At 61.8% G+C, this 55,165-nt stretch carries 60 protein-coding genes, 4 tRNA genes and 1 riboswitch (1 of these 65 cut by a window edge); of the genes, 55 read left to right on the forward strand and 9 right to left on the reverse strand.

From position 1 onward, the window contains the following. The first annotated feature begins 211 nt into the window (after positions 1-211). The 50 genes from birA to bfr all read left to right on the forward strand — a co-directional run bounded on the left by birA (position 212) and on the right by bfr (position 36,929). Entirely contained in the window at positions 212-1,156 is a 945-nt protein-coding gene (gene birA, locus IB255_RS20545) for a bifunctional biotin--[acetyl-CoA-carboxylase] ligase/biotin operon repressor BirA (RefSeq protein WP_081517078.1), read from the forward strand. Next, positions 1,146-1,895, forward strand: coding sequence for a pantothenate kinase (locus IB255_RS20550; protein WP_081517079.1), 750 nt, complete (start codon positions 1,146-1,148; stop codon positions 1,893-1,895). The genes birA and IB255_RS20550 overlap by 11 nt, the downstream gene beginning before the upstream one ends. Positions 1,896-1,904: 9 nt before the next feature. Further along, positions 1,905-2,585, forward strand: coding sequence for an SPOR domain-containing protein (locus IB255_RS20555; RefSeq protein WP_081517080.1), 681 nt, complete (start codon positions 1,905-1,907; stop codon positions 2,583-2,585). Positions 2,586-2,726: 141 nt separating this feature from the next. Further along, a tRNA-Tyr gene (locus IB255_RS20560) sits at positions 2,727-2,811 on the forward strand. A gap of 26 nt (positions 2,812-2,837) precedes the next feature. Beyond that, a tRNA-Gly gene (locus IB255_RS20565) sits at positions 2,838-2,911 on the forward strand. 19 nt (positions 2,912-2,930) lie between these two features. Further along, a tRNA-Thr gene (locus IB255_RS20570) sits at positions 2,931-3,006 on the forward strand. Positions 3,007-3,089: 83 nt separating this feature from the next. After that, positions 3,090-4,283, forward strand: a complete 1,194-nt coding sequence (gene tuf, locus IB255_RS20575) for an elongation factor Tu (protein WP_054910987.1) — start codon at positions 3,090-3,092, stop codon at positions 4,281-4,283. A 53-nt stretch (positions 4,284-4,336) separates the two neighbouring features. Beyond that, positions 4,337-4,412 (forward strand) — tRNA-Trp (locus tag IB255_RS20580). 44 nt (positions 4,413-4,456) lie between these two features. Next, positions 4,457-4,825 carry a preprotein translocase subunit SecE gene (gene secE / locus IB255_RS20585; protein ID WP_081520874.1) on the forward strand — a complete coding sequence of 123 codons (369 nt, stop codon included), beginning with the start codon at positions 4,457-4,459 and terminating at the stop codon, positions 4,823-4,825. Positions 4,826-4,834: 9 nt separating this feature from the next. Next, positions 4,835-5,368, forward strand: a complete 534-nt coding sequence (gene nusG, locus IB255_RS20590) for a transcription termination/antitermination protein NusG (protein WP_081520875.1) — start codon at positions 4,835-4,837, stop codon at positions 5,366-5,368. 120 nt (positions 5,369-5,488) lie between these two features. Beyond that, positions 5,489-5,920: a 50S ribosomal protein L11 gene (rplK, locus tag IB255_RS20595; RefSeq protein ID WP_081520876.1), complete on the forward strand. Its 432-nt coding sequence runs from the start codon at positions 5,489-5,491 to the stop codon at positions 5,918-5,920. After that, positions 5,920-6,615: a 50S ribosomal protein L1 gene (gene rplA, locus IB255_RS20600; protein ID WP_015475312.1), complete on the forward strand. Its 696-nt coding sequence runs from the start codon at positions 5,920-5,922 to the stop codon at positions 6,613-6,615. Before rplK ends, rplA begins: the two co-directional genes overlap by 1 nt. A gap of 202 nt (positions 6,616-6,817) precedes the next feature. Further along, positions 6,818-7,318 (forward strand): 50S ribosomal protein L10, encoded by a 501-nt coding sequence (rplJ, locus tag IB255_RS20605; RefSeq protein WP_017516429.1) that lies wholly within the window; start codon positions 6,818-6,820, stop codon positions 7,316-7,318. Positions 7,319-7,394: 76 nt separating this feature from the next. Next, positions 7,395-7,763: a 50S ribosomal protein L7/L12 gene (gene rplL / locus IB255_RS20610; RefSeq protein ID WP_017516430.1), complete on the forward strand. Its 369-nt coding sequence runs from the start codon at positions 7,395-7,397 to the stop codon at positions 7,761-7,763. Positions 7,764-7,986: 223 nt separating this feature from the next. Further along, positions 7,987-12,060 carry a DNA-directed RNA polymerase subunit beta gene (gene rpoB / locus IB255_RS20615; RefSeq protein WP_081520877.1) on the forward strand — a complete coding sequence of 1,358 codons (4,074 nt, stop codon included), beginning with the start codon at positions 7,987-7,989 and terminating at the stop codon, positions 12,058-12,060. Between the two features lie 66 nt (positions 12,061-12,126). Further along, positions 12,127-16,326, forward strand: coding sequence for a DNA-directed RNA polymerase subunit beta' (rpoC, locus tag IB255_RS20620; protein WP_081520878.1), 4,200 nt, complete (start codon positions 12,127-12,129; stop codon positions 16,324-16,326). Positions 16,327-16,480: 154 nt separating this feature from the next. After that, a complete protein-coding gene (gene rpsL / locus IB255_RS20625; RefSeq protein ID WP_015475317.1) occupies positions 16,481-16,852 on the forward strand; it encodes a 30S ribosomal protein S12 in 372 nt (123 codons plus the stop codon). A gap of 85 nt (positions 16,853-16,937) precedes the next feature. Continuing rightward, positions 16,938-17,408 carry a 30S ribosomal protein S7 gene (gene rpsG, locus IB255_RS20630; RefSeq protein ID WP_015475318.1) on the forward strand — a complete coding sequence of 157 codons (471 nt, stop codon included), beginning with the start codon at positions 16,938-16,940 and terminating at the stop codon, positions 17,406-17,408. 30 nt (positions 17,409-17,438) lie between these two features. Beyond that, positions 17,439-19,574 (forward strand): elongation factor G, encoded by a 2,136-nt coding sequence (gene fusA, locus IB255_RS20635; protein WP_045217356.1) that lies wholly within the window; start codon positions 17,439-17,441, stop codon positions 19,572-19,574. A gap of 28 nt (positions 19,575-19,602) precedes the next feature. Next, on the forward strand, positions 19,603-20,796 hold the full coding sequence (gene tuf / locus IB255_RS20640) for an elongation factor Tu (RefSeq protein WP_054910987.1): 1,194 nt from the start codon (positions 19,603-19,605) through the stop codon (positions 20,794-20,796). Positions 20,797-20,951: 155 nt separating this feature from the next. Then, positions 20,952-21,263 (forward strand): 30S ribosomal protein S10, encoded by a 312-nt coding sequence (gene rpsJ, locus IB255_RS20645; protein WP_003243886.1) that lies wholly within the window; start codon positions 20,952-20,954, stop codon positions 21,261-21,263. 82 nt (positions 21,264-21,345) lie between these two features. Beyond that, a complete protein-coding gene (rplC, locus tag IB255_RS20650) occupies positions 21,346-21,981 on the forward strand; it encodes a 50S ribosomal protein L3 (RefSeq protein ID WP_024767389.1) in 636 nt (211 codons plus the stop codon). 14 nt (positions 21,982-21,995) lie between these two features. Next, positions 21,996-22,598, forward strand: coding sequence for a 50S ribosomal protein L4 (gene rplD, locus IB255_RS20655; RefSeq protein WP_017521904.1), 603 nt, complete (start codon positions 21,996-21,998; stop codon positions 22,596-22,598). Next, entirely contained in the window at positions 22,595-22,894 is a 300-nt protein-coding gene (rplW, locus tag IB255_RS20660; protein WP_015475322.1) for a 50S ribosomal protein L23, read from the forward strand. Before rplD ends, rplW begins: the two co-directional genes overlap by 4 nt. Before the next feature lie 11 nt (positions 22,895-22,905). Next, positions 22,906-23,727 (forward strand): 50S ribosomal protein L2, encoded by an 822-nt coding sequence (gene rplB, locus IB255_RS20665; RefSeq protein WP_024767388.1) that lies wholly within the window; start codon positions 22,906-22,908, stop codon positions 23,725-23,727. Between the two features lie 16 nt (positions 23,728-23,743). Continuing rightward, on the forward strand, positions 23,744-24,019 hold the full coding sequence (rpsS, locus tag IB255_RS20670; protein WP_017521902.1) for a 30S ribosomal protein S19: 276 nt from the start codon (positions 23,744-23,746) through the stop codon (positions 24,017-24,019). Between the two features lie 12 nt (positions 24,020-24,031). After that, positions 24,032-24,364 carry a 50S ribosomal protein L22 gene (gene rplV, locus IB255_RS20675; protein WP_015475325.1) on the forward strand — a complete coding sequence of 111 codons (333 nt, stop codon included), beginning with the start codon at positions 24,032-24,034 and terminating at the stop codon, positions 24,362-24,364. Positions 24,365-24,377: 13 nt separating this feature from the next. Beyond that, on the forward strand, positions 24,378-25,064 hold the full coding sequence (gene rpsC, locus IB255_RS20680) for a 30S ribosomal protein S3 (RefSeq protein ID WP_015475326.1): 687 nt from the start codon (positions 24,378-24,380) through the stop codon (positions 25,062-25,064). An 11-nt stretch (positions 25,065-25,075) separates the two neighbouring features. Then, the gene (rplP, locus tag IB255_RS20685) at positions 25,076-25,489 is read left to right on the forward strand and encodes a 50S ribosomal protein L16 (protein ID WP_009617163.1); all 414 of its coding nucleotides are present in this window, start codon (positions 25,076-25,078) and stop codon (positions 25,487-25,489) included. Continuing rightward, positions 25,489-25,680 (forward strand): 50S ribosomal protein L29, encoded by a 192-nt coding sequence (rpmC, locus tag IB255_RS20690; RefSeq protein ID WP_003093720.1) that lies wholly within the window; start codon positions 25,489-25,491, stop codon positions 25,678-25,680. The genes rplP and rpmC overlap by 1 nt, the downstream gene beginning before the upstream one ends. A 2-nt stretch (positions 25,681-25,682) precedes the next feature. Beyond that, positions 25,683-25,949 (forward strand): 30S ribosomal protein S17, encoded by a 267-nt coding sequence (gene rpsQ, locus IB255_RS20695; protein ID WP_009617165.1) that lies wholly within the window; start codon positions 25,683-25,685, stop codon positions 25,947-25,949. 16 nt (positions 25,950-25,965) lie between these two features. Further along, complete coding sequence (gene rplN / locus IB255_RS20700) at positions 25,966-26,334, forward strand: 50S ribosomal protein L14 (protein ID WP_017521901.1); 369 nt, start codon at positions 25,966-25,968, stop codon at positions 26,332-26,334. A gap of 12 nt (positions 26,335-26,346) precedes the next feature. Continuing rightward, positions 26,347-26,661, forward strand: coding sequence for a 50S ribosomal protein L24 (gene rplX, locus IB255_RS20705; RefSeq protein ID WP_045215317.1), 315 nt, complete (start codon positions 26,347-26,349; stop codon positions 26,659-26,661). A 19-nt stretch (positions 26,662-26,680) separates the two neighbouring features. Next, complete coding sequence (gene rplE, locus IB255_RS20710) at positions 26,681-27,220, forward strand: 50S ribosomal protein L5 (protein ID WP_017521899.1); 540 nt, start codon at positions 26,681-26,683, stop codon at positions 27,218-27,220. A gap of 13 nt (positions 27,221-27,233) precedes the next feature. Further along, the gene (gene rpsN / locus IB255_RS20715; protein ID WP_045215313.1) at positions 27,234-27,539 is read left to right on the forward strand and encodes a 30S ribosomal protein S14; all 306 of its coding nucleotides are present in this window, start codon (positions 27,234-27,236) and stop codon (positions 27,537-27,539) included. A 188-nt stretch (positions 27,540-27,727) separates the two neighbouring features. After that, positions 27,728-28,120: a 30S ribosomal protein S8 gene (gene rpsH, locus IB255_RS20720; protein WP_015475331.1), complete on the forward strand. Its 393-nt coding sequence runs from the start codon at positions 27,728-27,730 to the stop codon at positions 28,118-28,120. A gap of 11 nt (positions 28,121-28,131) precedes the next feature. After that, positions 28,132-28,665 carry a 50S ribosomal protein L6 gene (gene rplF, locus IB255_RS20725; protein WP_015475332.1) on the forward strand — a complete coding sequence of 178 codons (534 nt, stop codon included), beginning with the start codon at positions 28,132-28,134 and terminating at the stop codon, positions 28,663-28,665. Between the two features lie 10 nt (positions 28,666-28,675). Then, the gene (gene rplR / locus IB255_RS20730; RefSeq protein ID WP_017521897.1) at positions 28,676-29,026 is read left to right on the forward strand and encodes a 50S ribosomal protein L18; all 351 of its coding nucleotides are present in this window, start codon (positions 28,676-28,678) and stop codon (positions 29,024-29,026) included. 3 nt (positions 29,027-29,029) lie between these two features. Beyond that, positions 29,030-29,530 carry a 30S ribosomal protein S5 gene (gene rpsE, locus IB255_RS20735; RefSeq protein ID WP_009617173.1) on the forward strand — a complete coding sequence of 167 codons (501 nt, stop codon included), beginning with the start codon at positions 29,030-29,032 and terminating at the stop codon, positions 29,528-29,530. 2 nt (positions 29,531-29,532) lie between these two features. Further along, positions 29,533-29,709 carry a 50S ribosomal protein L30 gene (gene rpmD / locus IB255_RS20740; RefSeq protein ID WP_009617174.1) on the forward strand — a complete coding sequence of 59 codons (177 nt, stop codon included), beginning with the start codon at positions 29,533-29,535 and terminating at the stop codon, positions 29,707-29,709. Between the two features lie 3 nt (positions 29,710-29,712). Next, positions 29,713-30,147 (forward strand): 50S ribosomal protein L15, encoded by a 435-nt coding sequence (rplO, locus tag IB255_RS20745; RefSeq protein ID WP_045215310.1) that lies wholly within the window; start codon positions 29,713-29,715, stop codon positions 30,145-30,147. Beyond that, the gene (secY, locus tag IB255_RS20750) at positions 30,148-31,479 is read left to right on the forward strand and encodes a preprotein translocase subunit SecY (RefSeq protein ID WP_024767080.1); all 1,332 of its coding nucleotides are present in this window, start codon (positions 30,148-30,150) and stop codon (positions 31,477-31,479) included. It begins immediately after the preceding gene. A 24-nt stretch (positions 31,480-31,503) separates the two neighbouring features. Beyond that, complete coding sequence (gene rpmJ, locus IB255_RS20755) at positions 31,504-31,620, forward strand: 50S ribosomal protein L36 (protein ID WP_014854209.1); 117 nt, start codon at positions 31,504-31,506, stop codon at positions 31,618-31,620. Between the two features lie 130 nt (positions 31,621-31,750). Further along, positions 31,751-32,107 carry a 30S ribosomal protein S13 gene (rpsM, locus tag IB255_RS20760; protein ID WP_024767079.1) on the forward strand — a complete coding sequence of 119 codons (357 nt, stop codon included), beginning with the start codon at positions 31,751-31,753 and terminating at the stop codon, positions 32,105-32,107. Between the two features lie 18 nt (positions 32,108-32,125). After that, positions 32,126-32,515, forward strand: coding sequence for a 30S ribosomal protein S11 (rpsK, locus tag IB255_RS20765; RefSeq protein WP_003093689.1), 390 nt, complete (start codon positions 32,126-32,128; stop codon positions 32,513-32,515). Between the two features lie 16 nt (positions 32,516-32,531). Next, on the forward strand, positions 32,532-33,152 hold the full coding sequence (gene rpsD / locus IB255_RS20770; protein ID WP_054906702.1) for a 30S ribosomal protein S4: 621 nt from the start codon (positions 32,532-32,534) through the stop codon (positions 33,150-33,152). Positions 33,153-33,174: 22 nt separating this feature from the next. After that, positions 33,175-34,176 carry a DNA-directed RNA polymerase subunit alpha gene (locus IB255_RS20775; RefSeq protein WP_009617182.1) on the forward strand — a complete coding sequence of 334 codons (1,002 nt, stop codon included), beginning with the start codon at positions 33,175-33,177 and terminating at the stop codon, positions 34,174-34,176. A 43-nt stretch (positions 34,177-34,219) separates the two neighbouring features. Then, positions 34,220-34,609 (forward strand): 50S ribosomal protein L17, encoded by a 390-nt coding sequence (rplQ, locus tag IB255_RS20780; RefSeq protein WP_015475338.1) that lies wholly within the window; start codon positions 34,220-34,222, stop codon positions 34,607-34,609. Between the two features lie 272 nt (positions 34,610-34,881). Continuing rightward, positions 34,882-36,330: a catalase KatA gene (katA, locus tag IB255_RS20785; RefSeq protein ID WP_192210810.1), complete on the forward strand. Its 1,449-nt coding sequence runs from the start codon at positions 34,882-34,884 to the stop codon at positions 36,328-36,330. Positions 36,331-36,464: 134 nt separating this feature from the next. Continuing rightward, a complete protein-coding gene (gene bfr / locus IB255_RS20790) occupies positions 36,465-36,929 on the forward strand; it encodes a bacterioferritin (RefSeq protein ID WP_015475340.1) in 465 nt (154 codons plus the stop codon). A gap of 119 nt (positions 36,930-37,048) precedes the next feature. Here the strand turns inward: bfr and uvrA are convergent, their stop codons facing one another. Further along, positions 37,049-39,883, reverse strand: a complete 2,835-nt coding sequence (gene uvrA / locus IB255_RS20795; protein ID WP_081517084.1) for an excinuclease ABC subunit UvrA — start codon at positions 39,881-39,883, stop codon at positions 37,049-37,051. A gap of 213 nt (positions 39,884-40,096) precedes the next feature. On the opposite strand from uvrA, the gene IB255_RS20800 reads away from it, so the two are divergent. From IB255_RS20800 to IB255_RS20810, 3 genes are all read left to right on the forward strand, one after another. Further along, positions 40,097-41,485, forward strand: a complete 1,389-nt coding sequence (locus IB255_RS20800) for an MFS transporter (protein ID WP_151189264.1) — start codon at positions 40,097-40,099, stop codon at positions 41,483-41,485. A gap of 18 nt (positions 41,486-41,503) precedes the next feature. After that, positions 41,504-42,004, forward strand: a complete 501-nt coding sequence (ssb, locus tag IB255_RS20805) for a single-stranded DNA-binding protein (RefSeq protein ID WP_081517086.1) — start codon at positions 41,504-41,506, stop codon at positions 42,002-42,004. A gap of 175 nt (positions 42,005-42,179) precedes the next feature. Then, the gene (locus IB255_RS20810; RefSeq protein ID WP_081517087.1) at positions 42,180-42,368 is read left to right on the forward strand and encodes a hypothetical protein; all 189 of its coding nucleotides are present in this window, start codon (positions 42,180-42,182) and stop codon (positions 42,366-42,368) included. A gap of 53 nt (positions 42,369-42,421) precedes the next feature. Here IB255_RS20810 and IB255_RS20815 read toward each other — a convergent pair whose 3' ends face one another. From IB255_RS20815 to cobG, 8 genes are all read right to left on the reverse strand, one after another. Beyond that, on the reverse strand, positions 42,422-43,750 hold the full coding sequence (locus tag IB255_RS20815) for an MFS transporter (RefSeq protein ID WP_192210811.1): 1,329 nt from the start codon (positions 43,748-43,750) through the stop codon (positions 42,422-42,424). 175 nt (positions 43,751-43,925) lie between these two features. Continuing rightward, positions 43,926-46,370 carry a TonB-dependent siderophore receptor gene (locus tag IB255_RS20820; protein WP_192210812.1) on the reverse strand — a complete coding sequence of 815 codons (2,445 nt, stop codon included), beginning with the start codon at positions 46,368-46,370 and terminating at the stop codon, positions 43,926-43,928. A gap of 177 nt (positions 46,371-46,547) precedes the next feature. Further along, a complete protein-coding gene (locus IB255_RS20825) occupies positions 46,548-47,522 on the reverse strand; it encodes a FecR domain-containing protein (RefSeq protein ID WP_218189938.1) in 975 nt (324 codons plus the stop codon). Next, positions 47,519-48,016 carry a sigma-70 family RNA polymerase sigma factor gene (locus IB255_RS20830; protein ID WP_081517089.1) on the reverse strand — a complete coding sequence of 166 codons (498 nt, stop codon included), beginning with the start codon at positions 48,014-48,016 and terminating at the stop codon, positions 47,519-47,521. The genes IB255_RS20825 and IB255_RS20830 overlap by 4 nt, the downstream gene beginning before the upstream one ends. Before the next feature lie 274 nt (positions 48,017-48,290). Next, positions 48,291-49,940: a precorrin-3B C(17)-methyltransferase gene (gene cobJ / locus IB255_RS20835; protein ID WP_081517090.1), complete on the reverse strand. Its 1,650-nt coding sequence runs from the start codon at positions 49,938-49,940 to the stop codon at positions 48,291-48,293. Then, positions 49,940-50,680: a precorrin-2 C(20)-methyltransferase gene (locus IB255_RS20840; RefSeq protein WP_081517091.1), complete on the reverse strand. Its 741-nt coding sequence runs from the start codon at positions 50,678-50,680 to the stop codon at positions 49,940-49,942. The genes cobJ and IB255_RS20840 overlap by 1 nt, the downstream gene beginning before the upstream one ends. Continuing rightward, positions 50,680-51,306, reverse strand: a complete 627-nt coding sequence (locus tag IB255_RS20845; RefSeq protein ID WP_081517092.1) for a precorrin-8X methylmutase — start codon at positions 51,304-51,306, stop codon at positions 50,680-50,682. The genes IB255_RS20840 and IB255_RS20845 overlap by 1 nt, the downstream gene beginning before the upstream one ends. Next, entirely contained in the window at positions 51,299-52,654 is a 1,356-nt protein-coding gene (gene cobG, locus IB255_RS20850) for a precorrin-3B synthase (protein WP_412548128.1), read from the reverse strand. Before cobG ends, IB255_RS20845 begins: the two co-directional genes overlap by 8 nt. 77 nt (positions 52,655-52,731) lie before the next feature. Further along, positions 52,732-52,972: riboswitch (cobalamin riboswitch) on the reverse strand. Between the two features lie 68 nt (positions 52,973-53,040). On the opposite strand from cobG, the gene cbiE reads away from it, so the two are divergent. Continuing rightward, entirely contained in the window at positions 53,041-54,252 is a 1,212-nt protein-coding gene (cbiE, locus tag IB255_RS20855) for a precorrin-6y C5,15-methyltransferase (decarboxylating) subunit CbiE (RefSeq protein WP_081517094.1), read from the forward strand. A gap of 2 nt (positions 54,253-54,254) precedes the next feature. Then, a protein-coding gene (locus IB255_RS20860) for a cobalt-precorrin-5B (C(1))-methyltransferase (RefSeq protein ID WP_081517095.1) crosses the window boundary here: on the forward strand, positions 54,255-55,165 show its 5' portion. The gene runs 187 nt beyond the window's last position; 911 of the gene's 1,098 nt are visible here — the first part of the coding sequence; it begins with the start codon at positions 54,255-54,257; the stop codon falls past the right edge of the window.

Consider the following 55,165-nt stretch of genomic DNA (forward strand, 5'->3'; position numbering starts at 1 on the left):
CCGAACTCAGTAGTGAAACGACGCATCGCCGATGGTAGTGTGGAGTTTCTCCATGTGAGAGTAGGTCATCGTCAAGCTCCTATCCCAAGACCCCTGGTCAGCATCGCTGGCCGGGGGTTTTGCTTTTGCGCGCTGAAAAGTCGGGCCATTGCTGCGTAGGCAATTCAGGCATGCCTCTATATGATGCGTGCCTGACTGTTGCGGGGGTGATATGCAGACCTTGCTGAAACTGCTGAGCGATGGCCGCTTTCATTCCGGAGAGGAGCTGGGTGCTCTTCTCGGAGTAAGTCGCAGTGCCGTCTGGAAGCGCCTTGAGGGTTTTGAGCGTGACTACGGTATGGTCGTGCAGCGAGTGCGCGGCCGTGGCTACCGCCTGGAAGAGCCTCTGAGCATCATCTCGCCCAGGTCCGACTCCGGCCAGTGGCCTCTCGATGTCCTGTTTTCGATCGACTCCACCAACGCTGAGGTCCTGAGACGTCTCTCTGCCGGCTCTGTGGCGCCGTTCGCCATTCTTGGTGAGCGCCAGACCGCTGGGCGGGGGAGGCGAGGGCGGCAGTGGGAAAGTCCGTTCGGCGCCAACCTTTATTACACCCTCGGCATCACTGTGCGCGGTGGTGCGCAGGAGCTGGAGGGGATGAGTCTGGTGGTTGGTCTTGCTGTGGCGAAGGCCATCCAGGCGCTGGGCGTAAAGGATGTCGGCCTGAAATGGCCCAATGACGTCCTCGTCGGTGGCAAGAAGATCGCCGGTATCCTGTTGGAGTTGACTGGGGATCCTGCTGACATCTGCAGCGTTGCCATCGGTATCGGTATCAATGTGAACATGCGCAAGGCTGACGCCATTGATCAGCCCTGGACGTCGGTGCGAGAGGCGCTGGGCAGGCTGGTCGATCGCAATGAGTTGCTGCAGGCGTTGGAGTCACAACTCGCGCATGCGCTCTCCCGTCATCGCGAACGCGGATTTGCCGCGAGTCGCGAGGAGTGGGAATCCCTTCATCTATGGCAGGGGCGGCAGGTCACACTGTCCACTGTCGCCAATAATATCGTTGGGCGTGCCCTTGGCATCGATGAAAGAGGCGCGCTGCGTCTCCTGGTGGATGGCAAGGAGCAGAGCTACAGCGGAGGCGAGCTGAGTCTGAGGTTGTCGGATGATTCTTGAGTTGGATTGCGGAAACAGCCTGATCAAGTGGCGGGTGGTCAGAAAGCACGACCTGGTGACCGTCGCGGGTGGCGTGGCTGATTCCGATCAGGCGCTGCTTGCGCAATTGCAGGCCAGCGAAGTGGTCGATATTCGCTATTGCCGTATGGTCAGCGTCCGCAGCGAGCAGGAAACCGACGCGCTTCGTGTTGGCCTGGAAAGCGCATTCCCCATTGCTGTGCAGATTGCTGCGCCGGCGACCGAGCTGAGCGGTGTGCTGAATGGCTACCGCGAGTATCAGCGCCTCGGGATGGATCGCTGGCTTGCCCTCGTGGCGGGCCATTGCCTTGCGGGGCGTGGCTGCCTGGTGCTAGATCTGGGCACTGCGGTCACTTCCGATCTGGTCGACGCCGCCGGCAAGCACCTGGGTGGCTATATAGCTCCCGGGATGCCCCTGATGCGCAGCCAGTTGCGCACGCACACGCGGCGTATTCGTTATGACGATGAGGCGGCTCATGAAGCGCTGCAGAATCTGTTGCCAGGCCAGGAAACGTCCGAGGCCGTAGAGCGCGGTTGCGTGCTGATGCTGCGCGGGTTTGTGCGGGAGCAGATTGCTCTGGCCAACAAGCTGCTGGGCGATGACTGCGCTGTCTATCTGACCGGGGGTGATGCTGAGCTCGTCAAGGATGAGAGTGCTCGTGCTGTCGTGCTTCCGGACCTGGTGTTTCTCGGCTTGGCGCTTGCCTGTCCGATCGAGTGAGTCTGATCGATGCGTTGGTTCTTCCTCTTCCTGCTCGCCCTCAATGTCTTCTATTACGTCTGGCACCAGCAGCAGGCGCCGCTTCGCCCGAAGGAGATTGCGCCGCTCAGTCTGTTTCACTCTGAGCAGAAGAATATTCGCCTGCTCAGTGAGTCTGCCGAGGCGCCTCAGCGTCGTCCGGCAGAAGAAAAGCCGGCGGCTGCTCCTGCGTCCGCGTGTGTCTTCCTGGGCAGCTTCCCTGCTGAGGATCGCGCCCGGCAACTGGTCCAGCGCTTGCTGAGCCTGGATGTCCAGGCGTCAGTGCAGACGGTGGATGCCGCGGCAGGTGTCGACTACTGGGTTTATCTGCCGCCGCTGGCATCGCGCCAGGCATCGCTGTGGCAGCTGCGCGAGCTGCAGGCGCGCAAGATCGATAGCTACATCATCACCGAGGGCGACCTGACTGACGGGATTTCCCTCGGGATCTTCCAGCGCAAGGATTCCGCTGACAGTGTTGTCGAGCGTCTGAAATCTGCTGGCTACGATGCTCTGGTGCGCGAACTTGCTCGCTCGCAGCATGATTACTGGGCGCAGATAGCCGCAGAAAGCGCGCGCCTGGTGGACGATTCCGTGGTGCGTCAACTGGTCCCGGACTTCCCGGAACTGGAAAAACAAACAATGCCGTGTAAAAGCGTTGCAAGCCCTCAATAGTTTGAATAGAATGGCGCCCGCTTCACAGGGGCGGCCTGAAAAGGTCAAACACTGGAAGCCGTTGTCGAAGAGCTAAGCTCAAGTTTTTTAAAGAAAAACAGTTGACAACGCGGTGGCAGGCTGTAGAATGCCGCCTCACTCGGAGGGGTTCCCGAGCGGCCAAAGGGATCAGACTGTAAATCTGACGTCTCAGACTTCGAAGGTTCGAATCCTTCCCCCTCCACCAGTTTTCAAGCGTGAGCTGCAAGCTCCGCGGGTATAGTTCAGTGGTAGAACCTCAGCCTTCCAAGCTGATGATGCGGGTTCGATTCCCGCTACCCGCTCCAAGTTTGTTGCTTATGTCTTGCTCATGTAGCTCAGCTGGTAGAGCACACCCTTGGTAAGGGTGAGGTCAGCGGTTCAAATCCGCTCATGAGCTCCATCTCGCAAAGGCAGATATGAAAATATCTGCCTTTGTTTTAATGGTGACGTGACTTTCTCAATTCCTTACGGGAGGCGGTCAAGATGGCTAAAGAAAAGTTTGAGCGTAACAAGCCGCACGTAAACGTCGGCACCATCGGTCACGTTGACCACGGCAAAACCACTCTGACCGCTGCTCTGACCAAGGTCTGCTCCGAGACCTGGGGCGGCTCCGCTCGCGCTTTCGACCAGATCGACAACGCTCCGGAAGAGAAGGCTCGTGGTATCACCATCAACACCTCTCACGTTGAATACGACTCGCCGGTACGCCACTACGCTCACGTAGACTGCCCGGGCCACGCCGACTACGTGAAGAACATGATCACTGGTGCTGCCCAGATGGACGGCGCGATCCTGGTTTGCTCGGCTGCTGACGGCCCCATGCCGCAGACCCGCGAGCACATCCTGCTGTCCCGTCAGGTAGGCGTTCCTTACATTGTCGTGTTCCTGAACAAGGCCGACATGGTTGACGACGCCGAGCTGCTGGAGCTGGTCGAAATGGAAGTTCGCGATCTGCTGAACACCTACGACTTCCCGGGCGACGACACTCCGATCGTGATCGGTTCCGCTCTGATGGCTCTGAACGGCCAGGACGACAACGAGATGGGCGTTTCCGCCGTGCGCAAGCTGGTAGAAACCCTGGACTCGTACATCCCTGAGCCCGAGCGCGCCATCGACAAGCCGTTCCTGATGCCGATCGAAGACGTATTCTCGATCTCCGGTCGTGGCACCGTGGTAACTGGCCGTGTTGAGCGTGGCATCGTCAAGATCCAGGAAGAAGTGGAAATCGTCGGTATCAAGGCGACTACCAAGACTACCTGCACCGGCGTTGAAATGTTCCGCAAGCTGCTCGACGAAGGTCGTGCTGGTGAGAACGTTGGCGTTCTGCTGCGTGGCACCAAGCGTGAAGACGTAGAGCGTGGCCAGGTTCTGGCCAAGCCGGGCACCATCAAGCCGCACACCAAGTTCGAGTGCGAAGTGTACGTACTGTCCAAGGAAGAAGGTGGTCGTCACACCCCGTTCTTCAAGGGCTACCGCCCGCAGTTCTACTTCCGTACCACCGACGTAACCGGCAACTGCGAGCTGCCGGAAGGCGTTGAGATGGTAATGCCGGGCGACAACGTGAAAATGGTTGTCACCCTGATCGCTCCGATCGCCATGGAAGATGGCCTGCGCTTCGCGATTCGCGAAGGCGGCCGTACCGTTGGCGCAGGCGTGGTTGCCAAGATCATCGAATAATCGATTGATCTTTCCCTCTCAGGCCGGCATAATGGTCGGCCTGACTTTGTTCTAGGCCAGTAGCTCAATTGGCAGAGCGGCGGTCTCCAAAACCGCAGGTTGGGGGTTCGATTCCCTCCTGGCCTGCCAGATTTCTCAAGATCTGGCACTTCTTTAAACGGGATTCCTAGCAGATGAATGCGAAGGTAGAAGCCAAAGAGTCGCGTCTTGATCTCTTGAAGTGGCTTGTGGTTGCAGTGCTGGTTGTGGTGGCTGTGGTTGCCAATCAGTATTATTCCGCGCAACCGATCTTCTATCGCGTTCTCGGTATCCTCGTAATGGCGGCTGTTGCTGGCTTCATCTCGCTGCAGACCGTCAAGGGGCGTGCCTTCTTTACTTTGGCTAAAGAAGCTCGCGCCGAGATTCGCAAGGTTGTATGGCCGTCTCGTCAAGAGACAACTCAGACCACGCTGATCGTAGTGGCAGTAGTGCTGGTAATGGCGCTGGTGCTTTGGGGGCTCGACTCCCTGCTGGGTTGGCTGGTTTCCATGATCGTAGGTTAAGGGTGTTCCGTGGCTAAGCGTTGGTACGTTGTGCATGCCTACTCGGGTTACGAGAAGCATGTCATGCGCTCGCTGATCGAGCGGGTCAAACTGGCCGGCATGGAAGATGGGTTTGGTGAGATTCTCGTCCCCACTGAAGAAGTCGTGGAGATGCGGAACGGCCAGAAGCGCAAGAGTGAGCGCAAATTCTTCCCGGGCTATGTCCTGGTGCAGATGGATATGAACGAGGGTACTTGGCACCTGGTCAAGGATACTCCTCGCGTCATGGGCTTCATTGGTGGTACCGCCGACAAGCCGGCGCCGATCACCGATAAAGAGGCTGATGCCATCCTGCGTCGTGTCGCTGATAGCGGCGACAAGCCGAAGCCGAAGACACTGTTCGAGCCGGGCGAGACTGTTCGTGTCATCGATGGTCCGTTCGCTGATTTCAATGGCGTCGTCGAAGAAGTTAACTACGAAAAGAGCCGCATCCAGGTCGCTGTGCTCATTTTCGGTCGCTCTACCCCGGTAGAGCTGGAGTTCAGCCAGGTAGAGAAAGTTTAACTGGCACACTGAATCCCACACCCCGCAGCCCTAGGCTGCGGGGTTTTGTCGTCCTTGGGATAAAACGCGAAAGCAACCGGGGAGCCCGGCAGGGCGCTTGACCCGCATTTGGAGTAGCAAATGGCTAAGAAAATCTCGGCTTACATCAAGCTGCAAGTTAAGGCCGGCCAGGCCAACCCGTCGCCGCCCGTCGGCCCGGCTCTGGGTCAGCACGGCGTGAACATCATGGAATTCTGCAAGGCGTTCAACGCCAAGACCCAAGGCCAAGAGCCGGGTCTGCCGACTCCTGTGATCATCACCGTTTACAGCGACCGTAGCTTCACCTTCGAAACCAAGAGCACCCCCGCTGCCGTCCTGCTGAAAAAAGCAGCTGGCATCACCAGCGGTTCCGCTCGTCCGAACTCTCAGAAAGTCGGCACCGTTACCCGTGCTCAGCTGGAAGAGATCGCCAAGGCCAAGCAGGCTGACCTGACCGCTGCTGACCTGGACGCTGCCGTACGCACCATTGCTGGCTCCGCGCGCAGCATGGGCCTGAACGTGGAGGGTGTGTAATGGCTAAGCTGACCAAGCGTCAAAAGGCTATCGCCGAGAAGATCGAAGCAGGCAAGCAATACGGCTTCGAAGATGCCGCCAAGCTGCTGGCCGAGCTGTCGACCATCAAGTTCAAGGAGTCCGTGGACATCGCCATCAATCTGGGCGTTGATCCGCGTAAATCCGACCAGGTCGTACGTGGCGCCACCGTTCTGCCGAACGGTACCGGCAAATCCGTACGCGTTGCCGTCTTCACCCAGGGTCCTGGTGTTGAAGCTGCCCTGGCTGCTGGTGCAGACAAGGTTGGCATGGACGAACTGGCTGCCGAAATGAAAGCCGGCGACCTGAACTACGACGTCGTTATCGCCTCCCCGGACGCGATGCGTGTTGTTGGCCAGCTGGGCCAGGTACTGGGCCCGCGCGGTCTGATGCCGAACCCGAAGGTCGGCACCGTGACCCCGGACGTCGCTACCGCCGTCAAGAACGCCAAAGCCGGTCAGGTACGTTTCCGTACCGACAAGAACGGCATCATCCACGCTTCCGTTGGCAAGATCGACTTCGAGCCGGTCAAGCTGAAGCAGAACGTGGAAGCGCTGCTGAGCGATCTGAAGCGCCTGAAGCCGTCCTCCTCGAAGGGCGTGTACGTTCAGCGCGTAACCCTGAGCACCACCATGGGCCCGGGTCTGCAGATCGATCAGGCTTCGCTGGAAGGCTGATGAACTAAGTCGAGTAGTGGGTTCGCCCACTGCTCGCAGGTATTGGGGTCCCTGCCTGGCGGGGGCTATCCAAGACCGTAGGCGGCGCAAGCCTTAAACCTCAAGCCTACGCAGATGGTGCTCCCGATTCGTTTACCGAATCAGACACCAAAACGCCGTCCGGCTCCGGCTGGACGAATCGGTAACATCCAGGAGTAAACCCGTGGCAATTAAACTCGAAGACAAGAAGGCCATCGTCGCTGAAGTCAACGAGGCTGCCAAAGCCGGTCTGTCCGCTGTCGTGGTTGATGCACGCGGCGTGACTGTCGGCGCTATGACCGGACTCCGTAAAGAGGCCCGCGCAGCTGGTGTGTACGTGAAAGTCGTACGTAACACCCTGCTCAAGCGCGCCGTTGAAGGCACTCAGTTTGAAGTGCTCAACGACACGTTCAAGGGCCCGACCCTGATTGCTTTCTCCAACGAACATCCGGGCGCTGCCGCTCGTATCTTCAAGGAGTTTGCCAAGGGTCAGGACAAGTTCGAGATCAAGGCGGCCGCGTTCGAGGGTCAGTTCCTCGCAGCCAATCAGATCGACGTGCTGGCGACCCTGCCGACCTACAACGAAGCTGTTGCACAGCTGATGAGCGTGATCCAAGGCGCTACCAGCAAGCTGGCTCGTACTCTGGCGGCAATTCGCGATCAGAAAGAAGCTACCGCAGCCTAAGGCTCGGCATCTGCTTTCAACCTTTTTTGTTTAATTCGATGGCCTTAGGCCGTCACCCAATACAGGAATTAGAGTCATGGCTCTGACCAACGAAGACATCATCTCCGCCGTATCCGAAATGTCCGTCATGCAGATCGTTGAACTGATCAAGGCGATGGAAGAGAAGTTCGGCGTTACCGCTGCTGCCGCTACCGTTGCTGCTGCCGGCCCGGCTGCTGCCGCTGCTGAAGAGCAGACCGAGTTCACCATCGTCCTGGCCGAAGCTGGCGACAAGAAAGTGAACGTGATCAAGGTCGTTCGTGAACTGACCGGCCTGGGCCTGAAAGAAGCCAAGGCTGTCGTTGACGGCGCCCCGGGCGTGGTCAAGGAAGGCGCTTCGAAAGAAGAAGCCGAAGCTGCCAAGAAAGCCCTGGAAGAAGCAGGCGCCAAGGTCGAGCTCAAGTAAGTTCGTACCTTGCGTCGACAGCCCGAGCGTTAAGCGACAGGCTGATGGCTGGTGGCAATTGCCACCGGCCTTTTTCCGTTATGGGTGGGGTGCCGTAGGTGCCTCCCATAACGTGAAAATCCCGCCACGAGTGGCGGCGCAAACCTAGGGTTTGCACGATTTTTGGGCTGCTCCCCTGTGCGGGAGAGGCCAAACAAGCAGGTGACCAAGCTGGGGAACGCTGATGGCTTACTCATACACTGAGAAAAAACGTATCCGCAAGGACTTTAGCAAGTTGCCGGACGTCATGGATGTGCCGTATTTGCTGGCCATCCAGCTGGATTCCTATCGCGAATTCCTGCAGGCGGGTGCAAGCAAGGACCAGGTCCGAGATATCGGCCTGCATGCGGCCTTCAAGTCCGTCTTCCCGATTATCAGCTATTCCGGCAATGCTGCCCTGGAATACGTCGGCTACCGTCTGGGTGAGCCGGCCTTCGATGTCAAGGAATGCGTGCTGCGTGGTGTGACCTTCGCGGTCCCGCTGCGTGTGAAAGTGCGCCTGATCATTTTCGACAAGGAATCGTCGAACAAAGCGATCAAGGACATCAAGGAACAAGAAGTCTACATGGGGGAAATCCCCCTGATGACCGAGAACGGTACCTTCATCATCAACGGTACCGAGCGCGTCATCGTTTCCCAGCTGCACCGCTCCCCGGGCGTGTTCTTCGACCACGACCGTGGCAAGACCCACAGCTCCGGCAAGCTGCTGTACTCCGCGCGCATCATTCCTTACCGCGGCTCCTGGCTCGACTTCGAGTTCGATCCGAAGGACTGCGTGTTCGTTCGTATCGACCGTCGCCGCAAACTGCCGGCTTCCGTCCTGCTGCGCGCGCTGAACTACAGCACCGAGGAAATCCTCAACGCGTTCTATGACACCAACGTCTACGAGATCAAGGGCGAGACCCTGAATCTGGAGCTGGTGCCGTCGCGTCTGCGTGGCGAGATCGCCAGCTTCGACATCAAGGATGCTGCCGGCAAGGTCATCGTTGAAGCGGGCCGCCGTATCACCGCGCGCCACATCAATCAGCTCGAGAAGGCTGGCATCAGCCAGCTGGAAGTGCCGTTCGACTACCTGATTGGCCGTACCGTGGCCAAGGCTGTCGTGCACCCGGCTACCGGCGAGATCATCGCCGAGTGCAACACCGAGCTGACCGTCGATGCCCTGGCCAAGATCGCCAAGGCCCAGGTTGCGCGCCTGGAAACCCTGTACACCAACGACATCGACTGCGGTCCGTTCATCTCCGACACGCTGAAGATCGACTCCACCAGCAACCAACTGGAAGCGCTGGTCGAGATCTATCGCATGATGCGTCCCGGCGAGCCGCCGACCAAGGAAGCCGCCGAGACCCTGTTCGGCAACCTGTTCTTCAGCGCCGAGCGTTACGACCTGTCCGCCGTTGGCCGCATGAAGTTCAACCGTCGTATCGGTCGTACCGAGATCGAAGGCGCCGGCGTCCTGAGCAAGGAAGACATCGTCGAGGTCCTCAAGACCCTGGTTGCCATCCGTAACGGTAAAGGCATCGTCGACGACATCGACCACCTGGGTAACCGTCGCGTCCGTTGCGTCGGCGAGATGGCCGAGAACCAGTTCCGCGTTGGCCTGGTGCGTGTAGAGCGCGCGGTCAAGGAACGTCTGTCGATGGCCGAAAGCGAAGGCCTGATGCCGCAGGACCTGATCAACGCCAAGCCGGTGGCTGCCGCGATCAAGGAGTTCTTCGGTTCCAGCCAGCTGTCGCAGTTCATGGACCAGAACAACCCGCTCTCCGAGATCACCCACAAGCGCCGCGTCTCCGCACTCGGCCCGGGTGGTCTGACCCGTGAGCGCGCGGGCTTCGAGGTTCGTGACGTACACCCGACCCACTACGGTCGCGTGTGCCCGATCGAAACCCCTGAAGGTCCGAACATCGGTCTGATCAACTCCCTGGCCACCTACGCCCGCACCAACAAGTACGGCTTCCTCGAAAGCCCGTACCGCGTGGTGAAGGAAGGTCTGGTCAGCGACGACATCGTCTTCCTGTCCGCGATCGAAGAGGCCGATCATGTGATCGCCCAGGCCTCCGCCACCCTGAACGAAAAGGGTGAGCTGATCGACGAACTGGTAGCCGTACGTCACCTGAACGAATTCACCGTGAAGGCGCCGGAAGACGTCACCCTCATGGACGTGTCGCCGAAGCAGGTCGTTTCCGTCGCTGCCTCGCTGATTCCGTTCCTCGAGCACGACGACGCCAACCGTGCACTCATGGGTTCGAACATGCAGCGTCAGGCTGTACCGACCCTGCGCGCCGACAAGCCGCTGGTAGGTACTGGCATGGAGCGCAACGTCGCCCGTGACTCCGGTGTCTGCGTGGTTGCCCGTCGTGGCGGCGTGATCGACTCGGTCGACGCCAGCCGTATCGTGGTCCGCGTGAACGACGACGAAGTCGAGACTGGTGAAGCCGGTGTCGACATCTACAACCTGACCAAGTACACCCGTTCGAACCAGAACACCTGCATCAACCAGCGTCCGCTGGTGCAGAAGGGTGACCAGGTTTCGCGCAGCGACATCCTGGCCGACGGCCCGTCCACCGACATGGGTGAACTGGCTCTGGGTCAGAACATGCGCGTAGCGTTCATGCCCTGGAACGGCTTCAACTTCGAAGACTCCATCTGCCTGTCCGAGCGCGTGGTCCAGGAAGATCGTTTCACCACGATCCACATCCAGGAACTGACTTGCGTTGCCCGTGACACCAAGCTCGGCCCAGAAGAAATCACCGCGGACATCCCGAACGTGGGTGAGGCTGCGCTGAACAAGCTGGACGAAGCTGGCATCGTCTACGTCGGCGCCGAAGTACAGGCTGGCGACATCCTGGTCGGCAAGGTCACCCCGAAAGGCGAGACCCAGCTGACTCCGGAAGAGAAGCTGCTGCGTGCGATCTTCGGTGAGAAGGCGTCCGACGTGAAGGACACCTCCCTGCGCGTGCCGACCGGCACCAAGGGTACCGTCATCGACGTACAGGTCTTCACCCGCGATGGCGTGGAGCGCGACAGCCGTGCCCTGTCCATCGAGAAGATGCAGCTGGACGAGATCCGCAAGGACCTGAACGAAGAGTTCCGCATCGTCGAAGGCGCAACCTTCGAGCGTCTGCGTTCCGCTCTGGTCGGCGCCAAGGCCGACGGCGGTCCTGCCCTGAAGAAAGGCGCAGAGATCACCGACGAGTACCTGGACGGCCTCGAGCGCGGCCAGTGGTTCAAGCTGCGCATGGCGGAAGATGCTCTGAACGAGCAGCTGGAGAAGGCCCAGGCCTACATCAGCGACCGCCGTCAGATGCTGGACGACAAGTTCGAAGACAAGAAGCGCAAGCTGCAGCAGGGCGACGACCTGGCTCCGGGCGTACTGAAGATCGTCAAGGTCTACCTCGCTATCAAGCGCCGCATCCAGCCGGGCGACAAGATGGCAGGCCGCCACGGTAACAAGGGTGTGGTCTCGGTGATCATGCCGGTCGAAGACATGCCGCACGACGTGCATGGCACTCCGGTCGACATCGTTCTGAACCCGCTGGGCGTACCGTCGCGTATGAACGTCGGTCAGATTCTCGAAACCCACCTGGGCCTTGCGGCCAAGGGCCTGGGCGAGAAGATCAACCGCATGCTCGAAGAGCAGCGCAAGATCGCCGAGCTGCGTGTGTTCCTGAACGAGATCTACAACGAGATCGGCGGCCGCCAGGAAAGCCTGGACGAGCTGAACGATAACGAGATCCTCGCTCTGGCCAACAACCTCAAGGGCGGCGTGCCCATGGCTACCCCGGTGTTCGACGGTGCCAAGGAGCGCGAGATCAAGGCCATGCTGAAGCTGGCCGATCTGCCGGAGAGCGGTCAGATGCGTCTGTATGACGGCCGCACCGGCAACCAGTTCGAGCGTACGACCACCGTTGGTTACATGTACATGCTCAAGCTGAACCACCTGGTCGATGACAAGATGCACGCACGTTCCACCGGCTCTTACAGCCTGGTTACCCAGCAGCCGCTGGGTGGTAAGGCGCAGTTCGGTGGCCAGCGTTTCGGGGAGATGGAGGTCTGGGCGCTGGAAGCCTACGGTGCCGCCTACACCCTGCAGGAAATGCTGACCGTGAAGTCGGACGACGTGAACGGCCGTACCAAGATGTACAAGAACATCGTGGACGGGGATCACCGCATGGAGGCCGGCATGCCCGAGTCCTTCAACGTGTTGATCAAAGAGATCCGCTCGCTCGGCATCGATATCGAACTGGAAACCGAATAACACGTGACGTCAGAACGGTGCGGCTGGTCAAGGCCGGTCGCACCGGGTCCGTGAGGAGGAAAGGCCTTGAAAGACTTGCTTAATCTGTTGAAAAACCAGGGTCAGATCGAAGAGTTCGATGCCATCCGTATTGGCCTGGCCTCGCCCGAGATGATTCGTTCCTGGTCCTTCGGCGAAGTCAAGAAGCCGGAGACCATCAACTACCGTACCTTCAAGCCGGAGCGCGATGGCCTGTTCTGCGCCAAGATCTTTGGCCCGGTGAAGGACTACGAGTGCCTGTGCGGTAAGTACAAGCGCCTGAAACACCGCGGTGTGATCTGCGAGAAGTGCGGCGTGGAAGTCGCTCTGGCCAAGGTGCGCCGCGAGCGCATGGGCCACATCGAGCTGGCCTCGCCGGTCGCCCACATCTGGTTCCTGAAGTCCCTGCCGTCCCGTATCGGCCTGCTGCTGGACATGACCCTGCGTGACATCGAGCGCGTGCTCTATTTCGAGAGCTACGTGGTGATCGATCCGGGCATGACCACCCTCGAGAAGGGTCAGCTGCTGAACGACGAGCAGTACTTCGAAGCTCTCGAAGAGTTCGGTGACGACTTCGACGCCCGCATGGGTGCGGAAGCCGTTCGCGAGCTGCTCAACGCTATCGATCTGGAGCACGAGATTGGCCGCCTGCGCGAAGAGATTCCGCAGACCAACTCGGAAACCAAGATCAAGAAGCTGTCCAAGCGCCTGAAGCTGATGGAAGCCTTCCAGGGCTCCGGCAACCATCCCGAGTGGATGGTGCTGACCGTCCTGCCGGTGCTGCCGCCGGACCTGCGTCCGCTGGTTCCGCTGGATGGCGGCCGCTTCGCGACTTCGGATCTGAACGATCTGTATCGCCGCGTGATCAACCGTAACAACCGTCTGAAGCGCCTGCTCGATCTGGCAGCTCCCGACATCATCGTGCGCAACGAAAAGCGCATGCTGCAGGAAGCCGTCGACGCCCTGCTGGACAACGGCCGCCGCGGCCGTGCCATCACTGGCTCGAACAAGCGCCCGCTGAAGTCCCTGGCCGACATGATCAAGGGCAAGCAGGGTCGCTTCCGTCAGAACCTGCTCGGCAAGCGCGTAGACTACTCCGGTCGTTCGGTAATTACCGTAGGCCCGACCCTGCGTCTGCACCAGTGCGGTCTGCCGAAGAAGATGGCCCTGGAGCTGTTCAAGCCGTTCATCTTCGGCAAGCTGGAAGGTCGTGGCATGGCCACCACCATCAAGGCTGCCAAGAAGATGGTCGAGCGCGAGCTGCCGGAAGTGTGGGACGTTCTCGCTGAAGTCATCCGCGAACACCCCGTACTGCTGAACCGTGCGCCGACCCTGCACCGTCTGGGCATCCAGGCGTTCGAGCCGGTACTGATCGAAGGTAAAGCCATCCAGCTGCACCCGCTGGTCTGCGCCGCGTACAACGCCGACTTCGACGGTGACCAGATGGCCGTGCACGTTCCGCTGACCCTCGAGGCTCAGCTGGAAGCGCGCGCGCTGATGATGTCCACCAACAACATTCTGTCGCCCGCCAACGGCGAGCCGATCATCGTTCCGTCGCAGGACGTGGTAATGGGTTTGTACTACATGACCCGTGAAGCGATCAACGCGAAGGGCGAGGGCATGGCTTTCGCAGACCTGCAGGAAGTTGACCGCGCGTACCGTAGCGGCCAGGTGTCCCTGCACGCCCGCGTAAAAGTGCGCATCAACGAGAAGATCAAGAACGAAGACGGCACCCTGACCGCCAACACCCGTATCGTCGACTCCACTGTCGGCCGTGCGCTGCTGTTCCAGGTTGTTCCGGCCGGCCTGCCCTTCGACGTGGTCAATCAGTCGATGAAGAAGAAGGCGATCTCCAAGCTGATCAACCACTGCTACCGCGTGGTGGGTCTGAAGGACACCGTCATCTTCGCTGACCAGCTGATGTACACCGGCTTCGCCTACTCGACCATCTCCGGTGTATCGATCGGCGTGAACGACTTCGTCATCCCGGACGAAAAGGCCCGCATCATCGATGCCGCCACCGAGGAAGTGAAGGAGATCGAGAGCCAGTACGCCTCCGGCCTGGTAACCCAGGGCGAGAAGTACAACAAGGTGATCGACCTCTGGTCCAAGGCCAACGACGAAGTGTCCAAAGCGATGATGGCCAACCTCTCGAAAGAGAAGGTGACCGATCGCGAAGGCAAGCAGGTCGACCAGGAGTCCTTCAACTCCATGTACATGATGGCGGACTCCGGTGCGCGGGGTTCCGCGGCCCAGATCCGTCAGCTGGCCGGTATGCGTGGCCTGATGGCCAAGCCGGACGGCTCCATCATCGAGACCCCGATCACCGCGAACTTCCGTGAAGGCCTGAACGTACTCCAGTACTTCATCTCCACTCACGGTGCTCGTAAAGGTCTGGCGGATACCGCACTGAAGACCGCGAACTCCGGTTACCTGACCCGTCGTCTCGTCGACGTGGCCCAGGACCTGGTCGTGACCGAGATCGACTGCGGCACCGAGCATGGCCTGGTCATGTCCCCGCACATCGAAGGCGGCGACGTGGTAGAGCCGCTGGGTGAGCGTGTACTCGGCCGCGTAATGGCTCGCGACGTGTTCAAGCCGGGCAGCGACGACGTGATCGTCGAAGCCGGTACTCTGATCGACGAGAAGTGGGTCGATTTCCTCGAGCAGATGAGCGTCGACGAAGTCGTTGTGCGTTCGCCGATCACCTGCGAAACCCGTCACGGCATCTGCGCCATGTGCTACGGCCGCGATCTGGCCCGTGGTCACCGCGTGAACATCGGTGAGGCTGTCGGCGTTATCGCTGCCCAGTCGATCGGTGAGCCGGGTACCCAGCTGACCATGCGTACCTTCCACATCGGTGGTGCGGCCAGCCGTACTTCCGCGGTGGACAACGTACAGGTCAAGAACGGCGGCACCATTCGCCTGCACAACCTGAAGCACGTAGAGCGTGCCGACGGCGCCCTGGTAGCGGTTTCCCGTTCCGGCGAGCTGGCGGTAGCCGACGACTTCGGTCGTGAGCGCGAGCGCTACAAGCTGCCGTACGGTGCGGTGATTTCCGTGAAGGAAGGTGACAAGGTCGATCCGGGCGCCATCGTCGCCAAGTGGGACCCGCACACCCACCCGATCGTCACCGAGATGGACGGCACCGTGGCCTTCGTGGGCATGGAAGAGGGCATCACCATCAAGCGCCAGACCGACGAACTGACCGGTCTGACCAACATTGAAGTGATGGATCCGAAGGATCGTCCGGCTGCCGGCAAGGACATTCGTCCGGCCGTGAAGCTGATCGACGCCGCAGGCAAGGATCTGCTGCTGCCGGGTACCGATGTACCGGCTCAATACTTCCTGCCGGCTAACGCCCTGGTCAACCTCAACGATGGCGCGAAAGTGCGTATCGGTGACGTTATCGCGCGTATCCCGCAGGAAACCTCGAAGACCCGCGACATCACCGGTGGTCTGCCGCGCGTTGCCGACCTGTTCGAAGCTCGTCGTCCGAAAGAGCCTTCGATCCTGGCGGAAATCAGCGGCACCATTTCCTTCGGCAAGGAAACCAAGGGCAAGCGTCGCCTGGTCATCACTCCCACCGACGGTAGCGATCCGTACGAGGAGCTGATTCCGAAGTGGCGTCACCTGAACGTGTTCGAAGGTGAACAGGTAAGCCGTGGTGAAGTGATCTCCGACGGCCCGAGCAACCCGCACGACATCCTCCGTCTGCTGGGTGTCAGCTCGCTGGCCAAGTACATCGTCAACGAGATCCAGGACGTTTACCGTCTGCAGGGCGTGAAGATCAACGACAAGCACATCGAGACCATCCTGCGCCAGATGCTGCGCAAGGTCGAAGTGGCCGAGTCGGGCGATTCGTCCTTCATCAAGGGCGACCAGGTCGAACTGGTTCACGTGCTGGAAGAGAACGAAGTACTAGGCACCCAGGACAAGTTCCCGGCCAAGTACGAGCGCGTTCTGCTGGGCATCACCAAGGCCTCGCTGTCCACCGAGTCGTTCATCTCGGCGGCATCCTTCCAGGAGACCACCCGCGTCCTCACCGAGGCGGCGGTCACCGGCAAGCGCGACTTCCTGCGCGGCCTGAAGGAGAACGTGGTCGTGGGTCGTCTGATCCCGGCGGGTACCGGTCTGGCTTACCACAGCGAGCGCAAGCGTCAGCGCGAGCTCGGCAAACCGCAGCGTGTGAGCGCGAGCGAGGCCGAAGCAGCACTGGCCGAAGCGCTCAATCTGAGCGGTAACTAAGCCTCAAACAAAGCCCCGGTTGTCTTGACAACCGGGGCTTTGTCTTGACTGGAATCCGTAAGCTCTTTAGTATCTTGTACCCCGAAAATTGGCAGGGCGCATGCTCTGCCCATTTTCGTTTTTAAGTGTCGTAAGACAATCAGTGGAGCTATAGATGGCAACTATCAACCAGCTGGTGCGCAAACCGCGCAAGCGCCTGGTAGACAAGAGCGGCGTTCCTGCCCTGCAGAACTGCCCTCAGCGTCGCGGCGTATGCACCCGCGTATACACCACCACCCCGAAGAAGCCGAACTCCGCACTGCGTAAAGTGTGCCGTGTTCGCCTGACCAACGGTTTCGAGGTTTCCTCGTACATCGGTGGTGAAGGTCACAACCTGCAGGAGCACAGCGTAGTGCTGATCCGTGGCGGTCGTGTAAAGGACCTTCCGGGTGTTCGCTACCACACCGTGCGCGGTTCGCTGGATACCTCCGGCGTTAAAGACCGTAAGCAGGGTCGTTCGAAGTACGGCGCGAAGCGTCCGAAGTAATTTTGTTTTCCTATTTGCTGAGTCGATAAGAGTAAGGTCGGGCATCAAGTCCCGGATTACCTGAAGACCGTTTGAGGGCTTATCAATGCCAAGACGTCGTGTAGCGGCCAAACGTGAGATCCTGGCCGATCCTAAATACGGAAGCCAGATTCTGGCGAAGTTCATGAACCACGTGATGGAAAGCGGCAAGAAAGCCGTTGCCGAGCGTATCGTTTACGGTGCTCTGGACAAGGTCAAAGAGCGCGGTAAAGGCGACCCCCTGGAACTCTTCGAAAAAGCACTCGACGCCATCGCTCCGCTGGTCGAAGTGAAGTCCCGCCGTGTAGGCGGTGCTACCTACCAGGTTCCGGTCGAAGTACGTCCGTCCCGTCGTAATGCACTGGCCATGCGCTGGCTGGTGGACTTCGCCCGCAAGCGTGGCGAGAAGTCCATGGCTCTGCGTCTCGCTGGCGAACTGATGGACGCCGCTGAAGGTAAAGGCGCCGCTGTCAAGAAGCGTGAAGACGTACACCGTATGGCCGAGGCCAACAAAGCGTTCTCGCACTACCGCTTCTAATTACGGCAACACTACTTCTGCGAGGGCTTTATGGCTCGTAACACAGCAATCAACCGCTACCGGAACATTGGTATCTGTGCCCACGTTGACGCGGGCAAGACCACCACCACCGAGCGGATCCTGTTCTACACAGGTCTCAGTCACAAGATGGGTGAGGTGCATGACGGCGCTGCCACTACCGACTGGATGGTGCAGGAGCAGGAGCGTGGTATTACCATCACCTCCGCTGCGATCACCACCTTCTGGGAAGGTTCGCGCGGCCAGTACGACAAGTACCGCGTAAACGTCATCGACACCCCCGGCCACGTAGACTTCACCATTGAAGTTGAGCGCTCCCTGCGCGTACTGGACGGCGCTGTCGTTGTGTTCTGCGGCACCTCCGGCGTTGAGCCGCAGTCCGAAACCGTATGGCGTCAAGCCAACAAGTACGGCGTTCCGCGTATCGTTTACGTGAACAAGATGGACCGCGCCGGCGCCAACTTCCTGCGCGTCGTCGGTCAGATCAAGAACCGCCTGGGTCACACCCCGGTTCCGGTTCAGCTGGCCATCGGTGCAGAAGATGACTTCCAGGGGCAGGTAGACCTGCTGAAGATGAAGGCCATCTACTGGAACGAAGACGACAAGGGCACTTCCTATCGCGAGGAAGAAATTCCTGCCGATATGGTCGAGCTGGCCACCGAGTGGCGCAACAACATGGTCGAAGCTGCTGCCGAAGCCAACGAAGAGCTGATGAACAAGTACCTGGAAGAGGGTGAGCTGTCGATCGAAGAGATCAAGGCTGGCCTGCGTCTGCGTACCATCGCCTGCGAAATCGTACCGGCTGTCTGCGGCTCCTCGTTCAAGAACAAGGGCGTGCCCCTGGTTCTCGACGCCGTGATCGACTTCCTGCCTGCTCCGACCGAGATCCCTGCTATCCAGGGTATCCACCCGGATCACATCGACGACGGCGACGAAGCTCCGAAGGACGATCGTCCTGCCGACGACAATGCTCCGTTCTCGGCTCTGGCATTCAAGATCGCCACCGACCCGTTCGTAGGTACTCTGACCTTCGTTCGCGTCTACTCGGGCGTTCTGGAGTCCGGTAACTCCGTTATCAACTCCGTGAAAGGCAAGAAAGAGCGCGTTGGTCGTATGGTGCAGATGCACGCGAACCAGCGTGACGAGATCAAAGAAGTACGCGCTGGCGACATCGCTGCTCTGATTGGCATGAAGGACGTCACCACCGGTGACACCCTGTGCGATATCGAGAAGCCGATCATCCTCGAGCGTATGGACTTCCCGGAGCCGGTAATCTCGGTAGCTGTTGAGCCGAAGACCAAGGCTGACCAGGAGAAGATGGGCATTGCCCTCGGCAAGCTGGCTCAGGAAGACCCGTCGTTCCGCGTCAAGACCGACGAAGAAACCGGCCAGACCATCATCTCCGGTATGGGTGAGCTGCACCTGGACATCCTCGTCGACCGCATGAAGCGTGAATTCGGCGTTGAGGCGAACATTGGCAAGCCGCAGGTTTCGTACCGCGAAACCATCTCGAAGGACAACATCGAGATCGAAGGCAAGTTCGTTCGTCAGTCCGGTGGTCGTGGTCAGTTCGGTCACTGCTGGATTCGCTTCTCGACTCCGGACGTGGACGACAAGGGCAACATCACTGAAGGCCTGGTCTTCACCAACGAAGTCGTGGGCGGTGTGGTTCCGAAGGAATACATCCCGGCCATCCAGAAGGGCATCGAAGAGCAGATGAAGAACGGCGTTGTTGCCGGCTATCCGCTGATCGGCCTGAAGGCGACCGTCTTCGATGGTTCCTACCACGACGTCGACTCCAACGAGATGGCGTTCAAGATCGCTGCTTCCATGGCGACCAAGCAGCTGGCCCAGAAGGGCGGCGGCAAGGTTCTGGAGCCGATCATGAAGGTGGAAGTGGTGACTCCTGAGGACTACATGGGTGACGTGATGGGTGACCTGAACCGTCGTCGTGGTCTGATTCAGGGGATGGAAGACTCGGTTTCCGGTAAGGTTATCCGTGCCGAGGTTCCGCTGGGCGAGATGTTCGGTTACGCAACCGACGTGCGTTCCATGTCCCAGGGTCGCGCTAGCTACTCCATGGAATTCTCCAAGTACGCTGAAGCTCCGGCGAACGTCGTCGAAGCTCTGGCCAAAAAACAAGCTTGATTCAGCTCTTTTAGTAGAGGTTACTCTCGTGGCTAAAGAAAAATTTGAACGTAACAAACCGCACGTCAACGTCGGCACCATCGGTCACGTTGACCACGGCAAAACCACTCTGACCGCTGCTCTGACCAAGGTCTGCTCCGAGACCTGGGGCGGCTCCGCTCGCGCTTTCGACCAGATCGACAACGCGCCGGAAGAGAAGGCTCGTGGTATCACCATCAACACCTCTCACGTTGAATACGACTCGCCGGTACGCCACTACGCTCACGTAGACTGCCCGGGCCACGCCGACTACGTGAAGAACATGATCACCGGTGCTGCCCAGATGGACGGCGCGATCCTGGTTTGCTCGGCTGCTGACGGCCCCATGCCGCAGACCCGCGAGCACATCCTGCTGTCCCGTCAGGTAGGCGTTCCTTACATCGTCGTGTTCCTGAACAAGGCCGACATGGTTGACGACGCCGAGCTGCTGGAACTGGTCGAAATGGAAGTTCGCGATCTGCTGAACACCTACGACTTCCCGGGCGACGACACTCCGATCGTGATCGGTTCCGCTCTGATGGCCCTGAACGGCCAGGACGACAACGAGATGGGCGTTTCCGCTGTGCGCAAGCTGGTAGAAACCCTGGACTCGTACATCCCTGAGCCCGAGCGCGCCATCGACAAGCCGTTCCTGATGCCGATCGAAGACGTATTCTCGATCTCCGGTCGTGGCACCGTGGTAACTGGCCGTGTTGAGCGTGGCATCGTCAAGATCCAGGAAGAAGTGGAAATCGTCGGCATCAAGGCGACCACCAAGACTACCTGCACCGGCGTTGAAATGTTCCGCAAGCTGCTCGACGAAGGTCGTGCTGGTGAGAACGTTGGCGTTCTGCTGCGTGGCACCAAGCGTGAAGACGTAGAGCGTGGCCAGGTTCTGGCCAAGCCGGGCACCATCAAGCCGCACACCAAGTTCGAGTGCGAAGTGTACGTACTGTCCAAGGAAGAAGGTGGTCGTCACACCCCGTTCTTCAAGGGCTACCGCCCGCAGTTCTACTTCCGTACCACCGACGTAACCGGCAACTGCGAACTGCCGGAAGGCGTTGAGATGGTAATGCCGGGCGACAACGTGAAAATGGTTGTCACCCTGATCGCTCCGATCGCCATGGAAGATGGCCTGCGCTTCGCGATTCGCGAAGGTGGCCGTACCGTTGGCGCCGGCGTGGTTGCCAAGATCATCGAGTAATCGCTGATCCGCTCCAGGAAAAGGGACCCTTCGGGGTCCCTTTTTCGTTGAGTTGGTTAAATATTGACACCCCCCAGACGCATCCGTACAATTGCGCCTCCTTTTAACGGGCGGAGTCCGTCCGTTGGGAATGGCAACTTGGAGTCTGAGGTCAAATGCAAAATCAACAAATCCGTATTCGGTTGAAGGCTTTTGATCACCGCCTGATCGACCAATCTACCCAGGAAATCGTGGAAACCGCGAAACGTACTGGGGCTCAGGTGCGTGGTCCGATTCCTCTGCCGACCCGCAAGGAACGTTACACCGTGCTGATTTCCCCGCACGTCAACAAGGACGCTCGTGACCAGTACGAAATTCGTACCCACAAGCGTGTTCTCGACATCGTTCAGCCGACCGACAAAACCGTCGACGCGCTGATGAAGCTCGACCTTGCTGCTGGCGTCGAAGTACAGATCAGCCTCGGCTAATGCCTTCGGCATTGGTCGTGTAACGCTCTGAAATGGGCGGCCATAGCGGGTGAAAGCCCCGTACACTAAAGAGGTTCTAAAGATGACAATTGGTGTTGTCGGTCGTAAGTGCGGCATGACCCGCATCTTCACCGAAGATGGTGTCTCTATTCCGGTCACGGTCATTGAGGTCGAGCCGAATCGCGTCACCCAGTTCAAAAACGAAGAAAGTGATGGCTATCGCGCTGTGCAGGTAACTGCTGGCGAGCGTCGTGCTTCTCGTGTGACCAAGGCGCAGGCCGGTCACTTTGCCAAGGCGAATGTTGCCGCCGGTCGCGGCGTGTGGGAATTCCGTCTGGGCGAAGAGGAGTTCAAGGCAGGCGATTCCATCTCTGTCGACCTGTTCCAGGCCGGTCAGCTGGTAGACGTTACTGGCGAGTCCAAAGGTAAAGGCTTTGCCGGTACCATCAAGCGCTGGAACTTCCGTGGTCAAGATAACACCCACGGTAACTCCGTTTCCCACCGCGTCCCGGGTTCCATCGGCCAGTGCCAGACTCCTGGTCGAGTGTTCAAGGGCAAAAAAATGTCGGGCCACATGGGTGCTGAGCGTGTAACCGTTCAATCCCTTGAGGTCGTGCGTGTCGATGCAGAGCGCAATCTGCTGCTGGTCAAAGGTGCCGTTCCCGGCGCTACCGGTGGTGATGTGCTGGTGCGTCCGGCAGCCAAGGCTCGCGGTTAAGAGAGGAAGCTGAGATGCAACTGAATGTAAATGGCGCTCAGGCGATCGAGGTTTCCGAGCGTACTTTTGGTAGCGAATTCAACGAGACCCTGGTTCACCAGGCAGTCGTCGCCTACATGGCTGGCGGTCGTCAGGGCACCAAGGCTCAGAAAACTCGTTCCGAAGTCTCCGGTGGCGGCAAGAAGCCGTGGCGTCAGAAGGGCACTGGTCGTGCTCGTGCTGGCACCATCCGTAGCCCCATATGGCGTGGCGGCGGCGCGACCTTCGCGGCCAAGCCCCAGGATCACTCCCAGAAGCTCAACAAGAAGATGTACCGCGCTGCTCTGCGCTCCATCCTCTCTGAGCTGGTTCGTCTGGACCGTCTGGTTGTCGTTGCCGACTTCGCTGTCGACGCACCGAAGACCAAAGGTCTGGTCAGCAAGCTGGAAGGCCTGGGCCTGAAAGATGTACTGATCGTCACCGAAGGCGTCGATGAGAACCTGTACCTGGCAGCTCGCAACCTGGCCCACGTCGATGTACGTGATGTCCAGGCTTCCGATCCGGTCAGCCTCATCGCCTACGACAAGGTGCTGGTCACCGTGTCCGCCGTGAAGAAGTTCGAGGAGCTGCTGGCATGAACCAGGAACGCGTATTCAAAGTGCTGCTGGGCCCGCATATCTCCGAGAAGGCCACTGGCCTGGCGGACGGCAACAGCCAATTCGTTTTCAAGGTTGCCACTGATGCAACCAAGCTGGAAATCAAGAAGGCCGTAGAAAGCCTGTTCGGCGTGAAAGTGCGTCGCGTCACCACCCTGAATGTTCAGGGCAAGACCAAGCGTACCGTTCGCGGCCTGGGCAAGCGTAACGACTGGAAAAAAGCGTACATCGCTCTCCAGCCGGGCCAGGATCTCGATTTCGCAGCTGGCGCTGAGTAAAGGGGTGCATCATGGCAATCGTTAAATGCAAACCGACTTCCGCTGGTCGTCGTTTCGTCGTCAAGGTAGTGAACCAGGACCTGCACAAAGGTGCTCCGTTCGCTCCCCTGCTCGAGAAGAAGTCCAAGTCGGGCGGCCGTAACAACAACGGTCGCATCACCACCCGTCATATCGGTGGTGGTCACAAGCAGCACTATCGTCTGGTCGACTTCCGTCGCAACAAGGATGGCATTCCTGCCATCGTTGAACGCGTCGAATACGATCCGAACCGTACTGCTCACATCGCTCTGCTGAAATACGCGGACGGCGAGCGTCGTTACATCATCGCCCCCAAAGGCGTGGTGGCTGGCGATCAACTGATCTCCGGTATCGGCGCTCCGATCAAGGCCGGCAACAACATGCCGCTGCGCAACATCCCGGTTGGTAGCACCATCCACGGTATCGAACTGAAGCCTGGCAAAGGCGCTCAGATCGCTCGCTCCGCTGGCGCTTCGGCTCAGCTGGTAGCCCGTGAAGGTGCATACGTAACCGTACGTCTGCGTTCCGGTGAGATGCGTAAAGTCCTGGCTGACTGCCGTGCGACCCTGGGTGAAGTCTCGAACTCCGAGCACAGCCTGCGTTCGCTGGGTAAAGCCGGTGCCAAACGCTGGCGTGGCGTTCGCCCGACCGTTCGTGGTGTTGCCATGAACCCGGTCGACCACCCGCATGGTGGTGGTGAAGGTCGTACCTCTGCTGGTCGTCATCCGGTATCGCCGTGGGGTCTTCAGACCAAGGGTAAGAAGACTCGCGCGAACAAGCGTACCGACAACATGATCGTCCGTCGCCGCAAGTAAATAGAGGGATACGACAGTGCCACGTTCTCTGAAAAAAGGTCCTTTTATCGATCTTCACCTGCTGAAGAAGATCGAAGTGGCGGTAGAAAAGAACGACCGCAAGCCGATCAAGACCTGGTCGCGCCGTTCTATGATCATGCCGCACATGGTTGGTCTGACCATCGCTGTCCACAACGGCCGTCAACACGTGCCGGTTCTGGTCAACGAAGACATGGTCGGTCACAAACTCGGCGAGTTCGCTGCTACCCGCACTTATCGTGGGCACGCTGCGGACAAGAAAGCCAAGCGTTAAGGGGTAAGGAAGATGGAAGTAGCCGCTAAGCTCTCGGGCGCTCGTATCTCCGCCCAGAAAGCCCGCTTGGTCGCCGACCAGATCCGCGGGAAGAAGGTGGGCGATGCGCTCAACCTCCTGGCTTTCAGCAACAAGAAAGCCGCCGAGATCATGAAGAAAGTGCTGGAGTCGGCCGTTGCCAACGCCGAGCACAACGAAGGCGCCGATGTAGACGATCTCAAAGTCTCCACCGTCTTCGTCAACGAAGGTCGTTCGCTCAAGCGCATCATGCCGCGTGCCAAAGGCCGTGCTGATCGCATCGTCAAGCGGTCTTGCCATATCACTGTCAAGGTTGCGGACAAGTAACGGAGTCGATCAGATGGGTCAGAAAGTACATCCCAATGGCATCCGCCTGGGTATCGTCAAGGAGCACACCTCCGTTTGGTACGCAGATAAGCGCACTTACGCCGATTATCTGTTCGCCGACCTGAAGGTGCGTGAGTATCTCCAAGACAAACTAAAAAGCGCGTCCGTAAGCCGTATCGACATCCATCGTCCGGCTCAGACTGCACGCATCACCATCCACACCGCTCGTCCCGGCATCGTGATCGGCAAGAAAGGTGAAGATGTTGAGAAGCTGCGTCAGGACCTGACCAAGCAAATGGGTGTGCCGGTGCACATCAACATCGAAGAGATCCGCAAGCCGGAACTCGACGGTATGCTGGTTGCGCAGAGCGTAGCTCAGCAGCTGGAGCGTCGCGTTATGTTCCGTCGCGCCATGAAACGCGCTGTACAGAACGCCATGCGCATTGGTGCCAAAGGCATCAAGATCCAGGTAAGCGGTCGTCTGGGCGGCGCTGAAATCGCCCGTACCGAGTGGTATCGCGAAGGTCGTGTGCCCCTGCACACCCTGCGTGCCGACATCGACTATGCAACCTACGAAGCGCACACCACCTACGGTGTGATCGGTGTGAAGGTTTGGATCTTCAAAGGCGAGGTCATTGGTGGCCGCCAGGAAGAGCTGAAGCCTGTAGCGCCCGCTCCTCGTAAAAAAGCTGCTAAGTAAGGAGTACGCAAATGCTGCAACCTAAGCGTACGAAGTTCCGCAAGCAAATGACCGGTCACAACCGTGGCCTGGCTCATCGCGGTTCCAAAGTCAGCTTCGGCGAGTTCGCCCTCAAGGCAACCAGCCGCGGCCGTCTCACCGCGCGTCAGATCGAGTCCGCACGTCGTGCGCTGACCCGTCACGTTAAACGTGGCGGCAAGATCTGGATTCGCGTATTCCCCGACAAGCCTGTTACCAAGAAGCCCCTGGAAGTACGTATGGGTAAAGGTAAGGGCGGCGTCGAGTACTGGGTAGCCCAGATTCAACCGGGCAAGGTCCTGTACGAGATCGAGGGTGTATCCGAAGAGCTGGCGCGTGAGGCATTCGCCCTGGCTGCTGCAAAGCTGCCGCTCGCCACCTCCTTTGTTAAGCGGACGGTGATGTGATGAAAGCGAATGAACTTCGTGAAAAATCCGTTGAGCAGCTGAACGAGCAACTGCTCGGCCTGCTGCGCGACCAGTTCAATCTGCGCATGCAGAAAGCAACTGGCCAGTTGGGGCAGTCTCACCTGCTCTCGCAGGTTAAGCGCGACATCGCTCGCGTGAAAACTGTGCTCAACCAGCAAGCAGGTAAGTAATCATGGCTGAAGCTCAGAAAACCGTCCGTACGCTGACTGGCCGCGTCGTCAGCGACAAGATGGACAAGACCGTCACCGTTCTGATCGAGCGCCGCGTTAAGCACCCGATCTACGGCAAATACGTGAAGCGTTCGACCAAACTGCACGCCCACGACGAAACCAACCAGTGCCGCATTGGTGACCTGGTCACCATTCGCGAGACCCGTCCTCTGGCCAAAACCAAGGCCTGGACTCTGGTTGACATCGTCGAGCGCGCGGTTGAAGTCTAAGGGTCGGAGATAGAAGATGATTCAGACTCAATCCATGCTCGAAGTCGCTGACAACAGCGGCGCGCGTCGCGTAATGTGCATCAAGGTGCTCGGCGGTTCCCACCGCCGCTACGCCGGCATTGGCGACATCATCAAGGTCACCGTCAAGGAAGCAATTCCGCGTGGCAAGGTGAAGAAGGGCCAGGTAATGACTGCCGTGGTCGTTCGCACCAAGCACGGCGTACGTCGTACCGACGGTTCCATCATTCGCTTCGACGGCAACGCCGCCGTCCTGCTGAACAACAAGCAGGAGCCGATCGGCACCCGTATCTTCGGGCCGGTGACTCGTGAACTTCGTACCGAGAAGTTCATGAAGATCGTCTCCCTTGCCCCTGAAGTGCTGTAAGGAGTAGCCGTCATGCAAAAAATTCGTCGTGACGACGAAGTCATCGTCATTGCCGGCAAGGACAAGGGCAAGCGTGGCAAAGTGATCAAGGTTCTGGCTGATGACCGTCTGGTCGTTGGCGGTGTGAACCTGGTCAAGCGCCACACCAAGCCCAACCCCATGCTCAACCAGCAAGGCGGGATCGTCGAGAAGGAGGCGCCTCTGCACGTCTCCAACGTCGCCATCTTCAACGCTGAAACCAACAAGGCTGACCGCGTTGGTTTCAAAGTCGAAGACGGTAAGAAGATTCGTGTCTTCAAGTCGACCCAGAAACCGGTTCAGGCTTGAGGGAGCTAGGTAGATCACCATGGCACGATTGAAAGAAATTTATCGGAAGGAAATCGCTCCCAAGCTGAAGCAAGAGCTTCAGCTGGCGAACGTGATGGAAGTTCCGCGCGTTACCAAAATCACCCTGAACATGGGTCTTGGCGAAGCTGTCGGCGACAAGAAAGTCATCGAGAGCGCCGTAGCTGATCTGGAAAAGATCGCGGGTCAGAAGCCGGTTGTGACTTACGCTCGTAAGTCCATCGCTGGTTTCAAGATTCGTGAAGGCTGGCCGATCGGCGTGAAAGTCACCCTGCGTGGCGATCGCATGTACGAGTTCCTGGACCGTCTGCTGTCGATCTCTCTGCCGCGCGTTCGTGACTTCCGCGGTCTGAACGCCAAGTCCTTCGACGGCCGTGGCAACTACAGCATGGGCGTCAAAGAGCAGATCATCTTCCCGGAAATCGATTACGACAAGATCGATGCCCTCCGCGGTATGGATATCACTCTGACCACCACCGCGCGTTCGGATGATGAGGGTCGTGCACTGCTGCGCGCCTTCAAATTCCCGTTCCGCAACTGATTGGAGTAGGACCATGGCTAAAGAGAGCATGAAGAACCGTGAGCTGAAGCGTCAGCAAACGGTAGCTAAGTACGCCAAAAAGCGTGCCGAGCTGAAAGCGATCATCGCTAATCCGAGCACTTCGGCTGAAGATCGTTGGAATGCCCAGGTCGCCCTGCAGAAGCAACCGCGTGACGCGAGCGCCAGTCGCCTGCGTAACCGTTGCCGCCTGACCGGTCGTCCGCACGGTTACTACCGCAAGTTCGGCCTGAGCCGTAACAAGCTGCGTGAAGCGGCAATGCGCGGTGACGTACCGGGCCTGGTGAAAGCCAGCTGGTAAGTGCTAGACGGGGTCGGCAACGGCTCCGTTGATCGCTTTGCGAAGCAAGCCCCCTCGTGGGGCTTGATTCGTTTTTGAGCGATCTCTAGAATACCCGGCTCCCCCGAGCCTGGGTTTAGATCGCCCGGCGTTTTGAGGGCGAGTTATGAAGTTGAAGGCTTATCTTTTGTATCAGGAGCATTAAGCCCATGAGTATGCAGGACCCGTTAGCAGACATGCTAACTCGCATCCGTAATGCCCAGATGGCTGAGAAGACCGTCGTGAGCATGCCGTCTTCCAAGCTGAAAGCGGCAGTCGCCAAAGTCCTCAAGGACGAAGGCTATATTGCGGATTTCCAAGTCACCGCCGAGGCCAAGCCTCTGCTGTCGATCGAGCTGAAGTACTTCGAAGGCAAGCCTGTCATCGAGGAAGTGAAGCGAATCAGCCGTCCTGGCCTGCGCCAGTACAAATCCGTAGACCAGCTGCCGAAAGTTCGTGGCGGCCTGGGCGTTTCGATTGTCTCCACCAACAAAGGTGTGATGACTGATCGTGCTGCCCGTGCCGCTGGCGTCGGTGGCGAAGTGCTCTGCACTGTGTTCTAAGGGGAATCAGCATGTCTCGCGTTGCTAAGAACCCCGTCATTCTGCCCGCCGGCGTCGAAATCAAGCTGGCTGGTCAGGAACTTTCGATCAAGGGTGCCAAAGGCGCTCTCGAGCTGAAAGTACATCCGTCCGTCGAAGTCATTCAGGACAACGGTGAGCTGCGTTTCGCTGCGCGTAACGGCGACCAGCAGACCCGTGCCATGGCCGGTACCACCCGCGCTCTGGTCAACAACATGGTAATCGGCGTCAGCCAGGGCTTCGAGCGCAAGCTCCAGCTGGTTGGTGTTGGTTACAAAGCGCAGGCCAAAGGCCAAGTGCTGTCCCTGGCTCTCGGCTTCTCCCACCCGGTTGATTACGAACTGCCTGCCGGCATCGTCGCGGAAACCCCCAGCCAGACCGACATCCTGATCAAGGGTATCGACAAGCAGCTGGTTGGCCAGGTTGCCGCGGAAATCCGCGACTTCCGTCCGCCGGAGCCGTACAAAGGCAAGGGCGTGCGTTACGCCGACGAAGTCGTCCTTCGTAAAGAAGCCAAGAAGAAGTAGGGCATAGCAAATGAGCGTCAAGAAAGAAACCCGTCTGCGCCGCGCTCGCAAGGCTCGCCTGAAGATGCGCGAACTGGAAGCCGTACGCCTCTGCGTGTACCGCTCCTCCCAGCACATCTACGCCCAGGTCATTGCAGCCGACGGCGGCAAGGTCCTGGCCAGCGCCTCGACCCTGGACAAAGAACTGCGCGAAGCTGCCACCGGCAACGTCGACGCAGCCAAGAAAGTTGGTCAACTGGTCGCGGAACGCGCCAAGGCTGCCGGCGTCACTCAGGTGGCGTTCGACCGTTCTGGCTTCAAGTACCACGGTCGTATCAAGGCCCTGGCTGATGCCGCTCGTGAAGGCGGTCTGGAGTTCTAAGTTATGGCAAACAACGATCAAAAGCGCGACGAAGGCTACATCGAGAAGCTGGTTCAAGTGAACCGCGTCGCCAAAACCGTAAAAGGTGGCCGTATCTTCGCCTTCACCGCGCTGACCGTGGTTGGCGATGGCAAGGGCCGTGTTGGCTTCGGTCGTGGCAAGGCGCGTGAAGTGCCTGCTGCCATCCAGAAGGCAATGGAAGCTGCTCGCCGCAACATGATCCAGGTTGATCTGAACGGCACCACCCTGCAGTACCCGACCAAGTCCGCTCATGGCGCCTCCAAGGTGTACATGCAGCCGGCTTCCGAAGGTACCGGCATCATCGCCGGCGGCGCCATGCGCGCTGTCCTGGAAGTTGCTGGTGTGCAGAACGTTCTGGCGAAGTGCTACGGCTCCACCAATCCGGTGAACGTGGTCTACGCAACCTTCAAGGGCCTGAAGAACATGCAGTCCCCTGAGTCGGTAGCGGCCAAGCGTGGCAAGAGCGTCGAGGAGATTCTCTAACCATGGCAACTGTCAAAGTTACCCTGATCAAGAGCCTGAACGGCCGTCTGGCCAATCACAAGGCTTGCGTCAAAGGCCTCGGCCTGCGTCGCATTAATCACACCGTCGAAGTTCAGGACACTCCTGAAAACCGCGGCATGATTAACAAGGCTTACTACCTGCTGCGTGTGGAGGGTTAATCCATGCAACTGAACGATCTGCGTTCCGCGCCGGGTGCCCGTCGCGAAAAGCACCGTCCGGGCCGTGGCATCGGTAGCGGTCTGGGCAAGACCGGTGGCCGTGGTCACAAAGGTCAAACCTCCCGCTCCGGTGGCTCCATCGCTCCGGGCTTCGAGGGTGGTCAGCAACCGCTGCACCGTCGTCTGCCGAAGTTCGGCTTCAACTCGCTGAAAGCCATGGATCGCGCAGAAGTGCGCACTTCCGAACTGGCCAAGGTCGAGGGTGATGTCGTAACCGTGCAGTCCCTGAAGGATGCCAACGTGATTAACCAGAACGTACAGCGTGTGAAAGTCATGCTGTCGGGCGACGTTACTCGCGCAGTCACCCTGAAAGGCATCGGCGCCACCAAGGGCGCTCGTGCGGCTATCGAAGCAGCTGGCGGCAAAATCGAGGACTAAATGGCTAAGCAAGGTGCTCTCTCTGCGCTGAGCAACGGTGGTGGTTTGTCCGAGCTCTGGGCACGTCTGCGTTTCCTGTTCCTGGCGATCATCGTCTATCGGATCGGCGCGCATATCCCAGTCCCGGGCATCAACCCCGATCGCTTGGCGGCACTGTTCCGGCAGAACGAGGGGACCATTCTTAGCCTCTTCAACATGTTTTCCGGCGGCGCGCTGGAGCGCATGAGTATCTTTGCACTGGGGATCATGCCGTACATCTCGGCATCGATCATCATGCAGCTCATGACCGCTATCAGCCCGCAGCTGGAGCAGTTGAAGAAAGAGGGTGAGTCTGGGCGTCGCAAGATCAGCCAGTACACCCGCTACGCAACTCTCGTCCTGGCACTCGTCCAGGCCATTGGCATGTCCATTGGTCTGGGTAGCCAGGGCGTGGCCTTCTCCAACGACTTCGGCTTCTACTTCGTGTCGGTCACCACCTTCGTGGCGGGTGCACTGTTCATGATGTGGCTGGGTGAGCAGATCACCGAACGGGGTGTCGGCAACGGCATCTCCATGCTGATCTTCTCCGGTATCGTCGCAGGCCTGCCCCGAGCAATCGGTCAGTCCTTCGAGTCCGCGCGTCAAGGTGACATCAACATCTTCGCCCTGATCGCCATCGGCCTCCTGGCTGTGGCAATCATCGCGTTCGTGGTGTTCATCGAGCGGGGTCAGCGCCGTATCGCCGTGCATTACGCCAAGCGCCAGCAAGGTCGCAAGGTGTTTGCCGCCCAGACGAGCCATCTGCCGCTGAAAGTGAACATGGCGGGTGTAATCCCCGCGATTTTCGCCAGCAGCATCCTGCTGTTCCCGGCATCCCTGGGTGCCTGGTTCGGTCAGTCGGAAGGCCTGGGTTGGCTGCAGGACGTCGCGCAAGCGATTGCTCCTGGTCAGCCGCTGAACATTCTGCTGTTTAGTGCAGGGATCGTTTTCTTCTGCTTCTTCTACACAGCGCTGATGTTCAACCCGAAGGACGTGGCGGAAAACCTCAAGAAGTCCGGTGCATTTATTCCGGGTATTCGTCCGGGTGAACAGTCGGCTCGCTACATCGATGGCGTGTTGACCCGTTTGACCATGTTCGGTGCCCTGTACATGACGGCTGTGTGCCTGCTGCCCCAGTTCCTGGTCGTAGCTGCCCACGTACCGTTCTACCTTGGCGGGACCTCGTTGCTGATCGTGGTCGTGGTTGTGATGGACTTTATGGCTCAAGTACAATCGCACCTCGTTTCTCACCAGTACGAATCCCTCATGAAGAAAGCCAACCTGAAGGGCTATGGCAGCGGTCTGCTGCGCTAACCCGTAAGGTTCGAGGAGTCACTGATGAAAGTTCGTGCATCGGTTAAGAAGCTGTGCCGTAACTGCAAGATCGTCCGTCGCGAAGGCGTCGTTCGTGTGATCTGCAGCGCGGAGCCGCGTCACAAGCAGCGCCAAGGCTGAGTGTGAACCACGCGTTATAACCCGGCAGCTAGTGTGCTGCCGGGTTGATTATTTGTTTTTACAGCGCTAATATCCGCGCCCTTTCTTGGCTCCCTGGGCGCCGGGTAGCTGTCAATTGGAGTTTTTCTGAATGGCCCGTATTGCAGGCGTAAACATTCCGGATAACAAGCACACTGTTATCTCGCTGACCTACATCTATGGTGTTGGTCGCACTACCGCACAGAGCATCTGTGCAGCCACCGGCATCAGCCCGGCTGTAAAGATCAAAGAGCTGAGCGAAGAGCAGATTGATTCGCTGCGTACCGAGGTGGCCAAGCTGACCACCGAAGGTGACCTGCGTCGCGAAATCAACATGAACATCAAGCGTCTGATGGACCTCGGTTGCTACCGCGGTCTGCGTCATCGTCGTGGTCTGCCGGTTCGCGGTCAGCGCACCAAGACCAACGCGCGCACCCGTAAGGGCCCGCGTAAGCCGATCCGCAAGTAATCGCTTAGGAATCTAGTCATGGCAAAACCTGCTGCTCGTCCTCGCAAGAAAGTCAAAAAGACGGTGGTCGACGGGATCGCGCATATCCACGCGTCCTTCAACAACACCATCGTTACCATCACTGATCGTCAGGGCAACGCTCTGTCCTGGGCTACCTCCGGTGGTTCGGGCTTCCGCGGCTCGCGTAAGAGCACCCCGTTCGCTGCCCAGGTAGCGGCCGAGCGTGCCGGCCAGGCTGCTCTGGAATACGGTCTGAAGAACCTTGACGTAAACGTCAAAGGCCCGGGCCCGGGTCGCGAGTCGGCTGTTCGTGCGCTGAATGCCTGCGGTTACAAGATCGCCAGCATCACCGACGTAACCCCGATCCCGCATAACGGCTGCCGTCCGCCGAAAAAGCGTCGCGTGTAATAGGAGACAGTGAGAAATGGCTCGTTACATTGGTCCCAAGTGCAAACTGTCCCGCCGCGAAGGCACTGACCTCTTCCTGAAGAGCGGCGTTCGTGCCCTCGACTCGAAGTGCAAGGCAGAACAAGTTCCCGGTCAGCATGGCCAGCGTCGTGGTCGCCTGTCCGACTACGGTCTGCAGCTGCGCGAGAAGCAAAAAGTTCGCCGCATCTACGGCGTTCTGGAACGTCAATTCCGTGGCTACTATCAGGAAGCGTCCCGCCGCAAGGGCTCCACGGGTGAAAACCTGCTGCAGCTGCTTGAGTGCCGTCTGGACAACGTCGTCTACCGTATGGGCTTCGGTTCCACTCGTTCCGAATCCCGTCAGCTGGTGTCCCACAAGACCATCAGCGTCAACGGTCAGACCGTAAACGTACCGTCCTACCAGGTCAAAGCTGGTGACGTGGTTGCTGTTCGCGAGAAATCGAAGAACCAGCTGCGTATCGCCCAAGCTCTGGACCTGTGCGCCCAGCGCGGTCGCGTTGAGTGGGTCGACGTGGACACCGACAAGAAAGCTGGCACCTTCAAAAGTGTCCCGGCTCGTGCCGATCTGTCCGCCGACATCAACGAAAACCTGATTGTCGAGCTCTACTCCAAGTAAGGGCTAGAAAATAGGTGCATCCATGCAGAGTTCGGTAAATGAGTTCCTGACCCCCCGCCACATCGATGTGCAGGTGGTCAGCCAAACCCGCGCCAAGATCACTCTCGAGCCTCTCGAGCGTGGTTTCGGCCATACCCTGGGCAACGCGCTGCGTCGCATCCTGTTGTCCTCCATGCCTGGCTGTGCAGTAGTCGAGGCCGAGATCGACGGCGTACTCCACGAGTACTCCGCCATCGAAGGTGTGCAGGAAGATGTCATCGAGATCCTGCTCAACCTGAAAGGCCTGGCCATCAAGCTGCACGGCCGTGACGAAGTGACGCTGACCCTGGCGAAAAAGGGCTCGGGTGTGGTGACCGCTGCCGATATTCAGCTGGATCATGATGTCGAGATCGTCAACGGTGACCATGTTATCGCCCACCTGGCCGATAACGGCGCGCTGAACATGAAGCTGAAAGTCGCTCGTGGCCGTGGCTACGAGCCGGCTGATGCCCGTTCGAGCGATGAAGACGAAAGCCGCAGCATTGGCCGTCTTCAGCTCGACGCCTCGTTCAGCCCCGTACGTCGTGTTGCCTACGTGGTCGAAAACGCCCGTGTCGAACAGCGTACCAACCTGGACAAGCTGGTCCTCGATCTGGAAACCAACGGCACCCTGGACCCTGAAGAGGCTATCCGTCGCGCCGCTACCATCCTGCAACAGCAGCTGGCAGCGTTCGTGGACCTCAAAGGCGACAGCGAGCCTGTTGTTGAAGAGCAGGAAGACGAGATCGATCCGATCCTGCTGCGTCCGGTCGATGACCTTGAGCTGACCGTCCGTTCGGCCAACTGCCTGAAGGCAGAGAACATCTACTACATCGGTGACCTGATTCAGCGCACCGAAGTAGAGCTGCTCAAAACGCCGAACCTGGGTAAGAAGTCCCTGACCGAAATCAAGGACGTTCTGGCCTCTCGCGGTCTGTCCCTCGGTATGCGCCTCGACAACTGGCCGCCGGCAAGTCTCAAGAAAGACGACAAGGCTACTGCCTGATCGTCGTAGCTACCGAACGTAAAGTTTGGAAAGGAATTGAACCATGCGCCATCGTAAAAGTGGTCGTCACCTGAGCCGCACCAGCGCGCACCGCAAGGCTATGTTCCAGAACATGGCTGTGTCGCTCTTCGAACACGAACTGATCAAAACCACCCTGCCCAAGGCCAAGGAACTGCGTCGCGTTGCCGAGCCGCTGATCACCCTGGCTAAAGTGGATAGCGTTGCCAACCGTCGTCTCGCTTTCGACCGTACCCGTTCGAAAGAAGCCGTAGGCAAGCTGTTCAACGAACTGGGCAAGCGCTACGCCAACCGTCCGGGCGGCTACCTGCGCATCCTGAAGTGCGGCTTCCGCGCCGGCGACAATGCCCCCATGGCATACGTCGAACTGATTGACCGCGCTGTTGGCGGCCAAGCAGTAGAAGCTGCAGAGTAAGGTTTACGCCTTATAAGAAACCGGGCCTTGTGCCCGGTTTTTTATCGCCTATGGAAAAGTTTTTCTCTATCGATCGGCTCGAATCAATAAATTGGCTGATCCATGCCCTTGTCACCGATCCTTAACGACGCCGACTTCTACTGCTTGCTGAGCTGGATCAACAGCCGCAACGCCGGTGGAGGCGCTTAATTGTCCGATTGGGATGTCGGGCCGCGCTCACTGCCATGGTGATCCGTCGGTCTTCGAACACCCCGCCGTTGAGGAGAGTAACGATGAGTGACAACACCCGCCTGACGACTGCTGCCGGAGCGCCGGTCGCCGATAATCAGAACGTCCAGACCGCCGGCCCGCGGGGCCCGATGCTGCTGCAGGACGTCTGGTTCCTGGAGAAACTGGCGCACTTCGACCGCGAAGTGATCCCTGAGCGCCGCATGCATGCCAAGGGCTCTGCTGCCTACGGCACCTTCACCGTCACCCACGACATTACCCGGTACAGCCGCGCCAAGCTGTTCTCCGAGGTCGGCAAGCAGACTCCGTTGTTCCTGCGCTTCTCCACGGTGGCCGGTGAGCGTGGCGCTGCTGACGCCGAGCGCGATATCCGCGGCTTCGCCATGAAGTTCTACACGGAGGAAGGCAACTGGGACCTGGTGGGCAACAACACCCCGGTCTTCTACTTCCGCGACCCGCTGAAATTCCCCGACCTGAACCACGTGGTGAAACGCGATCCGCGCACCAACCTGCGCAACGCGACCCTGAAGTGGGACTTCTTCTCGCACCTGCCCGAAGCCCTGCACCAGCTGACCATCGACTTCAGCGATCGCGGGCTGCCGCGCAGCTACCGTCACGTCCACGGCTTCGGCAGCCACACCTTCAGCTTCATCAACGCCAGCAACGAGCGCTTCTGGGTCAAGTTCCACTTCAAGACCCAACAGGGCATCGAGAACCTGAGCAACGAGGAAGCCGCCAAGCTGGTTGGCGCCGACCGCGAAAGCTCGCAGCGTGACCTGTACGACGCCATCGAACGCGGCGATTTCCCGCGCTGGAAGATGTATGTGCAGGTAATGCCTGAGAAGGAGGCTGCGAGCTACCGATACAACCCGTTCGACCTGACCAAGGTCTGGCCGCACGGGGACTATCCGCTGATCCAGGTGGGCTACTTCGAGCTCAACCGTAACCCGGCGAACTACTTCGCCGAGGTCGAACAGTCCGCCTTCAGCCCGGCGAACATCGTCCCCGGTATCGGCTTCTCGCCGGACAGGATGCTCCAGGGCCGCCTGTTCTCCTACGGCGATGCGCACCGCTACCGCCTGGGCGTGAACCACCACCAGATCCCGGTGAACGCTGCGCGCAACAACCCGCGCATCTATCACCGCGACGGCGCCATGCGCGTGGATGGCAACAACGGAGACATGACCGTCACCTACGAGCCGAACAGCTTCAACCAGTGGCAGGAGCAGCCGGACTACTCCGAACCGCCGCTGACCCTGGAAGGCAGCGCAGATCACTGGAACCACCGCGTCGACGATGATTACTACAGCCAGCCGGCAGCGCTGTTCCGCCTGTTCGACGTAGCCCAGCGGCAGCGCCTGTACGAGAACATCGCCGGTGACATGGCGGGCGTTCCGGAGGTTATCCAGCGTCGTCAGCTCGCTCTGTTCTTCAACATCGATCCGGCCTACGGTGAAGGCGTCGCCAAGGCGCTGGGCCTGAAGCTGGACTAAGCTGAAGCCGTTCCACCAGCCGCCCTCTTCGGAGGGCGGTTGCGTTTGTGGGGCATTGCGGACTTGACCCCGGTCATGGCCAGTCGCGACCATAGCGCCGTTTAATTCGCTGTCACGTCCCAGGGAGAAGGCTGATGCAAGGCCATGCCGAGGTTATCGATTATCTCAACACGCTGCTGACTGGTGAGCTGGCCGCTCGCGACCAGTACTTCATCCATTCGCGCATGTACGAGGACTGGGGCTTCACCAAGCTCTACGAGCGCCTCAACCATGAAATGGAAGAGGAAACCCAGCACGCCGACGCCCTGCTGCGTCGCATCCTGCTGCTCGAAGGCACTCCGCGCATGCGCCCGGACGACATCCACCCGGGCAAGACCGTGCCGGAGATGCTGGAAGCCGACCTCAAGCTGGAGCGTCACGTACGCGCCGCCCTGGCCAAGGGCATCGCCCTGTGCGAGAAGCACAAGGACTTCGTCACCCGCGACATCCTGCGCGTGCAGCTTACCGATACCGAGGAAGACCACGCCTACTGGCTGGAGCAGCAGCTCGGTCTGATCCAGAAGATGGGCCTGGAGAACTATCTGCAGTCGCAGATCTGATGTGCATCTTGCAGGAGCGCGCGAGGCGCGCTGATCGCGGGCATGACCCGCTCCTGCAATAGCCCAAAGAAAAGCCCCTGCGCCGTTCGGCAGCAGGGGCTTTTTCATGCCGGTGCGGATCAGGCCCGATCGCGCTCCAGCAGTGGCTTGAGGAAGTGCCCGGTGTGCGACACCGCCAGCTCCGCGACCTGCTCCGGTGTGCCGGTGGCGATGATCTGGCCGCCCTTGGAGCCGCCCTCGGGACCGAGGTCGACCAGCCAGTCGGCAGTCTTGATCACATCCAGGTTGTGCTCGATGACCACCACCGTGTTGCCGTGGTCGCGCAGGCGGTGCAGCACGTCGAGCAGTTGCTGGATATCCGCGAAGTGCAGGCCGGTGGTCGGCTCGTCGAGGATGTACAGGGTCTTGCCGGTATCGCGCTTGGACAACTCGCGGGACAGCTTCACCCGTTGCGCCTCACCACCGGACAGCGTGGTCGCGCTCTGGCCGAGCTTGATGTACGACAGGCCGACGTCCATCAGTGTCTGCAGCTTGCGGGCGATGGCCGGCACGGCGTCGAAGAACGCTCGGGCGTCCTCGATGGTCATGTCCAGCACTTCGGTGATGCTCTTGCCCTTGTAGCGGACTTCCAGGGTCTCGCGGTTGTAGCGCTTGCCCTTGCAGACGTCGCAGGGGACGTAGATGTCCGGCAGGAAGTGCATTTCCACCTTGATCACGCCGTCGCCCTGGCAGGCCTCGCAGCGGCCTCCCTTGACGTTGAACGAGAAACGCCCCGGACCGTAGCCGCGCGAGCGGGCTTCCGGCACGCCGGCGAACAGCTCGCGGATCGGCGTGAACAGCCCGGTGTAGGTCGCCGGGTTGGAGCGCGGGGTGCGGCCGATCGGGCTCTGGTCGATGTCCACCACCTTGTCCAGGTGCTGCAGGCCGTCGAACGAATCGTAGGGCGCGACCTCCAGCGTGGTGGCGCCGTTGAGCGCGGTGGCGGTGATCGGGAACAGGGTGTTGTTGATCAGCGTCGACTTGCCCGAGCCGGACACGCCGGTGATGCAGGTGAACAGGCCGACCGGGATTTCCAGGTTGACGTTCTGCAGGTTGTTGCCGCGCGCGCCCTTGAGCTTGAGCAATTGCTTCTTGTTGCGCGGAGTGCGCTCGGCGGGCACGACGATCTTGGTGCGGCCGGACAGGTAGGCGCCGGTGACCGAGTCCGGATGGTCCATGACCTGTTGCGGTGTGCCCTCGGCGACGATCTGTCCGCCGTGCACACCGGCGCCGGGTCCGATGTCGACGACATAGTCGGCGAGGCGGATGGCGTCCTCGTCGTGCTCGACCACGATCACCGTGTTGCCCAGGTTGCGCAGGTGGGTGAGGGTGCCCAGCAGGCGCTCGTTGTCACGCTGGTGCAGGCCGATGGAAGGCTCGTCGAGGATGTACATGACGCCCACCAGGCCGGCGCCGATCTGGCTCGCCAGGCGGATGCGCTGGGCCTCGCCGCCGGACAGGGTGTCGGCGCTGCGGTCCAGGGTCAGGTAGTCGAGGCCGACGTTGACCAGGAACTGCAGGCGCTCGCGAATCTCCTTGAGGATCTTCGAGGCGATCTCGCCGCGGCGGCCGGTCAGGGTCAGGCTCTCGGCGTACTCACAGGCAGTGCCCACTGGCATCGAGGTGATCGCCGGCAGGGTCTTGTCGCCCACCCACACATGACGTGCCTCGCGGCGCAGGCGGGTGCCGTGGCAGTCCGGGCAGGGCTGGGTGCTGAGGAACTTGGCCAGCTCCTCGCGCACGGTGGCCGACTCGGTCTCGCGGTAGCGGCGCTCCAGGTTCGGCAGGATGCCCTCGAACGGGTGCGCGCGCTTGACGATGTCGCCACGGTCGTTGAGGTAGCGGAACTCGACATTCTCGCGGCCGGAGCCGTTGAGGATGAACTTCTGGTGGTCCGGGTCGAGGTCCTGGAAGGGTTCTTCCAGGCTGAAGCCGAAGTGCCCGGCCAGCGAGCCGAGCATCTGGAAGTAGTAGACGTTGCGTCGGTCCCAGCCACGGATCGCGCCCTCGGCCAGGGTCAGCTCGCCGTTGACCACCCGGCGCGCGTCGAAGAACTGCTTCACGCCCAGGCCGTCGCAGGTCGGGCAGGCGCCGGCCGGGTTGTTGAAGGAGAACAGCTTGGGTTCCAGCTCGCTGATGGAATGGCCGCAGATCGGGCAGGCGAAGCGGGCGGAGAAGATCATCTCTTCGCCTTCTTCATCGTCCATCGGCGCCACGAGCGCGATGCCATCTGCCAGGTTGATCGCCGTCTCGAAGGATTCCGCCAGGCGCTGCTGCAGGTCGCCACGCACCTTGAAGCGGTCGACCACGATGTCGATGGAGTGCTTGAGCTTCTTGTCCAGCTTGGGCACTTCATCCAGTTCGTAGAGCTTGCCGTCGACGCGGGCACGGACGAAGCCCTGGGCGCGCATCTCCTCGAACACCGCCAGGTGCTCGCCCTTGCGCTCGCGGATCACCGGAGCCAGCAGCATCAGCTTGCGGCCTTCGGGCAGCGCCAGCACCTGGTCGACCATCTGGCTGACGGTCTGCGCTTCCAGCGGGATGTCGTGGTCCGGGCAGCGCGGAATACCCACGCGTGCATAGAGCAGGCGCAGGTAGTCGTAGATCTCGGTGATGGTGCCCACGGTGGAACGCGGGTTGTGGGAGGTGGATTTCTGCTCGATGGAAATCGCCGGCGACAGGCCTTCGATGGTGTCGACATCAGGCTTTTCCATCATCGAGAGGAACTGCCGGGCATAGGCCGACAGGGATTCCACGTAGCGGCGCTGGCCTTCGGCGTAGAGCGTGTCGAAGGCCAGGGAAGATTTGCCGGAACCGGACAGGCCGGTGATCACGATCAGCTTGTCGCGCGGCAGGGTCAGGTCGATGTTCTTCAGGTTGTGGGTACGTGCCCCACGGATGAGGATCTTGTCCACTGCGGCCTCGCATGGCGGGCGAAAACTATCGATTATACGGGGCGTTTCCGGCACGCGGCAAAGTAGCGCGTGTGTGCCCTTGGACCGTTGGGCTGGTAGAATGCGCGGCTATTTTTCGGCGTTGGCGACAACCGGCCCTGCAAGGCCCGGATGGCGCGATGCCACGGGGGCAATCCAGCGCATTCCCGTTTTTTGTCTTTTCATGAGGGGCTTATGCACGATTCCCACACTGAGCGCATGAGTGGCACCGAAACCCGCGCGGCCGCCGGCCTGTCCCTGGTCTTCGCGTTCCGCATGCTCGGCATGTTCATGGTCCTGCCGGTGCTCGCCACCTACGGCCAGGACCTGGCCGGCGCCACCCCGGCACTGATCGGCCTGGCCATCGGCGCCTACGGCCTGACCCAGGCGATCCTGCAGATTCCGCTGGGCACTCTGTCTGACCGCATCGGCCGCCGACCGATCATCGTCGTCGGCCTGCTGGTGTTCGCCGCCGGTGCCGCGCTGGCGGCCAACGCCGATTCCATCTGGGGCATCATTGCCGGTCGCGTCCTGCAGGGCGCCGGGGCGATCTCCGCGGCGGTGATGGCGATGCTTTCCGACCTCACCCGCGAGCAGCACCGCACCAAGGCCATGGCGATGATCGGCATGAGCATCGGCGTGTCCTTCGCCGTGGCGATGGTCGCAGGCCCGGTGCTGACCCACTGGTTCGGCCTGCACGGCCTGTTCTGGTTCACCGCCGGCATGGCGCTCGTGGGCATGCTGATCATCCTGTTCTTCGTGCCGACCCCCGACCACCGCATGCAGCACCGCGAGTCGAGCGTGGCCAAGCAGTCGCTGCTGCCAACCCTGAAGAACGGCGAACTGCTGCGTCTGGACGCCGGCATCCTGGTCCTGCACGCCATCCTCATGGCCAGCTTCGTCGCACTGCCGCTGGCGCTGGTGGAGCGCGCCGGGCTGCCCAAGGAAGAACACTGGTGGGTCTACCTGACCGCGCTGCTGGTGGGCTTCTTCGGCATGGTCCCGTTCATCATCTACGCCGAGAAGAAGCGTCAGATGAAACGCGTGCTGACCGGTGCCGTGGCGACCCTGATGCTCTGCGAACTGTTCTTCTGGGAGTTCGGCAACAGCCTCAAGGAACTGGTGTTCGGCATCATCGTCTACTTCACCGCGTTCAACCTGCTGGAGGCCTCGCTGCCTTCGCTGGTGAGCAAGGTTTCGCCCGCCGGCGGCAAGGGCACGGCGATGGGCGTGTACTCCACCAGCCAGTTCCTAGGCGCCGCCGTGGGCGGCATCCTGGGCGGCTGGATGTTCCAGCACGGCGGGCTCGACGGGGTGTTCATCGGCTGCGCGGTGCTGGCTGCCATCTGGCTGGCGATTGCTGTTACCATGCGCGAACCGCCTTATGTAACGAGTATTCGCCTGCCTCTTTCCGCTGAGGCGCTGCGCGATGCTTCGTTGGCTGAGCGTTTCAAGGCATTGCCCGGTGTGAGCGATGTGATGGTGGTCGCTGAAGAAGCGGCCGCTTATGTCAAAGTGGATTCCCAACAAGTTGATCGCACGTCCCTCGAGCGCCTCGCCGGCGCCGAGCAGGCGACGTGCTGAAGCCTTTAGGAGAGCGTCATGGCCCGTGGGGTTAACAAAGTCATTCTGGTCGGTAACGTTGGTGGCGATCCGGAAACCCGCTACATGCCCAACGGCAACGCGGTGACCAACGTCACCCTGGCCACCAGCGAGAGCTGGAAGGACAAGCAGACCGGCCAGCAGCAGGAGCGTACCGAGTGGCACCGCGTGGTGTTCTTCGGTCGCCTGGCGGAAATCGTCGCCGAGTACGTGCGCAAGGGTTCGCAGATCTACGTCGAAGGCAGCCTGCGTACCCGCAAGTGGCAGGGTCAGGACGGCCAGGACAAGTACACCACCGAAATCGTGGTCGACATCAACGGCAACATGCAGCTGCTGGGCGGCCGTCCGGGCGCTGGTGGTGACGACGCTCCGCGCGCTCCCCGTGAGCCGCAACAGCAGCGTCCGCAGCAGGCCCAGCGCCCTGCGCCGCAGCAACAGTCCCAGCCCGCGCCGCAACCGGCTCCGGACTACGACAGCTTCGACGACGACATTCCGTTCTAACCCGAACGGATCGTCACCAAGAGCGCAGCCTTCGAGCTGCGCTTTTGCGTTTTTGGAACGCTCGTTTTGGCGAATCTCTGCAACGGTCTTTCTCGGAAGCGAGTATTTAATTAGCTAGCTAATTAAATGATTCTGGCATTGCCTTGATGTACGGCAAAACCGGAGAAGAAAAGACATGAGCATTACAGTGACCGAGCGTGACGACGACCATAAATCCCGCGAGTTCCGCGCCCACGGCGGGCGTTGCTGGGATGTGCACCAGGAAGGCCAACTGGTCGGGATCTTCCACACCGAAGGCGAGGCGCAAGCCTATCGCGCCTCCCTGGAGCTGGAGGCGCGCTACCGCCACGCGGCGGAGTTCTAACCCCGGTTTAAGCAAAAGGCCCCGTCGAACCGGGGCCTTTGGCTGTCTGCCGCTCAGTGCGGCCGTTTGCGCAAGTGATGCGCCGGAATGCCGATCAGCAGGATCAGCGCGCCGATGGCCAGGGTCGCTGCAATCACATCGAAGGCCAGGTACAGATTGCCGGTGGCGGTCTTGATCGCGCCGACCATGATCTGGCTGATCACACCCGCCAGGCCGCCGATGGCGCTGATCACTGCAATGCCGCCGGCTGCCCGGGCAGGGCTGAGCAGGGCCGGTGGAATGGTCCAGAACAGCGAGAGGGCGGACATCGCCGTTGCTGCGCCGAGGGTCATCAGGGCCACCGAGAGCAGCAGGTGACCCTGGGCGAAACCGAGCAGGAAGAAACTGATGGCGCTGACCAGCATGGTCGCGCCGACGTGCCAGCGGCGTTCCTGGCGCTTGTCCGAGCTGCGACCGAGCAGGTACATGCCGACGATACCCACTGCGTACGGCAGGCTGGCGAGCAGTCCGATGGACTTGAGGTCCTCGATGCCAAAGCCGCGGATCAGTGTCGGCATCCAGTACGACACGGTGTTCGAACCGCTGTAGACGCAGAAGAACACCAGGCCGGCGATATACACCCGCGGGTCGCGCAGCACATCGAGGAAGCGGCCGTGTTCGCCGGATTTCGCCGGCTCGCTGGACAGTGCCGCCTCCAGGCGATCCTTCTCCTCGTCGCTCAGCCAGTTCGCCTCGCGTGGGCGGTCGGCCAGCCAGTACCAGCCGAACACCCCCAGCAGTATCGCGGGGATGCCTTCGAGGACGAACAGCACCTGCCAGTCGCGCAGGCCCATCCAGCCGTGGAAGTGGGTCATGATCCAGCCGGCCAGCGGGCCGCTGGTGATGCCGGCGACCATGGCCGACATGATGAATACGGCGGTGATCCGGCCCCGCAGTTCGCTGGGGAACCAGTACGTGAGGTAGAGAATGACGCCAGGGAAGAACCCGGCTTCAGCGACGCCCAGGAAGAACCGCGCGACGATCAGTTGATTGGCAGTGGTGACGAAGGCGGTGGCCACCGTGACGATGCCCCACAGCACCATGATCCGTGTCAGCGTGGCGCGGGCTCCGGCACGCTGCATGTACAGATTGCTGGGTACCTCGAAGAGGATGTAGCCCAGGTAGAAGATGCCGGCGCCGATCCCGTAGGCGGCCTCGCTCAGGGCGATGTCTTCGGCCATGCGCAGCTTGGCGAAGGAAATGTTGAGGCGGTCGATGGCGTTGATCGCGTAGGCAAGCACCAGGAAGGGCAGCAGGCGCCAGATGACCTTGCGATAAAGCGCGCGGCTGGATGTCATCTGCTCGGCCAGAGGGGACGAGATCGTCTCGAGACTTTGACTCATGAGGGCTCCTGCTGGCTTGGCCAGGTTGTTCTTGTTGTGCGAGAGCGCGGACAGGAGGGCGAGCATAGAGCGATGCTGGTCCAGCAGTGCCCACCCGAAGGGGGGATATGGCTGGCTGCATATGTAAGAGGAAGTTGCAGAGGGCATGCGCCGTCTGCAACTGGGTGGCTTGCAATCAGAACTGGTAGTTCACCGTCGCGGTGACGTTGCGCTTCTCGCCGAAGTAGCAGAAGTCCAGGCTGTAGCAGGACGCCACGTAGTCCTTGTCCAGCAGGTTGTTGGCGTTGAGGCTGACGTCCAGGCCCTTCAGGCCGACGCGGGACAGGTCGTAGCCGATGCGCGCATCCACCAGGGTGTAGTCCGGTACACGCAGGGTGTTTTCCTTGTCCGCCCAGGTCTCGCCGACGTAGCGGGCGCCGCCGCCGAGGGTCAGGCCGTCCAGCGGGCCGGCGTTGAAACCGTAGTCGGCCCACAGCGAGGCCATGTGCTTGGGCGCCTGGTTCGGGGTATGGCCCTGGTTGCCGTCCAGGGATTTCGTGTAGGTGATGTCGGTGTAGGTGTAGCTGCCGAGTACCTTGAGGTTGTCGGTGATCTGGGTGTGGGCCTCCAGCTCCAGGCCCTGGGAGCGCACTTCACCCACGGAGGTGTAGAAGTTGTCCTGCGGCTCCTTCGACGCGACGTTTTCCTGGGTGATGTGGAAGAGCGACGCGGTGTACAGGCTGCGGCTGCCCTCGGGCTGGAATTTCAGGCCGGCTTCCCACTGCTTGCCCTCGGTCGGTTCCAGCGGCGTGCCGGACTGGTCGGAGTAAGCGTTGGGGTTGAACGACTCGGAGTAGCTGATGTACGGCGCGATGCCGTTGTCGAACAGGTACAGCGCGCCGATGCGTCCGGTGAATTTCTTCCAGTCGTCGTCGGTCTTGCTGCTGCTGCTGCGGTTCTTGTCCTCGACCGTCACCCAGTCCTCGCGCATGCCGAGGGAGAAACGCCAGTTGTCGATGTCGATCAGGTCCTGCAGGTAGACGCCGGTCTGCTCCAGGCGACGGGTGTGGTTGTCGTCCGGGTAGTAGCTGATGGCGTCGTTGCCATAGTGCGGGTCGAACGCGTCCAGCGGCTGCGCCGAGCCGGAGCGCCAGTCCACGGTGGTGCGGCGGCGCTGGTAGTCCAGCCCCATCAGCAGGGTGTGCTTGGCCGCGCCAGTGCTGAACTCGGCCTGCGCCATGTTATCCACGATATACGCCTGCAGGTGCTCGCGGGCGCCGGAGAAGTAGCGGTTCAGGGTGTTCTCGTCCGGCGCTGTCCAGCCGTAGGCGTAGACCTGCGAGAGATCGACGTCGGAATCCAGGTAGCGGAAGTTCTGCCGTGCGGTCCACACGTCGTCGAAACGGTGTTCCAGCTGGTAGCCGAACATGCGCTGCGTACGGTCGAAGTCGTCCTTGCTCGGCTCGCCGTCGAAGAACTCGCGGGAGATCTTCTGGCCGTTGTGGTGGAACAGCGCGCCGTCCGCCGGCACACCGCCGTGGTAGCCGCCGTTCGGGTCGTGCTGCAGGTAACCCTGCAGGGTCAGGGTGGTGTCGTCGGTGAAGTCGATGGCCAGGGTCGGGGCGATGGCGTAGCGCTCCTCCTTGACGTGGTCGAACTGGGTGTCCGAACCCTTGCCCAGGCCGACCAGGCGGTAGGCGATGCGCTTCTCCTCATCCAGCGGGCCGCTGAAGTCGAAGCCCATTTCCTTCTGGCCCATGTTGCCCACGGTGCCGGTAATCTGGTGGTAGTCCTCGTACAGCGGCTTTTTGCTGGTCAGCGCCACCAGGCCGCCGGGCAGGCTGCGGCCGTAGAGCACCGAGGAGGGGCCCTTTAGCACGTCGATGCGTTCGAGGAAGTACGGATCGATCTGCATCGAGCTGAAGGTGCCGCTGTCGCCCATGGCCTTCAGGCCGTCGAGGTAGATGTTGTCCACGCTGTTGTCGGCGAAGCCGCGCATGACGATGTAGTCATAGCGGTTCGAGGCGCCGACCTGGCCGGTGAAGATGCCGGGGGTGTAGCGGATCGCCTGCTGTACGGTCTTGGAGGCGGTGTCGTCGATCTGCTCGCGGGTGATCACCGAGACGCTCTGGCTGGTTTCCAGCAGGGACTTGGAGGTCTTGGTGGCGATCTGGCTGTGGGTCGCCAGGTAGCCGTCTGCCTCGCCCAGCGCGTTGCCGAGGGCGAACACTTCGCTGGACGGCATGGCCAGCACGTCGCTCGGCGCGGCGGCGCGCAGCACGTAGTTGCCGTCGCCCTGGTCGGCGGCTTCCAGCGGAGTGTCGGCCAGCAGGCGCGACAAGCCCTGATCCACCGAGTAGGTACCGTTCAGCCCGGCCGAGTTCAGGCCGCGGGTCTGCTCCGGCGTGGCCGACAGAGTGATGCCGGCTTCGCGGGCGAAGCTGTTCAGCACCTCGTCCAGCGGTCCGGCCGGAATCGCGTAGGCGCGACTGCTGGTGATGGCGGCAGCGTCTGCGGCGAAGGCGCTCAGCGGCAGGCTGGCTCCCAGGCTGGCGCACAGCAGCGCGCCGCGCACGGCATGGGCCAGCCGGCTGGCGCGGGGCAGGGCGGAGGAGGGCATCGGGAGGTGGACGGCTGGCATGCTGGGGCTTCCGTGGACGAAGGAAATGATCGGGTTATTCCTCCTTGCCGATCCGGTCGGCGAAACCCGACAAAAATAATTCTCGTTTGAGAAATAAAACTGTTTGGCGCTGACTTGCAGGAACGAGCCACGTCCGCGATCGCGCCCATAGGGTGCCCCTACAGATGCAATTGACCGTCAGCCCCGCGCGCTCACCGTCACCCACCAGTCCGTGCGTTTCTCCACCCGCACCGGCAGGGTCTGCGGCAACAGGGCCAGCAGCTTGTCGGTGTCGTCCAGGCGGAATACGCCGGACAGTCGCAGGTCGGCCACGCTGGCATCGCAATGCAGATGCCCGTGACGGTAGCGGCCGATCTCGGCGAGGAAGTCCGCCAGGCGCATGTCGCGGGTGACGATCAGGCCGTCGGCCCAGGCGGCGCTGTCCATGTTGCTGCGTTCGGCCAGCAGCGCGCTGTCGCCATTGATCTCGTAGGACTGCCCGGCTTCGGCGATGGTGGTGGTCTGGCCGCGTACGCGCGGGGCGATGGCCACCGAACCTTCCTCGACACTCAGGCGCGTGGAGCGCTCGTCCTGGCGCAGCACGAAGCGGGTGCCCAGGGCCTCGAACAGGCCGTCGCGATTGCGCACCCGCAATGGGCGCGCGGCGTCCTTCGCGGTGCTGACGAGAATCTCGCCGCGCTCCAGCACCAGCAGGCGCTGGCGCGGATCGAAGCGCACGTTCACTGCGCTGTCGGTGTTCAGTTGCAGCAGGCTGCCATCGGCCAGGGTGAAGCGCCGGCGCTCGCCGGTGGTGGTGCTGTAGTCGGCCATCCAGCGTTGCCAGGGCGCGATGTCGCGCGCCAGCCACAGCGCGGAGGCGCCGATGGCGAAGGTCGAGAGCAGCTTGAGCGCCTGGCGCCGCTGCAGGCGCTGGCTGGTGTTTTCCAGCGTCTCCAGCGCCACGCGAGCGCCAGGCACGGCCTGGTAGCCGGCGGCCAGTTCGCTGTTCAGCGCCTGCACCCGCAGCCAGGCGGTTTCGTGTTCGGGGCTGGCCTGGCGCCAGTGCTCGCAGGCGCTGAGCAACTCAGGATCGGCATTGCCGCTCAGGCGCAGGGTCCACTGGATGGCCTGCTTCACCACCCGCGGATCGGGCGTGGCGCTGGCGCCGCTCACTCGGCGTACCGCAGCTGGTAGCAGTGGAACAGCGCTTCGGCGATGTAGCGCTCCACCGAGCGTACCGAGACGCCCAGCTCTTCGGCGATCCGCGCGTGGGGCATGCCCTCGCACTGGGCCAGCAGGAAGGCGCTGCGCACCTTCGGCTTGAGGCCGTCGAGCAGGCGGGCGATGTTCTCCAGCAGCTGGAGGATGGTGTGCCGGTCTTCTGCCGACGGCACCTGCGCTTCCGGCAGATGGGCGATGGAGTCGAGGTAGGCGCGCTCCAGCTCCTGGCGACGCCAGTGGTCGATCACCAGACCGCGGGCGACGGTGCGCAGGAAGGCGCGCGGGGTATGCAGTTCGACGCGCTCGGGCCTGAGCAATACGCGCAGGAAAGTGTCCTGGGCCAGATCGGCGGCATCGGCGGCGTTGCCCAGCCGGCCGCGAAGCCAGTTGTGCAGCCAGCCGTGATGGTCGCTGTAGAGCGACTGGACGTCGAAGGTCGAGGACATGGGCGCGCAAAGGTTGCAAATGATAATTTATCGCATTTTCAACAAGGCGATGGCCATTTGCAAGATGTGTCTGAAGCTCCGGTGTTTCCTGTAGGAGCGGGCCATGCCCGCGATCACGCCCGTGGGGCGCTCCTACAGGTCTACGCAGTTCGTAGGATGGGTGGAGCTTGCGATACCCATCAGCCTGGCTGCCAGGCCATCGATGGGTATCGCTTCGCTCCACGCCATCCTACGCGGACGCCAACGGGAGATTTCGCTGTGTGCGGTAGGACTGTCAGTGGTACCAACGCGGCGTATACACCCAGTCGCCACCGCCAGCGCGGGGGAAGCGCCGGGTCAGGGACGAGCCGATGATCACCAGGGTGCGCATGTCGACCATCTCCGGCACCAGCTCGCCGAGGGTGACGACGCGCAGCGCCTCGGCCGGGCGGCCGATGTCGCGGCCGAGCACCACCAGAGTTTCCGGCGTGCGGTGGCGGCGGACGATCTCCAGTGCGCGCCCCAGCTGCCAGGGCCTGGCTTTGGAGATCGGGTTGTAGAAGGCCATGGCCAGGTCGGCGGCGCCGGCATGGTCGAGACGCTTCTCGATGGTGTCCCAGGGCTTGAGGTTGTCCGACAGGGAAATCAGACAGAAATCATGCCCCAGCGGGGCACCGGCCTTGGCGGCAGCCGCCAGCGCGGCGGACACGCCCGGCAGCACCTCCAGCTCCACACCATGCCAATGCGGGTCGCTGCTCTCGTGCAGGGCTTCCATCACGGCGGCGGCCATGGCGAACACGCCGGGGTCACCGGAGGAAATCACCACCACGCGCCGGCCGCTGGCGGCCAGTTCGAAGGCATGACGGGCGCGCTGCATTTCCTCGCGGTTGTCGGTGCAGTGGCGCACCTGGTCGTCGCGCAACGGCTCGGCCATCTTCACGTAGGTTTCGTAGCCGAGCAGGTCCTGGGCTTCGTCCAGCGCGCGACGTACGGCGGGAATCATGAAGTCGCTGGCGCCGGGGCCCAGACCGATCACGCTGAGTCGCCCGCGCGGCTGACCAATGCCTTGGGCTTCAGCTGGCGCGGCGGCGCGGTGCAGGTGGAAGGAGTCACCCTGCAGCACCGCTGGCGGCAGTTCGTCGTCGCTGTGGATGAACCGCAGTGGTACACCCAGCTCGCCAGCGGCCTCGGCCAGCGCCGGGTCGGCCATGCGGCAGCGCGGCGCCACCAGCGCGGCCAGCGACGCCTCGGCCAGCCCGGCCTGTGCAAGGCCCTGGCGGATGCGCTCGGGCAGCTGCGAATCCACCAGGGTGACGTGGGCGAGAACGAGGCGCGGATGGATACGCAGCTCGTTCTGTGCGATGCCCTCGGCGCGGACGTCGATGCGCAGGGTGTGCGCGGCGTCGTCGGCCAGCGGCAGGTCCAGTTCCTCCAGCCAGGGCGCGTCGCCCTCAATGCGCAGGGTGTCGCCGCCCAGCAGGTCGGAGACGAAGCGCTTGCCCTGTTCGATATCCGCCAGCGCATAGCCCGGTGGCGGGTCGAGCAGGCAGGCACCGAAACGCAGCTCGCCGCTGGTGGTGATGGCGGGCGCCACTTCCAGTGCGGCGGCCATCTCGCGGGCCATGCGGTTCACCCCGCCGAGCCCGCCGAGCAGCGGTACCACGGCGCTGCCGTCTTCGGCGACGGCCAGCACTGGCGGCTCAGCGCCTTTCTCGACCAGCAGTGCCGCGAGGGTGCGAATGACGATGCCGGCCGCGCACAGGGCGATGATCGCGGTGTCGTCGCGGTAAAGCTGGCGCAGGGTCTCGCCGAAGTTTGCGTAGGACTCATCGGCGCCTTCGACGCGGTCCTTCAGGCCCAGCACGCGCGCCTGTGGATAAATCCCCTGCAGGCGTCGCGCCGTGGCTAGCGCCCCCTGGCCGAGAATGACGATGGCAGCGCGCATCAGCCGTTCCACCGCTGGCCGGGGATGACGATCATCGAGAAGTACGGTGAGGCCATCGGGTCCACGTCGTCCAGCGCGACGATGCGCTGCTCGCGCATGGTTGCGCGCTCGACGTAGTGGGCGCCGCCGTCACGGCCCAGCTCGCGCAGCACGCGGCGAACCTTGTCGAAGTTGCGGCCGAGCTTCATCACCACCGCCGCATCGGCGTCGGCCAGGCGACGCTTGAGCTCGTCCTCCGGCAGCACGCCGGACAGCACCGACAGGCTCTGGTTGCGATACACCAGCGGCACGCCGAGCACCGCCGCGCTGCCGAGCATCGAGCAGACGCCGGGTACGACTTCGGTGTCATACCGTTCCGAAAGACGGTCATGCAGGTACATGTAGGAACCGTAGAAGAACGGGTCGCCCTCGCAGATCACCGCCACGTCGCGGCCGGCATCCAGGTGCATCGCCACCTGCTCGGCGGCGGTGTCATAGAAGTCGCTGATCACGCCTTCGTAGGTCAGCGGTGGCTCCAGCTTCTCGGTGGTCACCGGGTAGACCAGCGGCAGGCGTTGCTGCTCATCGAGCAGGTGCTGCTCGATGATGGCGAAGGCGTTGCCGCCCTGGCCGGCGTGGTGCTTGGCCTTGGCCACGAAGTAGCCGATCACCGGGGACGCGCGCAGCAGGCGCAGGGCCTTGAGGGTCAGCAGTTCCGGGTCGCCCGGGCCGACGCCCAGGCCGATCAGGCGGCCGGTCATCACTCCACCTCCGTGGCCAGGGCGTTCACTGCGGCGGCGGCCATCGCGCTGCCGCCACGGCGGCCTCGGACAATCACGTAGGGCACGCCACGGCTGTCGGCGGCGAGGGCGTCCTTGGACTCCATGGCGCCGACGAAGCCCACCGGGAAGCCGAGGATCAGCGCCGGTTTCGGTGCGCCGGCATCGAGCATTTCCAGCAGGTAGAAGAGCGCGGTCGGCGCGTTGCCGATCACCACCACGCTGCCTTCCAGGTGCTCGCGCCAGTGCTCCAGCGCCACCGCGGAGCGGGTATTGCCCCGCTCGCGGGCGAGGTCGGGCACGTCCGCATTGTTGAGGGTGCAGATCACCTCGTTGTGTGCCGGCAGGCGCGCGCGGGTGATGCCCTCGGCGACCATCCGCGCATCGCAGAGGATCGGCGCGCCAGCGGCCAGCGCCGCACGGCCAATGGCTCCGGCGCCGGCGGAGAAGTGCAGGTCCTGCACGACGTCGACCATGCCGCAGGCGTGGATCACCCGCACGGCGAGTTTCTCGAGGTCCGCGGGGATGCCGGACAGATCGGCTTCGGCGCGAATAGTGGCGAAGGACTGGCGGTAGATCGCCTGGCCGTCGCGAATGTAATCAAGCATCGGTGAGGGCTCCGGGTGCGGCCAGCAGGTCGCCGGCGGCATCGAGGGAAAGGTTGCGCGCCAATGGCTGGCCGAAGCCGGCCACGCCATCGGCGCGACGGAACAGGTCATAGCGGCCGTCGGCGACGGCCAGCAGGGTGTAGGGGGCGACGTGGGCGGCGGCGCAGGAGCGCGGGCAGCCACACAGGTGCACGCCGGCCGGCGATGCGTGGCGCAGGCGTTCGGCCAGACGCAGGGCATCGGCCTTGGTGTCGGCCAGCCCGCGAGCGCAACCGCTGGAGCCGCTGCACGCGACCAGGCGCGACAGCGGCTGTGCGGCGTCGATCACCAGGCCGAGGTTGGCCAGCGCGCCGAGTACGACAGCGGCATCGGTTTGTGCCACGTCAGGGAGGAGCAGGCTTTGCCAGGGGGTCAGACGCAGCTGTCCGCCGTTGAAGCGCTCGGCAAGGTCCGCGAGGCCGAGCAGGGTGGTGCTGTCGAGTCGTCCGAGGACGAATCCCGCACCGACCATGGCGCGTTGCGGCTGGTGCTGGGGATGAATCCCGAGATGGCCGAAAGCCTGTGGTGCAGGACGTCGCCAGTTATCCACAAGCGCCCCGTGTTGCAGCGGGAAGGGCAGGCGTTGCTGCAGGCGTTCCAGCAGCACTTCATCACGAAGCATCTCGCGCAGGTGGCGCATGCGCGTCTGGCCGTCGCCGGCGAGGTCGAGGAACAGGTGCAGCAGGGCTTCCACCAACTGCGGCACCTGCCCGGCGGACACGGCGGCGAGGGCCGGGCGATCGCTCTCGCGCTGCGGCGGGCAACCGGCCAGGCCGAAGGCGAACAGCGGCGCCGCATCGTCGGACAGGGCCGACAGCCAGAGATCGTTGGGGTGCTCCAGCATCGCCAGCGCTTCGCCGGCGTCCAGCTGGATGCCGAACTTGGGTGACAGGGTGTGGAAGCGCGGGGTGCGCTCCAGCAGGTCGAGCAGCTGGCGGGCCAGCGGGCTCGCATCGAAAGCGCTGCCGGTGCCCAGGCCCATTGCCGGGCTGACCAGCAGGTTGCGCACGTCGTCCGACGCCAGTTCGCGCGGGCCGAGGCCGGCGGCCAGCAGTTCCCGGCTCAGCGCATTTTCGGCACCGGCATGCACGCCGCGAATCTGCAGGTTGGCGCGGTTGGTCGCTTCCAGCACGCCGTCGGCATGTCGTTCGGCAGCCAGGGCGATGGCGCGCGCGGCGTTGGCGTCGAGTTGCCCGCAGGGCAGCTTGATGCGGCAGATGCCGCCATCGCGGGAGGCCACGATACGCAGCAGGCCGGGACAGGCATGCGGACGGACGGGCAGAGCTGAGGAGTCTTGCACTGAGGTCACCAGGGCTGGGTCGCGGTGACCTGCGAATCCCCCAAAGGGGACTTCACGACACCGATACACCCCGCTCGATGTCTGCACGCGCGACTGGTTTCGTCGGCAGGTCTCCTGGCTGGCAGGTCCTCATCCAGCGCGGCCTTCCCGGTTGCCCAGTGGCCTGGCCGGCGGCACGGAACGTCGTTCTCGTGTCGCCGCATTGCGCGGACTCGCTGCTTACAGTTGCGGGGGCAGCCACGGCTTAACCGTGTTCCCTCTTCGGCTCTGAGAAACCTCACCGCAAAAGGCGAAGCGTCCTACGAGCACCGACGAAGCGGGTATTATGCCTGCTTTGCCCGAGGTCAGGAAAAGCCTGCCCGTCGGATCGATCGTCGCACCTTCGAGGACATTTCATGACGCCCTGGCTGACCATCGTCGGCATCGGCGAGGACGGCTATGCCGGCCTCGGCAAGGCCGCGCGCCGCGCGCTGCTCGCTGCCAGCGAAGTGATTGGCGCGCCACGCCAGCTGGAGTTGCTGCCGCATTGCCTGGGCGCCCGTCGTCAGGCCTGGCCGAGCCCGTTCAGCCTGGAACCGGTGCTGCGCCGGCGCGGCGAGCCGACCTGTGTGCTGGCAAGCGGTGACCCGATGCTGTTTGGCGTCGGCGCGAGCCTTGCCCGTCAGATTCCGTCCGAGGAAATGCTCGTGCTTTCCGCGCCGTCTTCCGCCTCGCTCGCCGCCGCACGGATGGGCTGGGCGTTACAGGATTGCACGCTGCTGTCGCTGGTGGCGCGCCCATTGGCGGCACTCAACGCGCAGATCCACGACGGCGCGAAGCTGTTGATCCTCAGCAACGATGGTGACAGCCCGGCGGCCATTGCTGCGCTGCTGCGCGAACGGGGTTTCGGCGCGAGTCGCCTCAGCGTGCTGGAGCACCTGGGCGGCGAGTTGGAGCGACGCATCGACGGGCTTGCCAGCGACTGGTCGCCGAGCGAGACCGCTGCGCTCAACCTGGTGGCTGTGCAGTGCGTAGCCGGTTTCGACGCGGTGCGTCTGCCGCTGACCGTCGGCCTGCCGGACGATGCCTACCGCCATGACGGCCAGCTGACCAAGCGCGACGTGCGCGCCGTGACCCTGGCGCGGCTAGCGCCGAAGCCGGGCGAGCTGCTGTGGGACGTTGGCGCCGGTTGCGGCTCCATCGGCATCGAGTGGATGCGCGCACATCCGAGCTGCCGCACGCTGGCCATCGAAGCCAACGACGGGCGCCAGGAACATATTCGCTTCAACCGCGACGCCCTCGGCGTGCCGGCGCTGCAACTTGTCTGCGGCGCCGCGCCGGAAGCCTTGCAGGGGCTGGAGCGCCCCGACGCGATCTTCATCGGCGGCGGCGTAACCCTGCCCGGCGTGTTCGAGCAATGCTGGGAGCAACTCAGGCCCGGCGGCCGGCTGGTCGCCAACGCCGTCACCCTGCAGAGCGAGTCCATGCTGCTGAGCTGGCGCGCGCGCATCGGTGGTGAGCTGACCCGCCTGTTGGTGTCCCAGGCCCAGCCGCTCGGCGGTTTCGATACCTGGCGCGCGGCGTTGCCGATCACCCTGCTGGAAGTGCGCAAGCCCCTGGCCGACTGACGATGCGCGAAGAAACTTCCGAAGAGCCCCGTCCGCTACGCAGTGGCTACACCACCGGCAGCTGCGCCACCGCCACCAGCCTGGCGGCGGCGCGCCTGCTGCTGACCGGCGAGGCGCTGGATGCGGCGCAGATCGCCCTGCCCAAAGAGCGCAGCGCGACCCTGCGCCTGGAGTTCTGCCGGCTCACTGCCAACGGCGCCGAAGCCGGCACGCTGAAGGATGCCGGCGACGACCCGGACGTGACCCACGGTGCGCTGGTTTTCGCCCGTGTCGTTCTGACTGCCGAACCGGGCGTGCGCTTCCACGCAGGAGAAGGCGTCGGCACCGTCACCAAGCCGGGGCTGGTGCTGGCGGTGGGTGAGCCGGCGATCAACCCGGTGCCGCGGCAGATGATGCAGGGCAACCTCGCTGCGCTGGCGGCCGAGTGCGGCTACGCCGGGGGCTTCGACGTCACGATCAACATCGAGGGCGGCGCCGAGCTGGCGCTCAAGACCATGAACCCACGCCTGGGCATCCTCGGTGGCCTGTCGATCCTCGGCACCACCGGCATCGTCCGGCCGTTTTCCTGCTCGGCGTATATCGCCTCGATCCAGCAGGGCATTGACGTCGCCCGCGCCAACGGCTTCCGCCATCTCGCCGCCTGCACCGGCAACGCGAGCGAGGACGCCATGCGCCGTCGCTATGGCTTCGACGACACCGCGCTGATCGAGATGGGCGACTTCGCCGGCGCCGCGCTCAAGCACCTGCGCAAGGTGCCGGTGGAGCGCTTCAGCGTCTGCGGCGGCTTCGGCAAGATCAGCAAGCTCGCCGCCGGCCACATGGACCTGCACAGCCGTCATTCCAGCATCGACCTGCCACAACTGGCCGAGTGGGCGGCGGAAATCGGCGCGACGGCGGACCTGCAACAACGCAT

The organism is Pseudomonas sp. PDM22, from assembly GCF_014851965.1.
Classification (GTDB): domain Bacteria; phylum Pseudomonadota; class Gammaproteobacteria; order Pseudomonadales; family Pseudomonadaceae; genus Pseudomonas.

Bases quoted from the DNA above. Each gene is read 5' to 3' on its own strand.
- rplE (WP_017521899.1), top strand. From the start codon at position 26,681: ATGGCACGATTGAAAGAAATTTATCGGAAGGAAATCGCTCCCAAGCTG.
- IB255_RS20830 (WP_081517089.1), bottom strand. From the start codon at position 48,016: ATGTCCTCGACCTTCGACGTCCAGTCGCTCTACAGCGACCATCACGGC.
- IB255_RS20840 (WP_081517091.1), bottom strand. From the start codon at position 50,680: ATGACCGGCCGCCTGATCGGCCTGGGCGTCGGCCCGGGCGACCCGGAA.
- rplQ (WP_015475338.1), top strand. From the start codon at position 34,220: ATGCGCCATCGTAAAAGTGGTCGTCACCTGAGCCGCACCAGCGCGCAC.
- IB255_RS20820 (WP_192210812.1), bottom strand. From the start codon at position 46,370: ATGCCAGCCGTCCACCTCCCGATGCCCTCCTCCGCCCTGCCCCGCGCC.
- rplK (WP_081520876.1), top strand. From the start codon at position 5,489: ATGGCTAAGAAAATCTCGGCTTACATCAAGCTGCAAGTTAAGGCCGGC.
- rpsJ (WP_003243886.1), top strand. From the start codon at position 20,952: ATGCAAAATCAACAAATCCGTATTCGGTTGAAGGCTTTTGATCACCGC.
- rpsK (WP_003093689.1), top strand. From the start codon at position 32,126: ATGGCAAAACCTGCTGCTCGTCCTCGCAAGAAAGTCAAAAAGACGGTG.
- rpmD (WP_009617174.1), top strand. From the start codon at position 29,533: ATGGCAACTGTCAAAGTTACCCTGATCAAGAGCCTGAACGGCCGTCTG.
- cobJ (WP_081517090.1), bottom strand. From the start codon at position 49,940: ATGCGCGCTGCCATCGTCATTCTCGGCCAGGGGGCGCTAGCCACGGCG.
- rpmJ (WP_014854209.1), top strand. From the start codon at position 31,504: ATGAAAGTTCGTGCATCGGTTAAGAAGCTGTGCCGTAACTGCAAGATC.
- rplW (WP_015475322.1), top strand. From the start codon at position 22,595: ATGAACCAGGAACGCGTATTCAAAGTGCTGCTGGGCCCGCATATCTCC.
- rpsQ (WP_009617165.1), top strand. From the start codon at position 25,683: ATGGCTGAAGCTCAGAAAACCGTCCGTACGCTGACTGGCCGCGTCGTC.
- cbiE (WP_081517094.1), top strand. From the start codon at position 53,041: ATGACGCCCTGGCTGACCATCGTCGGCATCGGCGAGGACGGCTATGCC.
- secY (WP_024767080.1), top strand. From the start codon at position 30,148: ATGGCTAAGCAAGGTGCTCTCTCTGCGCTGAGCAACGGTGGTGGTTTG.
- IB255_RS20775 (WP_009617182.1), top strand. From the start codon at position 33,175: ATGCAGAGTTCGGTAAATGAGTTCCTGACCCCCCGCCACATCGATGTG.
- rplL (WP_017516430.1), top strand. From the start codon at position 7,395: ATGGCTCTGACCAACGAAGACATCATCTCCGCCGTATCCGAAATGTCC.
- rplB (WP_024767388.1), top strand. From the start codon at position 22,906: ATGGCAATCGTTAAATGCAAACCGACTTCCGCTGGTCGTCGTTTCGTC.
- rpsN (WP_045215313.1), top strand. From the start codon at position 27,234: ATGGCTAAAGAGAGCATGAAGAACCGTGAGCTGAAGCGTCAGCAAACG.
- fusA (WP_045217356.1), top strand. From the start codon at position 17,439: ATGGCTCGTAACACAGCAATCAACCGCTACCGGAACATTGGTATCTGT.
- rplN (WP_017521901.1), top strand. From the start codon at position 25,966: ATGATTCAGACTCAATCCATGCTCGAAGTCGCTGACAACAGCGGCGCG.
- birA (WP_081517078.1), top strand. From the start codon at position 212: ATGCAGACCTTGCTGAAACTGCTGAGCGATGGCCGCTTTCATTCCGGA.
- katA (WP_192210810.1), top strand. From the start codon at position 34,882: ATGAGTGACAACACCCGCCTGACGACTGCTGCCGGAGCGCCGGTCGCC.
- rpsD (WP_054906702.1), top strand. From the start codon at position 32,532: ATGGCTCGTTACATTGGTCCCAAGTGCAAACTGTCCCGCCGCGAAGGC.
- rplF (WP_015475332.1), top strand. From the start codon at position 28,132: ATGTCTCGCGTTGCTAAGAACCCCGTCATTCTGCCCGCCGGCGTCGAA.
- rpsM (WP_024767079.1), top strand. From the start codon at position 31,751: ATGGCCCGTATTGCAGGCGTAAACATTCCGGATAACAAGCACACTGTT.
- rpsL (WP_015475317.1), top strand. From the start codon at position 16,481: ATGGCAACTATCAACCAGCTGGTGCGCAAACCGCGCAAGCGCCTGGTA.
- rpoB (WP_081520877.1), top strand. From the start codon at position 7,987: ATGGCTTACTCATACACTGAGAAAAAACGTATCCGCAAGGACTTTAGC.
- IB255_RS20555 (WP_081517080.1), top strand. From the start codon at position 1,905: ATGCGTTGGTTCTTCCTCTTCCTGCTCGCCCTCAATGTCTTCTATTAC.
- rplD (WP_017521904.1), top strand. From the start codon at position 21,996: ATGCAACTGAATGTAAATGGCGCTCAGGCGATCGAGGTTTCCGAGCGT.
- ssb (WP_081517086.1), top strand. From the start codon at position 41,504: ATGGCCCGTGGGGTTAACAAAGTCATTCTGGTCGGTAACGTTGGTGGC.
- rplR (WP_017521897.1), top strand. From the start codon at position 28,676: ATGAGCGTCAAGAAAGAAACCCGTCTGCGCCGCGCTCGCAAGGCTCGC.
- rpsE (WP_009617173.1), top strand. From the start codon at position 29,030: ATGGCAAACAACGATCAAAAGCGCGACGAAGGCTACATCGAGAAGCTG.
- rplC (WP_024767389.1), top strand. From the start codon at position 21,346: ATGACAATTGGTGTTGTCGGTCGTAAGTGCGGCATGACCCGCATCTTC.
- IB255_RS20550 (WP_081517079.1), top strand. From the start codon at position 1,146: ATGATTCTTGAGTTGGATTGCGGAAACAGCCTGATCAAGTGGCGGGTG.
- rplV (WP_015475325.1), top strand. From the start codon at position 24,032: ATGGAAGTAGCCGCTAAGCTCTCGGGCGCTCGTATCTCCGCCCAGAAA.
- IB255_RS20810 (WP_081517087.1), top strand. From the start codon at position 42,180: ATGAGCATTACAGTGACCGAGCGTGACGACGACCATAAATCCCGCGAG.
- tuf (WP_054910987.1), top strand. From the start codon at position 3,090: ATGGCTAAAGAAAAGTTTGAGCGTAACAAGCCGCACGTAAACGTCGGC.
- rplP (WP_009617163.1), top strand. From the start codon at position 25,076: ATGCTGCAACCTAAGCGTACGAAGTTCCGCAAGCAAATGACCGGTCAC.
- secE (WP_081520874.1), top strand. From the start codon at position 4,457: ATGAATGCGAAGGTAGAAGCCAAAGAGTCGCGTCTTGATCTCTTGAAG.
- bfr (WP_015475340.1), top strand. From the start codon at position 36,465: ATGCAAGGCCATGCCGAGGTTATCGATTATCTCAACACGCTGCTGACT.
- rplA (WP_015475312.1), top strand. From the start codon at position 5,920: ATGGCTAAGCTGACCAAGCGTCAAAAGGCTATCGCCGAGAAGATCGAA.
- rpsG (WP_015475318.1), top strand. From the start codon at position 16,938: ATGCCAAGACGTCGTGTAGCGGCCAAACGTGAGATCCTGGCCGATCCT.
- rpmC (WP_003093720.1), top strand. From the start codon at position 25,489: ATGAAAGCGAATGAACTTCGTGAAAAATCCGTTGAGCAGCTGAACGAG.
- rplX (WP_045215317.1), top strand. From the start codon at position 26,347: ATGCAAAAAATTCGTCGTGACGACGAAGTCATCGTCATTGCCGGCAAG.
- rplO (WP_045215310.1), top strand. From the start codon at position 29,713: ATGCAACTGAACGATCTGCGTTCCGCGCCGGGTGCCCGTCGCGAAAAG.
- IB255_RS20845 (WP_081517092.1), bottom strand. From the start codon at position 51,306: ATGCTTGATTACATTCGCGACGGCCAGGCGATCTACCGCCAGTCCTTC.
- rpsC (WP_015475326.1), top strand. From the start codon at position 24,378: ATGGGTCAGAAAGTACATCCCAATGGCATCCGCCTGGGTATCGTCAAG.
- IB255_RS20815 (WP_192210811.1), bottom strand. From the start codon at position 43,750: ATGAGTCAAAGTCTCGAGACGATCTCGTCCCCTCTGGCCGAGCAGATG.
- rpsH (WP_015475331.1), top strand. From the start codon at position 27,728: ATGAGTATGCAGGACCCGTTAGCAGACATGCTAACTCGCATCCGTAAT.
- IB255_RS20800 (WP_151189264.1), top strand. From the start codon at position 40,097: ATGCACGATTCCCACACTGAGCGCATGAGTGGCACCGAAACCCGCGCG.